This window comes from Streptomyces tanashiensis (genome assembly GCF_014648895.1).
Classification (GTDB): domain Bacteria; phylum Actinomycetota; class Actinomycetes; order Streptomycetales; family Streptomycetaceae; genus Streptomyces; species Streptomyces tanashiensis.
Genome location: NZ_BMRZ01000016.1, coordinates 1 through 57,671 on the forward strand (window position 1 = coordinate 1; position 57,671 = coordinate 57,671).

At 69.5% G+C, this 57,671-nt stretch carries 36 protein-coding genes and 1 pseudogene (1 of these 37 running past the window's edge); 25 read left to right on the forward strand and 12 right to left on the reverse strand.

Annotated features, from left to right (window positions below; all coding sequences use genetic code 11):
- From IE237_RS32185 to mmsA, 4 genes are all read right to left on the reverse strand, one after another.
- Positions 1 to 403 (reverse strand): type I phosphomannose isomerase catalytic subunit (locus IE237_RS32185; protein ID WP_368858573.1); only part of this gene is annotated, 403 nt, incomplete at its 3' end.
- 256 nt (positions 404 to 659) lie between these two features.
- The gene (locus tag IE237_RS32190; RefSeq protein WP_189805684.1) at positions 660 to 1,766 is read right to left on the reverse strand and encodes a substrate-binding domain-containing protein; all 1,107 of its coding nucleotides are present in this window, start codon (positions 1,764 to 1,766) and stop codon (positions 660 to 662) included.
- A gap of 60 nt (positions 1,767 to 1,826) precedes the next feature.
- Complete coding sequence (gene mmsB / locus IE237_RS32195) at positions 1,827 to 3,149, reverse strand: multiple monosaccharide ABC transporter permease (protein ID WP_189805685.1); 1,323 nt, start codon at positions 3,147 to 3,149, stop codon at positions 1,827 to 1,829.
- Positions 3,146 to 4,693, reverse strand: a complete 1,548-nt coding sequence (mmsA, locus tag IE237_RS32200) for a multiple monosaccharide ABC transporter ATP-binding protein (RefSeq protein ID WP_189805686.1) — start codon at positions 4,691 to 4,693, stop codon at positions 3,146 to 3,148. The genes mmsB and mmsA overlap by 4 nt, the downstream gene beginning before the upstream one ends.
- 252 nt (positions 4,694 to 4,945) lie before the next feature.
- Here mmsA and IE237_RS32205 point away from each other — a divergent pair, with 252 nt between their 5' ends.
- Positions 4,946 to 6,184 (forward strand): ROK family transcriptional regulator, encoded by a 1,239-nt coding sequence (locus tag IE237_RS32205; RefSeq protein ID WP_189805687.1) that lies wholly within the window; start codon positions 4,946 to 4,948, stop codon positions 6,182 to 6,184.
- 40 nt (positions 6,185 to 6,224) lie between these two features.
- Positions 6,225 to 7,148: an ROK family protein gene (locus IE237_RS32210; RefSeq protein WP_189805688.1), complete on the forward strand. Its 924-nt coding sequence runs from the start codon at positions 6,225 to 6,227 to the stop codon at positions 7,146 to 7,148.
- Positions 7,149 to 7,752: 604 nt separating this feature from the next.
- Here IE237_RS32210 and IE237_RS32215 read toward each other — a convergent pair.
- Positions 7,753 to 10,101 (reverse strand): ATP-binding protein, encoded by a 2,349-nt coding sequence (locus IE237_RS32215; RefSeq protein ID WP_189805689.1) that lies wholly within the window; start codon positions 10,099 to 10,101, stop codon positions 7,753 to 7,755.
- Positions 10,102 to 10,366: 265 nt separating this feature from the next.
- Positions 10,367 to 11,812 (reverse strand): extracellular solute-binding protein, encoded by a 1,446-nt coding sequence (locus IE237_RS32220; RefSeq protein ID WP_229843033.1) that lies wholly within the window; start codon positions 11,810 to 11,812, stop codon positions 10,367 to 10,369.
- A 1,015-nt stretch (positions 11,813 to 12,827) separates the two neighbouring features.
- On the opposite strand from IE237_RS32220, the gene IE237_RS32225 reads away from it, so the two are divergent.
- Complete coding sequence (locus IE237_RS32225) at positions 12,828 to 14,297, forward strand: hypothetical protein (protein ID WP_189805690.1); 1,470 nt, start codon at positions 12,828 to 12,830, stop codon at positions 14,295 to 14,297.
- A 62-nt stretch (positions 14,298 to 14,359) separates the two neighbouring features.
- On the opposite strand, the gene IE237_RS32230 is transcribed toward IE237_RS32225, so the two are convergent.
- Positions 14,360 to 16,705: an ATP-binding protein gene (locus tag IE237_RS32230; RefSeq protein ID WP_189805691.1), complete on the reverse strand. Its 2,346-nt coding sequence runs from the start codon at positions 16,703 to 16,705 to the stop codon at positions 14,360 to 14,362.
- Between the two features lie 689 nt (positions 16,706 to 17,394).
- Here IE237_RS32230 and IE237_RS32235 point away from each other — a divergent pair.
- Positions 17,395 to 19,452: a glycoside hydrolase family 27 protein gene (locus tag IE237_RS32235; protein WP_189805692.1), complete on the forward strand. Its 2,058-nt coding sequence runs from the start codon at positions 17,395 to 17,397 to the stop codon at positions 19,450 to 19,452.
- Between the two features lie 120 nt (positions 19,453 to 19,572).
- On the opposite strand, the gene IE237_RS32240 is transcribed toward IE237_RS32235, so the two are convergent.
- The 4 genes from IE237_RS32240 to IE237_RS32255 all read right to left on the reverse strand — a co-directional run bounded on the left by IE237_RS32240 (position 19,573) and on the right by IE237_RS32255 (position 24,398).
- Entirely contained in the window at positions 19,573 to 20,010 is a 438-nt protein-coding gene (locus IE237_RS32240) for an ATP-binding protein (protein ID WP_189805693.1), read from the reverse strand.
- A gap of 275 nt (positions 20,011 to 20,285) precedes the next feature.
- On the reverse strand, positions 20,286 to 21,341 hold the full coding sequence (locus tag IE237_RS32245; protein WP_189805694.1) for a substrate-binding domain-containing protein: 1,056 nt from the start codon (positions 21,339 to 21,341) through the stop codon (positions 20,286 to 20,288).
- Positions 21,342 to 21,657: 316 nt separating this feature from the next.
- Positions 21,658 to 22,437 carry a sugar phosphate isomerase/epimerase family protein gene (locus tag IE237_RS32250; protein ID WP_189805695.1) on the reverse strand — a complete coding sequence of 260 codons (780 nt, stop codon included), beginning with the start codon at positions 22,435 to 22,437 and terminating at the stop codon, positions 21,658 to 21,660.
- A 5-nt stretch (positions 22,438 to 22,442) separates the two neighbouring features.
- A complete protein-coding gene (locus tag IE237_RS32255; protein ID WP_189805696.1) occupies positions 22,443 to 24,398 on the reverse strand; it encodes a DUF2264 domain-containing protein in 1,956 nt (651 codons plus the stop codon).
- Between the two features lie 288 nt (positions 24,399 to 24,686).
- Between IE237_RS32255 and IE237_RS32260 the strand changes: the two genes are divergently transcribed.
- The 16 genes from IE237_RS32260 to IE237_RS41805 all read left to right on the forward strand — a co-directional run bounded on the left by IE237_RS32260 (position 24,687) and on the right by IE237_RS41805 (position 51,547).
- On the forward strand, positions 24,687 to 26,027 hold the full coding sequence (locus IE237_RS32260) for an ABC transporter substrate-binding protein (protein ID WP_189805697.1): 1,341 nt from the start codon (positions 24,687 to 24,689) through the stop codon (positions 26,025 to 26,027).
- Entirely contained in the window at positions 26,024 to 26,965 is a 942-nt protein-coding gene (locus IE237_RS32265) for a carbohydrate ABC transporter permease (RefSeq protein ID WP_189805698.1), read from the forward strand. The genes IE237_RS32260 and IE237_RS32265 overlap by 4 nt, the downstream gene beginning before the upstream one ends.
- Positions 26,962 to 27,870 carry a carbohydrate ABC transporter permease gene (locus IE237_RS32270; RefSeq protein ID WP_189805699.1) on the forward strand — a complete coding sequence of 303 codons (909 nt, stop codon included), beginning with the start codon at positions 26,962 to 26,964 and terminating at the stop codon, positions 27,868 to 27,870. Before IE237_RS32265 ends, IE237_RS32270 begins: the two co-directional genes overlap by 4 nt.
- A gap of 125 nt (positions 27,871 to 27,995) precedes the next feature.
- Complete coding sequence (locus tag IE237_RS32275) at positions 27,996 to 28,976, forward strand: hydroxyacid dehydrogenase (protein WP_189805700.1); 981 nt, start codon at positions 27,996 to 27,998, stop codon at positions 28,974 to 28,976.
- A 344-nt stretch (positions 28,977 to 29,320) separates the two neighbouring features.
- On the forward strand, positions 29,321 to 32,236 hold the full coding sequence (locus IE237_RS32280; protein WP_189805701.1) for an ATP-binding protein: 2,916 nt from the start codon (positions 29,321 to 29,323) through the stop codon (positions 32,234 to 32,236).
- Positions 32,237 to 32,454: 218 nt separating this feature from the next.
- Positions 32,455 to 35,574, forward strand: coding sequence for a TIM-barrel domain-containing protein (locus IE237_RS32285; protein ID WP_229843035.1), 3,120 nt, complete (start codon positions 32,455 to 32,457; stop codon positions 35,572 to 35,574).
- Positions 35,575 to 36,011: 437 nt separating this feature from the next.
- Positions 36,012 to 38,348, forward strand: a complete 2,337-nt coding sequence (locus IE237_RS32290; RefSeq protein ID WP_189805702.1) for a DUF8189 domain-containing protein — start codon at positions 36,012 to 36,014, stop codon at positions 38,346 to 38,348.
- A gap of 902 nt (positions 38,349 to 39,250) precedes the next feature.
- Complete coding sequence (locus IE237_RS32295; RefSeq protein WP_189805703.1) at positions 39,251 to 40,663, forward strand: hypothetical protein; 1,413 nt, start codon at positions 39,251 to 39,253, stop codon at positions 40,661 to 40,663.
- A gap of 148 nt (positions 40,664 to 40,811) precedes the next feature.
- Positions 40,812 to 42,365 (forward strand): lectin, encoded by a 1,554-nt coding sequence (locus IE237_RS32300; RefSeq protein WP_189805704.1) that lies wholly within the window; start codon positions 40,812 to 40,814, stop codon positions 42,363 to 42,365.
- Between the two features lie 380 nt (positions 42,366 to 42,745).
- On the forward strand, positions 42,746 to 43,510 hold the full coding sequence (locus IE237_RS32305; RefSeq protein ID WP_189805705.1) for a cupin domain-containing protein: 765 nt from the start codon (positions 42,746 to 42,748) through the stop codon (positions 43,508 to 43,510).
- A gap of 127 nt (positions 43,511 to 43,637) precedes the next feature.
- Positions 43,638 to 44,462 (forward strand): ABC transporter permease, encoded by an 825-nt coding sequence (locus IE237_RS32310; protein WP_229843036.1) that lies wholly within the window; start codon positions 43,638 to 43,640, stop codon positions 44,460 to 44,462.
- Between the two features lie 25 nt (positions 44,463 to 44,487).
- Complete coding sequence (locus IE237_RS32315; protein ID WP_189805707.1) at positions 44,488 to 45,519, forward strand: ABC transporter substrate-binding protein; 1,032 nt, start codon at positions 44,488 to 44,490, stop codon at positions 45,517 to 45,519.
- Positions 45,519 to 46,307 carry an ABC transporter ATP-binding protein gene (locus IE237_RS32320; protein ID WP_189805708.1) on the forward strand — a complete coding sequence of 263 codons (789 nt, stop codon included), beginning with the start codon at positions 45,519 to 45,521 and terminating at the stop codon, positions 46,305 to 46,307. Before IE237_RS32315 ends, IE237_RS32320 begins: the two co-directional genes overlap by 1 nt.
- 125 nt (positions 46,308 to 46,432) lie before the next feature.
- Complete coding sequence (locus IE237_RS32325; protein WP_189805709.1) at positions 46,433 to 49,099, forward strand: LuxR C-terminal-related transcriptional regulator; 2,667 nt, start codon at positions 46,433 to 46,435, stop codon at positions 49,097 to 49,099.
- A 157-nt stretch (positions 49,100 to 49,256) separates the two neighbouring features.
- Entirely contained in the window at positions 49,257 to 50,690 is a 1,434-nt protein-coding gene (locus IE237_RS32330; RefSeq protein WP_189805710.1) for a Gfo/Idh/MocA family protein, read from the forward strand.
- Positions 50,691 to 51,274: 584 nt separating this feature from the next.
- Complete coding sequence (locus IE237_RS41805; protein ID WP_440862300.1) at positions 51,275 to 51,547, forward strand: helix-turn-helix domain-containing protein; 273 nt, start codon at positions 51,275 to 51,277, stop codon at positions 51,545 to 51,547.
- A gap of 299 nt (positions 51,548 to 51,846) precedes the next feature.
- Here IE237_RS41805 and IE237_RS32335 read toward each other — a convergent pair whose 3' ends face one another.
- Entirely contained in the window at positions 51,847 to 53,016 is a 1,170-nt protein-coding gene (locus tag IE237_RS32335; RefSeq protein ID WP_229843037.1) for an ROK family protein, read from the reverse strand.
- Between the two features lie 676 nt (positions 53,017 to 53,692).
- On the opposite strand from IE237_RS32335, the gene IE237_RS32340 reads away from it, so the two are divergent.
- The 5 genes and pseudogenes from IE237_RS32340 to IE237_RS41815 form a co-directional block, all read left to right on the forward strand.
- Entirely contained in the window at positions 53,693 to 54,721 is a 1,029-nt protein-coding gene (locus IE237_RS32340) for a sugar phosphate isomerase/epimerase family protein (protein ID WP_189805712.1), read from the forward strand.
- A complete protein-coding gene (locus IE237_RS32345; protein ID WP_189805713.1) occupies positions 54,714 to 55,898 on the forward strand; it encodes an inositol-3-phosphate synthase in 1,185 nt (394 codons plus the stop codon). The genes IE237_RS32340 and IE237_RS32345 overlap by 8 nt, the downstream gene beginning before the upstream one ends.
- The gene (locus IE237_RS32350) at positions 55,895 to 56,764 is read left to right on the forward strand and encodes an SCO3242 family prenyltransferase (protein ID WP_189805714.1); all 870 of its coding nucleotides are present in this window, start codon (positions 55,895 to 55,897) and stop codon (positions 56,762 to 56,764) included. The genes IE237_RS32345 and IE237_RS32350 overlap by 4 nt, the downstream gene beginning before the upstream one ends.
- Positions 56,761 to 57,603 (forward strand): annotated as a pseudogene (locus IE237_RS41810) (sugar phosphate isomerase/epimerase family protein); the annotation flags it as partial. The gene IE237_RS32350 and the pseudogene IE237_RS41810, both read left to right, overlap by 4 nt.
- 66 nt (positions 57,604 to 57,669) lie before the next feature.
- Positions 57,670 to 57,671, forward strand: partial view of an EboA domain-containing protein gene (locus IE237_RS41815; RefSeq protein ID WP_229843144.1) — a 2-nt sliver only. 481 nt of this gene lie beyond the right edge of the window; a 2-nt sliver of its 483-nt coding sequence is all that appears in the window; the start codon is cut by the window's right edge — 2 of its three bases fall inside, at positions 57,670 to 57,671; its stop codon lies off the right edge, out of view.

Sequence of the window (57,671 nt, forward strand, 5' to 3'; positions counted from 1 at the left end):
TGAGGGCGCAGATCAGTTCGGGCTTGTGATGCGCGTCCTTGTAGTTGCGGTGGGGTGCGTCGATGGGGACCTCGGCGGCTTCCTCCGCGGCGAATCCGGCCTGCGCCTGGGCGAGGTCGGGGTGTACCTGAAGGGAGAGCGGGGCACCGGCGGCGAGGACCTTGAGGAGAAAGGGCAGGCGCGGACCGAAGGTGCCGACGGTCGCGGCGCCCAGCTCGCGCGCGGGATCGGCGTCGATGACCTCGTTGAGAGGTCCGCGTGCCGTGAGGGACGGAGCGCCAGGGTGGGAACCCATCCATATCTCGGCCTGCGGCTCGCCGGTGGGGGCGGTGCCGACAAGATCCGCGATGGCGGTTGTGGAGCCCCAGGGGTAGGGGCGAATGGTGTTGTCGAGGAGGTCCATCGAGCGTTTCAGCTTTCCACGAGGGGCTCAGCAACGCGAGGAGGTGCGGTGCGATGAGGCGCAGAGGACCGAACCCGGCCACACCGGCCGGCGGCCCGGGGCGACGACGGTGTTCCGGGTGGTATCCGACCTGGTGACGCCGGGGGAGGCGCAGGCGAGCCGTCGGTGGGCCCGCGGACACCTGCCCGTAGGGACCTCCGAGCCGGCATACGCGACGCGCGCGCCGGGGGTGCCGGCGCGCGCGACCTCGGTGCGGTTACTTGGTGAGTGCAGCCAGCTTGGGGTCGTTGGCGTAGGCCTCGGCCACGTTGGCCTTGGTCACGATCACCGGCGGAAGCAGGTAGGCCGGGACGACCTTGACACCGTTGTTGTACGACTTGGTGTCATTGACCTGCGGCGCAGAGCCCTCCTGCAGCGCCTTGACCATGTTGATGGTCTCCGCGACCAGCTTGCGGGTGTCCTTGTTGATCGTGGAGTACTGCTGGCCGGCCACGATGGACTTGACCGACTCGACCTCGGAGTCCTGGCCGGTGACGATCGGCAGCGGCTTGCCGGCGCCCTTGATCGAGGTGAGGATCGCTCGGGCGAGGGTGTCGTTCGGCGAGAGGACGCCGTCGAGGGTCTTGCCGCCGTTGTAGGTGGAGGTCAGCAGGGAGTCCATGCGCTGCTGGGCGTTCTCGGCCTTCCAGCCCTGGATGGCGGTCTGCTTGACCGTGTTCTGGCCGGAGCCGACCACGACGTCGCCCTTGTCGATGAGCGGCTTGAGGACGTCCATCGCACCGTTGAAGAACACCGCGGAGTTGTTGTCGTCCGGCGAGCCGGAGAACAGCTCGATGGTCCACGGCCCCTTCGGCTTCTTGGCCTTCATGCCCTCCAGCAGCGCCTTGCCCTGCAGCTGACCGACCTCGAAGTTGTCGTACGCGATGTAGTAGTCCACGTCCGCGGTGTTGGTGATGAGCCGGTCATAGGCGATGACGGTCGCACCCGACTCCTTGGCCTGCTTCACCTGGGTCGCGAGCTGCGCGGCGTCCGTAGCGCCGATCACGATGACCTTCGCGCCCTTGGTGACCATGGCGGATATCTGGGCCTGCTGGTCGGCGACGGTGGTCGAGGCCCCCGCGTACTGGACGTCGGCCTTGAAGCCCGCCTCCTTGAGCCCGTTGACGAACAGGTCACCGGCGAGGACCCAGTTCTCCGAGGTCTTGGACGGCATCGCGACACCGATGAGGGAGTCGGCCGCGAAGCCCTTGGCGGAGGCCGCGCCGCCGCCCTGGCCATCGCGCTCGTTGGAACAGGCGGTGGCGCCGAGGGCCAGCATGGTCACGGCACCGACCGCGACTGCCTTCATGAAGAGGTTGCGCATGGTGGATTCCTTTTTCGTGGCTATCGCGGGAGGTGAGTCCAGCGGGGAGGTGTCCGCCTACTAGACGGAGGTCTTGCGGTGAGTCAGCGGGCGGACGGGGAGCCGGTCGCTGTCGCTGGGTGAATCAGGCCGTTCGGCCGCGGGCGATGACCCCTGGCGGCGGAACGGACGTGTGAGGGAGCCGATGACCGAGAAGCGGCCCTGGCTCTTGTTGTAGACGTCGAGTGCGACGGCGAGCAGCAGCACGAGGCCCTTGATGATCTGCACCAGGTCGACGCCGACTCCCATGAGCTGCAGACCGTTGTTGAGCAGCGCCATGACCAGGCCGCCGACGATCGAGCCGCCGATGGTGCCCAGGCCGCCGGAGACAGCCGCCCCGCCGATGAACACCGCCGCGATCGCGTCGAGTTCCCAGCTCAGCCCGTCCTGCGGACCGGAGGCCGCCGAGCGGGCCACGAAGATCATGCCGGCCAGGGCGGAGAGGATGCCCATGTTCGTCATGACGAGGAAGTTGACCCGCTTGAGCTTCACGCCGGACAGCTCGGCCGCGCGTGCGTTGCCGCCCACCGCGTAGATGCTCCGGCCGCCGACGGTGTTGCGGGTGTAGAAGGAGTAAGCCAGCACCAGGACGATCAGGATGATGCCCGACACCGGCAGGCTCGTCCCCACGCGACCGCCGGCGAAGCGCAGCGTGGCGAAGGCGATGACGCCCACCATCAGGGCCAGGCGCACACCGGAGATCCACAGGGGCGCGTTCTGTGTGCCCATCTCCCGTCGAGTGCTCCGGGCACGCGATTCCCGCCACACCACGGCGACACAGGCGATGACGCCCAGCAACAGCGTCAGGTTGTTGTAGCCGGTGCTGGGGCCGACCTCGGGCAGGTAGCCCGCACCGATCTCGCGGAAGCCCTCGGGGACCGGGACGGTGTCGGCGTTGCCGATGAACTGGTTGCCGCCGCGGAACACCAGCATGCCCGCCAGCGTGACGATGAACGCCGGGACGCCGACGTAGGCCACCCAGAACCCGTGCCAGGCCCCGATCACCGCGCCGACCGCCAGGCCGAGCAGGATCGCCAGCGGCCACGGCAGGTCGAGGTTCTGCATCGACTTCGCGACCACGATCCCGGTGAACGCCGCGATGGAGCCGACCGAGAGGTCGATGTGCCCCGCGACGATCACCATCAGCATCCCGATGGCGAGGATGAGGATGTAGGAGTACTGACTGACGACCGCGATGAGATTGCCCGATGTCAGCGTGAGCCCGTCGGTCAGGACCTGGAACAGGAGGATGATCGCCACCAGGGTGAAGATCATGCCGAACTGCCGGCTGACGGAGGCACTGCCTCCGAAGAGGTTCTTCTTGACTTCTTGGAATCCGCTCATGACACCGGCATCTTCCTGGTAGTGGTCATCTGGGTCATCAGGCGTTCGGGGTCGACGTCGGCGCGTGCCACCTCGCCCGTGATGGTCCCCTCGAACATCGTGTAGATCCGGTCGCACAGACCGATCAGCTCGGGCAGTTCCGAGGAGATGACGACGACCCCTCGGCCCTGCGCGGCGAGCCGCTGGATGATTCCGTAGATCTCGAACTTCGCGCCGACGTCGATCCCGCGGGTCGGTTCGTCGAGGATCAGCAGGTCGGGGTCCGTGAACATCCACTTGGCTAGGACAACCTTCTGCTGGTTGCCGCCGGAGAGCTTGGCGACACCCTCATCGACCGAGGGCGTCTTGATCCGCAGGTCCCGGCGGTACCCCTCGGCTGTGCGGTACTCGGCGACCTGGTCGATCACACCGCGCCGCGCGATCTTTGCGGGCTTGGCCGCCACGACGGAGGTCTTGATGTCGTCGAGGAGGTTGAGACCGATCGCCTTGCGATCTTCGCTGACGTAGGCCAGACCGTGCTTGATCGCGTCGGAGACCGACTTCACCTGTATCTCCACGCCGTTCTTGTAGATGCGGCCTCCCAGCCACACCCCGTAGGACCGGCCGAACAGGCTCATCGCGAGTTCGGAGCGACCGGACCCCATCAGTCCTGCGAAGCCGACGACCTCGCCGCGGCGCACGGTGAAGTTGGACCCCTTGCACACCAGTCGCTCGGAGGAGATCGGGTGGCGCACCGTCCAGTCGCGGACCTCGAAGAGCACCTCGCCTATGTCGGGCGTGTGGTCGGGGAAGCGGCTGCTGAGCTCGCGTCCCACCATGCCGCGAACGATCCGGGCCTCGTTGACCCCGTCGGCCCGCACGTCGAGCGTCTCGATGGTCCGGCCGTCGCGCAGGATCGTGATGGAGTCGGCGATCGCCTCGATCTCGTTGAGCTTGTGCGAGATGATGATCGAGGTGATGCCCTGTCGCTTGAACTCGCGCAGCAGGTCGAGAAGGTGCCGGGAGTCGGCCTCGTTGAGCGCGGCGGTCGGCTCGTCGAGGATCAGCAGTTTCACGTCCTTCGCGAACGCCTTGGCGATCTCGACGAGCTGCTGCTTGCCGACGCCGATGTCCATGATGAGCGTGTCGGGGTCCTCTTTGAGGCCCACCTGCTCCATGAGTTCCAGGGCGCGGCGCTGGGCGACCTTCCAGTCGATGGCCCCGCGCTTGCGCGGCTCATTGCCGAGGAAGATGTTCTCGGTGATCGACATGCCGGGCACGAGGGCCAGTTCCTGGTGGATGATGACGATGCCGGCGTCCTCGCTTGCCCGGATGCCCCTGAAGCGGACCTCGTGGCCGCCGTAGAAGATCTCGCCGCCGTAGGTGCCGTGCTGGTGCACCCCGCTGAGCACCTTCATCAGCGTCGACTTCCCGGCGCCGTTCTCCCCGCAGATCGCGTGGATCTCGCCTGCGCGCACGACCAGGTCGACCCCAGCTAGGGCGGTCACGCCCGGGAAGGACTTTGTGATCGAGCGCATCTCGAGCAAGGCCGGGGCGGCGCTCATGACAGGAGCTCCGCTCCGCGCTGCCGGCCGGGACGGGGCCGAATCGGTCCCAGCGAGATAAAGGGTGGTGTTGGCATCGATTTCTCCCAGATCCTCTCCCGCATCCGGACCGCGGTGGGTGGGGTGACACATCCACTGCTCGGGCCTCATGTGCTGCGGGGTGTTGCTTGTGGCGAGACTGTAAATCCAATTGTTTTACTTAGTCAACGCCCTGGTGCACAATGTCGTCAGCGGTAGATCAGGGAGGCCTCCATGCGGCGAGCGGGAACGAATTTGCCCAAAGTCGGGCGTTATAACCAGGCGGTAGTGCTGGAGCAGATCCAGAGAGCCGATGGCATCAGCAGGCTGGAGATCGCCCAGAAGACCGGCCTGACCCCGCAGACCGTGTCCGGGATCGTCCGACGGCTGATCGACGAGGGGACCGTGCGGGAGGACGGGGCGAGCCGGGTGAGCAGCGCCGGGAAGCCTCGCACCACCTTGCGGATCAACGCCGAGGCGGGCAGCGCCGTGGGCGTGCACTTCGATCCGGCCGAACTCGCGTGTGTCGTGGTGGACCTGCTCGGCCGGCCGCTGGCCAGCAAAAGGGTCCCGACACCGGCCGGCGCGGTTCCGGCCGACGTCGTCGAGGCGATGGCGGACCTGGTCGAGGACGTGCTGACGGAGGCGGCCGTGCCCCGTGAGCTCGTCCTCGGCCTCGGGCTGGCCAGCCCTGGCCCGATCGACCAGGAACACGGCATGGTGGTCGCGCCGCCACAACTGGCACACTGGGCCAGGGTCCCGATCAAGCAGATGCTCAGCAAGGCCACCGGTCTTGCCGTGACTCTGGACAACGACTCCAACGCCGCGGCGATCGGCGAACGGTGGTCGGGTGCCGGCCGAAGCGCCGCGAACCTCGCGTACTTCTTCATCGGTACCGGCATCGGTGGCGGGCTGGTCCTCAACCACCACGTCCACCGTGGCGGGTCGTTCAACGCCGCGGAGTTCGGTCACATGTCCGTCGTGCAGGACGGTCTGCAGTGCTACTGCGGGAACCGGGGCTGCCTTGAGACCCTCGTGAGCCCGGCCGCGATCGTCGTCGAAACGCAGCGCAGGCTCCTCGCGGGCGTGGAGAGTTCGCTGACCGAGCGATTCCGCGCCGACCCCACCTCGGTCGACCGCGCCGCCGTTCGTGACGCTTTGGCCGCCGGTGACCCGTTGGTCACCGCCGTTTTCGATCAAGCGGCGCAGTACGTCGCCACCGCGGTCGTGAACGTCGTCAACGTGACCGACGTCGACCTGGTCGTCTTCGGCGGCCACGGCATCCGCCAGGTCGGAGAGCTCTACGTCGATGCCGCCCGGGAAGCCGTCGCCACCAGGGTGATGTCCCGTCACATCCGAGTCGTCGACGTGATGTTGTCCCCGCTCGGCGCCGACGCCGCCGTCGTGGGCGCCGCGGCCCTCGTTCTCCACACCACCTATTCGCCGCAATTGTCGGCACTCCTCTCGGACTGAACACGTCAGCTCGGACTGGCCGCAACAGAAAGGACCCTCCATGGACCAGGAAGCCGTGCTCGCGGTGGACATCGGGGGCACAAAGATCGGTGCGGGCCTCGTAGACGCGAAGGGCCAGGTGCACCGGCACGCCGAGGTCCCCACCCCCGCCACCGGTGCCCTGCTCGACGACGCGCTGTGGCGGCTGCTCACCTCAGTGCTGGACGGCGCGAAACCCCGGGCCGTGGGACTGGCGTGCGCAGGGCCGGTGGATCCGCCGCGCGGCACGGTGAGCCCGGTGAACATCCCGGCCTGGCGGGACTTCCCGCTCGTGAACCTGGTCCGCGACATCGTGCCCGGTGTACATGTCGGACTCGTGGGTGACGCCATCGCGGCCGCGCTGGGCGAGCACTGGCTCGGTGCGGGACAGGGGGCGAACGCGATGCTCGGCATCGTCGTGTCCACCGGCATCGGCGGAGGCCTCGTACTCAACGGGATGGCGTACCCGGGTCCCAGCGGCAACGCCGGCCACATCGGCCACGTGGTGGTCGACCCGGCCGGCCCGCTCTGCGTGTGCGGTGCGGCCGGCTGCGTCGAGGCGTACGCCAGTGGCCCGTCCATGGTCCGCTGGGCCCGCGAGCGGGGCTGGACCGGATCCGACGCCCGTGCCCTCGCCGCCGACGCGGCGGACGGCCAGGTCGTGGCCGTGGCTGCGTTCGACCGCGGCACGCAGGCTCTGGCGCGCGCGATCATCGACACCGCGACGCTGTGTGACGTCGACCGGGTCGTGATCGGTGGTGGAGTGGCGGCCGCGGGCGCGGTGCTGTTCGAACCTCTGCGGCAGCACCTGGCACGCTCGGCCTCCCTGAGTTTCGTACGGCGCGTGACCGTGGAACCGTTCGCGATGGGACGGCACGGCGGTCTGCTCGGTGCCGCGCGCACCGCATTTCTCGCGTCGGAGGTCGACACGGTGGTGTGCCGATGACGGGCGCCGCCATGTGGCGCACAGCGGGTGCACCTACCCGATGTGCGCGCGGCCCCGCGCCGACGAGATAGTGCGGAACGGTTCGGTTCCCCCGGCGGGCGGCCCGTGGGGCTCCGGCAAGGCTGGGGCCTCGCGGGCGCCTCCTCGGCTTTCACCTTTCGGTACGTCGTTCGGCCCCTCTGGCCGCGAGCAGGGCCGCCTATGGCGGAAGGCCGCGGGACCAGGGACGCGCAGGGAGCATGTGATCGGTATTGCGCGGCATAGGACACGAGGGAAGCGGCTGCTGGGGTCATCGGAACTCCCTGAAGCGTGGGCAATGCCTCCAAGCTCCCCGGTACCCGCGCCGCGCACATCCGTAGGACTACCTACTCCCTACCTGGACACCCTTCGTCGGGTAGGGGCGTGCCCGGCCAGGGGTCTCAGGCTCCTTCGCCCCCCCTGGCCGCCGGCTGGGGTGGTTCAGCCAGTCGGCCCACCGCAGACCCGCTGTTGCCTTCTGACCCTGCCCGCAGGGCGCCCTGCCTGCGGCTATGCGTGATGGCTCGCAGGCTCCGATTCCTCGTTTCAGGAGACCGACGCGCGACGACGTCGACCTCGGGCCCCCTCAGCTCCTGCCGTGTCGGGTGGCCCATGCGGCGACGTGGGCACGGGAGGTCAAGCCGAGCTTCGTGAGGACGTGGTCGACGTGCCCTTCGACGGTGCGCGGGGAGATCACCAGCTTCGCGGCGATCTGCTTGTTGGACATGCCTTGTGCGACCAACTCCGCGACCTGCTGTTCGCGGGGGGTCAGCGGATTGGGCTCGGCCGGTGCGGTGCCGGCCTCGGCGGCAGGCGCGGGTTCCTCCTCGGCGCCGAGTGCGTAGTCGACCGCGTCGTCGAGGTCGAAGGCGAAGCCCCGGGCCACCCTCGCCTCGAACACGGCTTCTCCGAGTCCCTGCTTGATCTGCGAGGTGGCGGTGTCGACGAGGGCGGACTCGGCGTCGTTGACGAACTCGGAAATGCCGAACACCCGGGAGATCCGTCGGCGTGCTCCGAGCAGGACGGCAGCGCGTGCGACATCGCCGGCAGCCGCTGTTGAGCACAACAAGATCCCTAGAGCGGTCGACAGGCCGAGCGGGTTGTTGAACTCGCGCGCGATCCTCATGGCCTTGCGCGTGTACGTGATCGCGGAGGTGTTCTCACCGGCGCCGTACTCGGCAACGGCCCTACCGATCAGTGCCCAGGACAGGTTGAATCGCTCACCGAACTCGACATTGCAGCGCTGCGCCTGCTCGAAGGCGGAGACCGCCTCGTCGTAGTCGCCTGATATCGCGTGCGCGACGGTCAGAATGGTGAGCGAGGCTACGCGCTCGCGACCTCCGGCGTACTCCGGGCAGGCAAGGGCCTCCCTCTCGTGGCCGATCGTCGCGACGAAGTCGCCGCGGGCCAGCGCCAGCTCCGCACCGACAGCGAGAGCACGTGCGTGGAGCAGAGGATCGTGCAGCCGACGTGCCAGCGTCAGGCCTTCCTCCCGGGCAGCCTCCCCGGCAGCGAGGTCACTCTGCTGGGCACAGATCGAGGCGAGGTTCCGCAGGGACGTGGCGCGTGCCGGTGTCGGCTCCCCGTTCGCGGCCAGGGCACGCTCCAGCCACGCCCGCCCCTCGGCCATTTGGCCGGTGCCGTGCCAGTACTGCAGGAGGGCGGCGGTGAACCTGAGTCCGGCGTGTTCCTCACCTGGTGTGGAGAGGCAGTACTCCATGGCGGCGCGCAGGTTCCGGTAGTCGCGGCGCAGACGGCGTGACCACGACAGCTGGTCGGGTCCGTACCACTGGGCTGCCATCTGCTCGGCGAGCTGGAGGTACCAGTCGCGGTGGCGGCGGACCAGTGCTGCTTCTTGGCCTGTGTCGCGCAGCCGGGTGCGTCCGTACTGGGCCAGGGTCTCGAGCAGCCGGTACTGCGCCTGCCCGAGATGTTCCTCCTGGACGAGGACCGATTTGTCCAGCAGCCCGGCGACCAGCGTCATGACCGTCTCGGGGGGCAGGTCCTCGCCGGAGCAGACTCCTTCGGCCGCGTCGAGGGAGAACCAGCCGGCGAAGACCGAGACGCGTGCCCACAGCAGCTGCTCCTGCGGCGAGCAGAGCTCGTAGCTCCAGTCGATTGCCGCCTCAAGGCTGCGGTGGCGGGCCGGTGCCGTGCGGTCGGGGGTGTGCAGGGAGCCGATGCGCTCCTCGAAGCCCTTCACGAGCTGTCCCGGGGTGAACATCCGGGTCTGGACCGCGGCCAGCTCGATGGCCAGCGGCAGGCCGTCCAGCCGGCGGCACAGCCGCGCCACGTCGGGCCAGACCTCCCTGGCCAGAGGGGCCCCACGGACCGCGGCGGCTCGTTCCGCGAACAGCACCAGCGCCGGGTACTCAGGGGTTCCGGGCGAGCTGCGGGCGAACTCCTCGTCGGAGTCCGGATCCGAGGCCGGGACGGACAGTGGTGGCACCCGCCACGTGTGCTCACCGGTGACCCACAACCGTTCGCGGCTCGTCGCGAGCACCCGTACCTGCGGAGCCTGGCGGATGACGGAGTTGATGAGTGCCGCGCACTCTTCGACGACCTGCTCGCAGTTGTCGAAGACCAGCAGTACCTGCCGCTCATGCAGGAAGCCCGTGACGATCTCTGCCGGATCACGGTCTGACTGGTCGTGGATCTCCAGGGCCTCCACCACGACGGAGCCCAGTGCCGACCGATCCGACACCGAGGAAAGGTCGAGGAACCACACCCCGTCCGAGAACGCCCGACGAAGTTCTGTCGCCACACGCATCGCCAGCCGTGTCTTGCCGACACCGCCGACGCCCGTCAGGGTCACCACTCGGGCCTCGGACAGCGCGGCTCTGACCGTGTCGATCTCCTGTCGCCGCCCCACGAAGCTCGTCAACTCGACAGGCAGGCCGGCGCCACCCCAGCGGGTTCGGACGGGAGTGGCCATATTCGGAACGTTAAGTCGGCTCAGCAGACACGTCAAAAGGATCGGCCGGCGCCTGCCTCGGGCCGGCTGCTGGTGTGTCGGACTGCTGGAAAGTCGGATCGGTCTTCGCGGCCGGATCGTCCGGCGTGACTGCTGGCCTGCGTGACGTGCAGGACTAGGATAGAATCCTCCTCCCTCAGGCCTGAAGTGTGCCGGCGTAGGGGCGAGAACCGCTCTGCCGGACGAGTCGTCCTCGGGCCCGATGGCCGTCCTTCGCCTGACGCGACTACTCGGCCTTCCTGGCGTCACCGGCTATCACCTCCAGGGTGGTGGCGGGGCTGCCGCCGGAGGTCATCGCAGTGCCTATGTTTCGCTTGATGCTGTCGCTCACCACGGCCCACGAGTTCTTGCCGACGGGGGGCAGCTCCGAGGCCGGCAGCTCCTCCAGGAACTTCCTCAGGTCTTCGTGCTCGACATCCGCTTTCATCTGCTCGGTCACCGTCACGGTGACGGGCAGCAGATTGTTGCGAGTCGCGAATTCCCTTACGTTCTCGTCCTTGAAGACGAAGTTGAGGAAGGTGCCCAGTTCCTTGCGGAGCCCGTTCCGCTTGAACGCCATCATCCAGTCGACCGCCGCGGGTGCCGGAGTGCTCTCGCCGCTGCGACTCGGCACAGGTGCTACACCGACTCTGATCCCTGCAGCCTTCGCAGCCTGCAGCAAGGAGGGATGCCCGTTGACCATGCCCGCCTCGCCACGCAGGAACGCCGCGTAGGCGTCCCTGCGGTTGAGCTTGTTCACCGGGACGGGACCGGTGAGCCCCTCCGCGACGAGGTTCTCCCTCAGCCATTTCAAGCTGTTGAGGTTGTTCTTCGAATTGATTGCGTACGACCCGGTGGAGTTGGTGTATCCGCCTTCGCCTCCCAGCATCCAGGCCATCGCCTCGATCTCCGCCTCCTCGGGTCCCAGCGGCACGGCTATCGGGTACGAGACGCGCGTGCGGGTGTTCAGCTTCTGCGCCGCCGCCTTCAGCTCGTCCCAGGTCTTCGGGGGGTTGCGGATGCCTGCCTCTGCGAACAGATCCTCGTTGTAGAAGAGGAGCCTCGTCGAGGCCGTGAACGGCATGGCGTACTGGGTCCCGTCGTGTTCTCCCGCGATGGCGAACGAGCGTACGAAGTTCGACTGCACGGGGATGGAGACCAGGCTGTCGACGGAATAGAGATCGCCTCGCTCTGCGAAGTCGGCGTACGACTTCAGCTGCGCCAGGTCCGGCGCCTGTCCTGCCTTGGCCATGGCGGCGACTTTGCCGTCCACGTAGTCCCAGGGCTCGACGTCCACCTTGACCTTGATGTCGGGATGCGCGGCCTCGAATGCGGTGATCAGATCGTTCCAGTACTGCTCGGTGTTGTCGGACTGGCCCCTCACCTCGTAATCGGCCACCACCAACCGCAGGGTGACTCCGTCGACGTACTCGTCGGTGCAGCCTGCGGTGGAGACGGAGAGAAGCAGTGCGGTGGTGGCCGCTGTCAGGATATGGCGGTGCCTCGGCACGGTGTTACCACCTTCTTGTATGCGGGAACTGACGGCAGAATGGGCCGCCTCGCCGCCGGATGTGGAGGAGGCGGGAAGCTCGTGGTGCGACGTGACGGATCCGATCAGCACGGAGGAGAGCCCGGACGACAGGGCGACGGGCACGGTGGCGATGATTGAGCGGGCGAACAGCGGTGAGGCCACGGAGTTCTCCGTAGGCCCGCCGCGTCACTGATTCGGGACCCAAGTGAGGGGTGTGGTGACCCGCATCTTGGAACTGCGCCGGACGGTCTACGAGGTCATCGCCGGCCGCAATGGCGATCTCGCACGCTTGTCGACAGACCGCGTACGTCCCTGGTGTGGGCGCTCGCTCCACCCCAAGTCGGCGTCCGCGCAGTCGGGTTGGAGACCCCGGCGGTCAGCGAGCATAGCACCGGGTTCCGCTTGCCGTGGCGATCGGTTCATCGCATCGGATCCCTCGGCCGTTCCCACGCAATCATCGGTGCCGCCGCGGATGAATAGGTACCTGCCCGTATTGTTCCGCCGGCGGCCAGGTGCTCTTGTGGGACATGTCCAGCCCGTCCTTCAGGTCGGACCGAGGGTCTCACCGCAGGGAGTCGCCATGAACCGTCCTCCGTGCTCCCGGCCTCCGTAGGGTCGCTCGCCCTCGGGCTCCGGCAGCCCCTCGCCCGCCGTCCGACGGCGGTGCTCCTCAGCGACGGCCCGCGGTCGCCGTCCCGCCCTGACCGGCGCGGCCGTGGGCCGTCTTCCATGCCAAGACGGCTTCATCAAGGTGCGATCCCTTCCCTGTTCGTCGCTGATGAACGATTCCGCATCAGAGTGTTGACTCTGTAAAACAATTGGATTTACAGTCCTCGTCACCGGAGCGGCCGCAGTGCAGGAAGGCTCGCGATGGACGTGGACCGCCTGGGCTGTGGCCCCTGAGGCGGTCCAAGGACTTCGGGAGAAGTCGCGAGCTGGTCCCGGACTCCGTCCCCACTCAGAACTCCTCAGGTTCTCGACGTCACTACTGGTACGCCGCAGGCCGCAGCCACGGCGGCCGACACCAGTGCGATGCGTCGATCGCCCGAGGAAGCACACGGGCCGCCTGCCTTTCACCGCGTATCGGTGGCGGCCCCCTCGCACCGGTCCCCCTCGCCGGCGCGTCACCCCGGAAGGTCCAGCACCACACCCCCGCCTCACCAAACAAGGAGCCGCCATGTCCGGAATCAGCCGTCGTCACATCAACCGGGGCGCGCTGAGCGTCATCGGACTGTGTCTGGCCGCTACCGCGTTGCCCGCGGGAGCGAGCACCGTGCTCCTGGCCAGCCCCGCCAGCGCGGCGACCAGTACGGTTGTCCCGATCGACTTCTCCTCGCTGACCCAGCCCACCGACGCCATCTCCAACCAGGTCGCCACGGTCCTGCGCAACAGCAACAAGTTCGCGGTGACCACCTGGTGGGACACCACGAAGAACTTCGACGCGCAGACCGGCGCGTACCTGGACTTCGGCGGCACCGGTGAGAACAACATCCGCCCGGGGGCCGCGCAGGCCTTCGGTCTGGCGACCGCGCTGAGCATGGGCGTGTACTCGCCGACCCAGACCGGTGTGACCAAGGCTGCGGCAGAGGCGATGACGGTCAAGCTGATCAGCTCGCTGGCCTACCGGCACAAGGTCAACCTGGGCAGCACCGGCTGGGGCGACCACTGGCAGAGCGCACACTGGACGGCCTTCGCGGGCACCGCCGGCTGGCTCATGTGGGACAAGCTGTCCACCACGGACCGCGAGAATGTCCGCAAGATGGTGGAGTACGAGGCCAACCGCTACAACAACTACCAGCCCGGCTACTACCGCAACGCCGACGGCACCTACGCCTCCCCCGGCGACACCAAGGCCGAGGAAGTCGCCTGGAACAACACCGTCCTCGCCCTGGCTGCCTCGATGATGCCCGACCACGCCAACAAGGCGACCTGGATGAAGCAGGTCGTCGCGCTCTCGCTCAAGGCCAACTCCCGGCCCTCGGACGTTGGCACCGGCGCGGACGCGTGGAAGAGCGTCAACGGCTTCAAGCTCGGCAGCATGGCCGGCTCCAACGTCAACCAGGACGGCACCGTGGTCAACCACGACCTCGTCCACCCCGACTACATGGAGTCGTTCGCGATCAACCTCAGCGGCGCGCTCACGCTGGGCCTGTCCAAGCAGGACACCCCTTACGCCGTGCGCCGCAGCTACGACCGCATGTACGACGCCCTCGTCGACCTCAACTTCCCCGCCGGCACCATGCCCTACACCGACCCCAAGATGGCGGGCAAGACGTTCAGGGCGCCCGGCGGGAAGATCTACGCGGGCACCAACACCAACCCGACCGACAACAGCGACATCTACTACCCCATGGGCAACGACTGGGGAACCTCCCGACGCATGCAGTTCGCCACCATGGACGTCTTCGCCGACAGCTTCAAGGAAGACGGCCTCGCCAGCGTCAAGGGCGCCACATGGGCTGCCCAGCACCTCAACAAGGTTCAGAAGATGCAGGAAAGGTCCGCGGACCGACGCACCTACACCAGCGCGGGCGAGGACTACTACCCCGGCCGGGAAGAGTGGGTCTCGCACCACGCCGCCTGGGCCTACCTCGCCCGAGTCATCAGCTCCAACGGCATGTACAACGTCACCCAGGCCGCCTACTGACGGGACCCTCCGCCGCGACGACGGTCCGCTGGTTCTCCAGCGGACCGTCCGCGGCCCCCGCTTCAGCCCTGCCGGACTTTCCAGGCGGCGATGTGGGCACGGGAGGTGAAGCCGAGCTTCGTGAGGATGTGCTCGACGTGCCCTTCCACGGTCCGTGGGGACAGCACGAGCTGCGCGGCGATCTGCTTGTTCGACATGCCCTGTGCCACCAGCGCTGCGACCTGTTCCTCCCGTGGGGTCAGCGTGCCGGCCGGGTCCTGTTCCTGTGTGCTGCTCGTCCGGGTGGCAGGTGCGGATTCGTCTTCGATGCCGAGTGCGTAGTCGAGCGCACCGTCGAGATCGTGGGCGAAGCCGCGGGCCACGGCCGTCTCGAAGAGAGCCTCGCCGAGTTGCGCTCTGATCCGTGCGGTAGCCGCGTCGATCATGTCCGACTCGGCGGGGGCGGCGACCCCCGCGATGCCGAGGGCGTGGCGGACCCGTTGACGCGCTCCGAGAAGTACGGCAGCGCGTACGAGATCGCCCTCGGCCGCCGTGGAGTGCAGCAGGAGAGTGAAGGCCGCGGACAGCGCGAACACGCTGTCGAACTCACGTGCGATCCGAATGCACTCCCGGGTGTACATGATCACTGAGGAGTGCGCCCTTACGCCGAGTTCCGCGGCAGCCCGACCGACCAGCGCCCAGGACACCCTGAAGGAGTCCCCGGACTCCGCCCTGCAGCGTTCGGCCTCCGTGTGCGCGCGGACGGCTTCCTCGTAGTCGCCGAGCAGCGCGTGCCCGACGGTCAGCATGGTGAACGATGTCACCCGGGAGGGATCCGTGGCGTATTCGGGACGCGCCAACGCCTCATTCGAACGGGCGATCGCTGCGGCGTAGTCTCCGCGGGCCAGCGCCAGCTCCGCCTCGGTGGCGATGATGCGCGCGTCCATGAGCGGGTCGCGCAGGTGACGCGCCAGAGCCCGGGCATCGCGCAGGGTCGCCTCGGCGGCGGCAGGTTCCTCTTGTTGGCTGTAGATCCAGGCCAGATTCCGCAGGGACATGACGCGTTCCCAGGTCGGTTCGGCGTCCCCTGCCAGGGCTGCCTCCAGCCACCGCCGGCCCTCGGCCAGCTGGCCGCCGCCTTCATACCAGTACTGCAGCAGCGCGGCGGTGAACCTCAGCGCCACCCGTTCCTCCCCGGGCGTGGAAAGGCAGTACTCGAAGGCGACGTTCATGTTCGCCCGCTCGCGGCGCAGCCGCCGCGACCACGCCAACTGGTCCGCATCGTAGGAGTGCGCGAAGCTCTGCTCGGCGAGCTGGAGGTACCAGTCCCGGTGGCGTCGGGCCAGTTCCCCCTCCCCGCCTGCCTCGCGTAGCCGGGTGCGACCGTAGTGGGCCAGGGTCTCCAGCTGCCGGAACTGCACCTCCCCGAGCTGTTCCTCGTGGACCAGGAGCGACTTGTCGATCAGCCCGCTGACCAGATCCACGACCTTCTCACCGGGCAGGTCGTCGCCGGAGCAGACGCCTGCGGCCGACTCCAGGCTGAACGGGCCGGCGAACACCGACGCCCGTACCCACAGCAGCCGCTCCTCGGGCGAGCACAGTTCGTAGCTCCACTCGATCGCCGCCTCCAGGCTGCGGTGCCGGGCCGGCACCGAGCGGTCGCGCGTGGCGAGGGAGCCGAGCCGCTCGTCGAAACGCCGGATGAGTTGACTCGGCGAGAGCATCCGTGACTGGACCGCGGCCAGCTCGATACCCAGGGGCAGGCCGTCCAGTCTGCGGCACAACCGTGCCACCTCGGCCCAGTCCCGGCTGGCCACGGGGCCTCCGCCGACCGCGGCGGCCCGCTCGGCGAAGAGCATCAGCGCCGGATATTCCGAAGGTCCCGGCACACCTTGAGGGAATTCCCCGTCGGCGTCCGGCTCCGGCACGGACAGCGGCGGTACCCGCCACACGTGTTCACCGGTGACCCACAGCCGCTCGCGGCTTGTCGCCAGTACCCGCACCTGGGGAGCCCGTCGAATCACGGAACTGACGAGGGCCGCGGTCTCGGCGACGATGTGCTCGCAGTTGTCGAAGACAAGCAGCATCTGGCGTTCACACAGGAAGTCCGTGATGATCTCCGCGGCCTCATGGCCCGATTCGCCGTGGATCCGGAGAGTGTCCAGCACCATCGAGTCTAGCGTCGGGCGATCTATCGCCGCGGACAGGCCGATGAAGGCCACACCGTCCGTGAAAGCCCGACGCAGTTCCGTGGCCACCTTGAGGGCCAACCGTGTCTTTCCGATACCACCGACACCCGAGAGAGTCACGACCCGAGCGTCCGACAGCGCCTTCTTGACCGCTGCGGCTTCCTGCTGCCGCCCCACGAAACTCGTCAGCTCTGCCGGCAGGCCGATCTCACCCCAGTGGTGGCCCGCAGGAGTGGTCATACCTGGAACGATAGGTCCGTCCCAAAATCGCGGCAAAGGATTCCTGCCGATCAGTCCGGCACCGGCCTCCCTCTCCAGTGGGCAGACCTCAGTGGCGTTCGCCGTGGCCCGGCTGTGGGAGGAGCTCCTCTTCTCCGACCAGGGGCTGAACAATCTCCTGCCGCAATCGCCCATCCGGTGCGCGTCGACGCGACGAAGAGCGGTCGATCGGCCGGAGTCCGATGGAGCGAGACGGAGCGGCCCGGCCTGTTGCCGCCGGCTTCGGCCAGCGGTCCGTCCCGGAGAACACGGTTCTCCGGGACCACGCTTGGGCCCGCCGCTCTCCGGCATCGCCGTCAGGTGAACACGCTCGTAGGGTCGGATGGATCAACTGCTGCGGCTGCGATCAGATGCTCAACTATTTGTTCACTTGATACATATCTCTTGACTCCGATCTGTCCATGCCCCCAGGATGGCGGCCACCGTTCAGTTGTCGCCCAGCCGGGCTCAGCGGGTGTTCATCTGCCGTCGCGTGCCGACGTCATGGCGTCGTCCGGAGGGTCGACAACCGCTGGATCAACACCGACGACTACGTCCTCGGCAGTGGAGTCACGATCCCGCTGCGCACAGTCGTCCTCGGAACCGGGGCGGCCGCGGCTTCGCCGCCACTCCGCCCGTCGCACCATTTACCCAGCACCGAAGGAGCCCCTGTGCCCCACACTCCCCAGCGAAAGGGCGCCCCCGCGCCTCGCCGAGCCCTCCGGCCGGCCGCTGCCCTGCTCACCGCGACGGCGAGCCTGACGTCCCTCGTCATTGCTGCCACGACCCAGCCGTCGGTCGCGGTGTCCCGCCCCGTCCCGGGCAACACTGTCAACGTCGACCACTCCTATGCCACCACGCCGAAGATGATCCTGCGCTCGGAGAGCTGGCGGAACACGACAGCGGCCAGCATGAAGAAGACGGCCGATGACGCCGTCTCCACCGGTCTCCGCGATCTGGGCTGGAACACGGTCTCGTTCGACGACACGTGGGCCGTGCGGAGCGACTGTACCGACTGGGATGCCAATGCCACCGTCGTGCCGAACTGCAAGGACGGGCGCGACACAGCCACCGGCAACCTCATCCCGTCGCCGACGAAGTATCCCAACGGCCTGAAGGACGTGGGCGACTACCTGCACGGCAAGGGGATGCTCTTCGGCGTCTACACCAGCGGCGGCAAGTACATGTGCGACACGGGTGGGCGGTCGGCCGCCTCTCCGGGCAGCTACGACAACTTCGAGAAGGACTTCAAGTACCTCGCGAGCGTGGGCGCCGACTACATCAAGCTCGACTACTGCGGTGAGCCGAACACGAGCAACAAGTGCTGCTACACCGTTCTCGACAGCGACACCGAGATCAACACGGCCATCGAGTCGTCGCGCCGGGCAGCCGCCGCGATCAACGCGATCAAGACGGACGCCGACCCCGGCAAGCGTCGGTCGATGGTGCTGAACATCTCCGCACCGGCGTACGCGAACTGGGAGAACGACACCTTCGACACGGCGCTGTACCAGCGCATGATGAACAGCATCGGGCCGGCCGGACACGCCTACCGCATCGGCGGCGATGTTGGCGGCACCAGCTGGGCGGGCACCGTCGGACTCGTCGACATGGTCGAGCAGATGCGTTCGTACGGCAAGCAGGGCCACTTCCTCGACCCCGACCGGCTGTACTTCGACGATTCCGGCCTGACGAGCGACAACAAGCTCGGCGGCTACGCGATGTGGGCGATGCAGAACAGCCACATGGTCGCCATGGTGCGCAACTCCAATGCGAGCGGCGCCATCTCGGCCGCGCAGGCGAACCTCATGAAGAAGGCCGACCTGATCGCGGTGGGACAGGACGCGTTGGCCGTTCCGGCGAAGCGCGTGGCCCGGGGCGCCGGGTACGACGTGTTCGCCAAGCCTTTGAGCAACGGCGACTACGCTGTCGCGATCATGAACCGTTCGGCGACGGCGCCGGTCACCGCCATGACGAGGGGCTCGGTGATCGGGACATCGGCGAAGACGTTCACGCTCTCGACGATCCTCGGTCCCGACGTCTCGTCCATCGACGGGGCCGGCAGGTTCAGCGTCACCGTGCCGGCGGGCTCGACGGCCATGTACCGCCTGAAGGCCGCTCCCACGGCCGCGTACTCCGGGTGGAACTTCGGGCTCGACGGCTCGTCCGCCCGCAACGCCACCGCGATCACCGACGGCGACGCGCCGACCGCAGGCACCTGGGACGCGAGTGGTCGTACCCTCTCCTCCGACCGGCTGGCAGGCAACGCCCAGCTGCCGAACGGAACGGCGCTCAGCGTCAAGGCCGGGCAGACCCTCGCAGTCGGCGGCGTCGGCTACACCTGGCCGAACACCACGTCCGGGAGTTTCGACTCCGTCAAGCCGGTCGGGCAGACGATCGACTACGCGTACAGCGGTGCGACGGTGAACTTCCTCGGTGCCTCGGGCGTCGGTGAAGCCGGCGGGACCATACGCCTCAACTACAGTGACGGCACGTCCAGTACGTCGACGTGGGGCTTCCCCAGCTGGAACTGCGCGAGCGCGACGAACTACCCGGCGGCGGTCGCGTTCAAGGTGTTCGGGCGCAATGACACCCGGGGCCCGGCGGACCCCGGAACCGGGTTCTGTGTGTACACGAAGTCGGTGCCGATCGCGTCCGGAAAGTCGCTGGCGTCGATCACGCTGCCGAACGCGCCGAGCGTGCGCGTCTTCGCCATCAAGGTGACCTGACGGCCTGATTCGCCGTCGCGGCGAACGCGGCGGTAGGACCCGCCGGGCACAAGTATGGACCCCGCCGGGTGGGTATCGGCGGGGTCCGAAGGAACGCGGGGCCGGGACGGACCGGCGTTGTCAGCCGAGGATGCACCAGACGGTCTTCCCGTTCGGGAGGGGAATGGTGCCCCAGCAGGCTGCCAGCGCGTCCACGAGTGCGAGGCCGCGTCCGTGCTCTTCGTCGGCGCCGGAGGCCCTGGCGACCGGCAGCCGCGGGTCCGCATCGGTCACGGCGATGGTCAGGTCGTAGCCGTTCCAGTACACCTCCAGGCGGACCGCGCAGGGCGCGCTGCCGGTGTCGGCGTGCGTCAGTGCGTTGCTGAGCAGCTCGGTCGCCAGCAGTGCGGCAGTGTCGACCAGGTCCTCGGTGCAGCCGAAGGCCTCAAGGGTCTCGACCACGTGCCGGCGCAGGGCGCTGATGCCCGCGACGTGGTCGGTGGTGAGACTCAGCGCAGGGTGCTGGTCGGCGTCCGCAGAAGTGGACCGGGGCTGGAGCAGAACGGCTGAGGTGGACATGTGGACTCCCGGGATAAGGCATATCGGGTGATGCATCCAGATTTGCTGGCCCGGGGTGTGGCGCACAGCCGTGGTACTACCTGTTCGGTACCCGTATGTGGAGTACGCAGTACCGCCCGCGGAGGTACGGGCTGACGCTCTCACGGGAAACGCAACCTCAGGTTGACGGGGATCGGTGGCCGTGGCATGGACCTCGTCGGCGCGACGGCATCGGGCACCGGGACGTCATCCCGGTGCCCGATGCCGTTCTCGGACGCGAAGGGCGGAACAGGCCCTCAGGGCGTGCCGCCGGAGGAGGCGCGGATCTTCAGTTCCGGCAGCAGTTCGACGTGGTGCGTGGGCAGCGACGACCCGCCGTCCAGGCGATGAAGCAGCAGGTCCAGTGCTGCCGCGCCCACCGCTCGCTTCGGCGGCGCGACCGCGGTGAGCGGCGGAGCCGCAAGAGCCGCGAAGACGTCGTCGTACGAGACCAGGACGACGTCCTCGGGTACGTCCAGGCCACGCGTTCGGAGCAACGGAGTGAGCTGGATGGCGTCCCGGTCGTTGTGCACCAGCACGGCCCGCACACCAGCGGCGGCGCCTTCGGCGATCCGCGCGGCGACCGAGTCGGGGTCCGCCCCGGGGTGGGGGATGTCGATCACCGGTTGGGGTTCGAGCCCCAACAGTCGGACGCCCTCCTCGTAGCCGGCGCGGACCTGGTGCGCCGTCCAGGTGTCCGTGCGTGCCGCCAGGAGCACCGAACCGTGCCCCGACGACGCCAGGTGGCGCAGGGCCAGCAGGACGCCGTGCCGATGGTCGGACGAGACTCCGTCCAGCTCTGCGCACGCACTGCCGGCGGCGGCGCGCCGCTCGACGAGGACGACCGGTACCGGCAGGTCGCGGAGCCAGGCGCAGCCCTCGCTGTGGGCGTCCACCGTCCAGTCCGGGGTGATCAGCAGGCCGTCGACATCGGACTGCATCAGCTGCTCCACCTGGGCGCGGTCGTCGGAGGCCCCGTACGCGGCGACGCCCAGCACCAGGCGGGCACCGGTCCCCGCCGCGGCCGAGCGTGCGCCGGCGATCACTTCGTCGAAGTACGAGCCGACCGTGGGCACGAGCATGCCGACGACCCGTGGACGCAGGGCGGGAGCGGCAGAGCTCCCGCTAGGGGGCATCGAGACCGAACCGTGGGAGCGCTGCACCAACCCCATGTCGGAGAGCGTCGCCACATCCCGGCGGACGGTGACTGCGGGGAAACCCAGCCGCTCGGCCAGATCCACGACACGGACCGCGCCGAGTTCCCGGACGACATCAAGGATCCGGGCCCGGCGTTCCTCGGCCGTGATCGTCATGCTGCTGCATCCCCATTTCGTGCCCGACGGCTACCTGATCCTACTGATGGGATCAATTTGTATCATTCGATCGAAAGACGCGGAACATCTTTCCCGCCCACCCTCGATCCTGGTGCACTTCCTTGTGGAGGTCGGCCTAGCAGCCGCTGTGGATACCGCAAACGCGTCGAAGGGCAGGTCAGAGGCCGATGCGGGTGAGGCGGACTGCCATGGGGACGAGCTCGGTCCCGCGCGGAGGCTGATCATTTGCCGATCGACTCAGCCGAAGGAGAGGCGCACCTCCAGCCCGGTGCGCGTCCTGTCGGCAGGGCGGCCGTCAAGCCTCCCGCGACGCGAGGAAGCGCGCCCCGGCCGCGAGCAGCCCCGGCAGGGGAGGGGCCGAGGGAAACCAGGGCGCCTCGTACTCCCAGGACACCCAGCAGTCGGCGGGCAGCAGACGCAGGCACGCGTCGAGCGGCAGTACGCCGGCACCGAGCGGTAGTGGGGTGAGATCGTCCGGACCGGCGATGTCCTTCACCTGGACGTAGCCGAGGTACGGAGCCAACGCGGTGAACGACTCCGGAGGAGACTCACCTGCCAGGTGGGTGTGCATGACGTCCCAGAGCGCTCCGACGGACGGATGGTCCACCAGGTCGAGCACCCGGGCCACATCCCGCCCGCCCCGGTGCGAGTCATGGGTCTCCAGCAGGATTCGCACGCCGAGGGTGTCGGCGCTGTCCGCGAGGGCGGTCAGACGGAAGGCCGCCCTCGCGTCGGCCTCGGCCGTCGGCACGTCACCGCCGCGCAGGAACACCCGGAGGTGCGCGGCGCCGAGGTCGCTGGCCAGCAGCAGCTGGTCGCGGACCTCGGCGAAGAGCGTGAGGTCGTGGCCCGGGGCCCCGACGCCGGCGTAACCGGTCAGCGCGACCGGTGTGATGCCCGCAGAGGCAATGGCCCGGGCGGCGGCCCGCCGTTCGGCGCCGGTCATCGCCGGGTGGATCGGTTCGCCGGGGGCGCAGCGCAGCTCCAGGCCACTCCAGCCATGGGCTGCGGCCAACCTCAGGACATCGGCGAGCGGCCGACCGGGCAGGCCGAGGGTGGAGAGTGCGATCCGCATGGCGGTCAACCCTTCGGAGTGATGGTGCTGACGACGGCCTGGCCCGGTCCGAGGAGTGCCTCGTGCCCGCTGCCGTCCGGCCAGAGCACGCGCACCGACCGGTCCTCGACGGTCACCTGCGGCATCCGGAAGGAGTGCGGGTCGGATGCGGAGAGCCGTGCGGCGGCCACGAGGAGCGCGGGGCCGTGGACCGGGGTGTGGCCGGTGAGCACCGGGACCGCGGCTGCGGCGCCGAAAGCGGTGCCGGTCGGGACGGGGTGGCAGTCGGACTCCGCGAAGCCGTGGACGCCGTGGAGTACGGACGTCAACTCGGCGCTCGGTCCGGTGGCGATGGCGGTGGCCAGGAGGCCGTCGCAGGCGCTGTGTACGTGCTTCCCGGCCGCCGCCCAGCCGCTCTGGCGTACCTCGGTGCCGGGATCGGCCCCGGTGACCAGGTGGACGTGGAGCTCGTCGGTACCGGAGGCCAGCACGAGAGAGGTGACGGCCACTCCGTCCAGCTCGAGGCCGCCGAGCCTTGGGCGGTGGGCCGATGCCGCCCACCCGTCGCCGGTTCCGAGTGGCCTGATCCGACCGCGCTCGCTCCACTCGCCGGCGACGACCAGTCCGAAGTGGTTGTCCGGGGGGCCGTCGAAGGTCGGCCCGGTGGCGGTGGAGTAGGCGAGCCGTGCGTAGACCGGGCTGTCGGGCAGTACCAGGTGGGCCGGCTGGTCGTCACTGCCGTGGTTGTGCAACCGGACGACCCCGTCCGCGGCGGTGGACTGGATCAGCCAGCCGGGTCGAGGCAGGGCCACGGTGGTGTCCGCAGTCTCTGACGGGCCCGGTTCCTCGACGGCGGTCCACACCGGGTGGTCGGCCGGCAGGAGGAGGCCTGCGAACGCCTTGCTCGCCCAGTAGGGCGAGGCGGGCCCCGAGTACTCCTGGACCATCGGGACATACGGCCCGGACCAGCCGAGTGTGAGCAGACCGTCGGCGTCGAGGGCCCCGCGGTCGAGGAAGTAGCGCAAGGCGCCGGAAGCGAGGCGGCGGGTGGTGCCGGGGGACAGCGGTGTGTGACCGCTGAGGGCCCCGGCCCAGAGGGGAGCGGTCGCGGCGAAGCGGTAGATGAGTGAACGGCCCTGATGGAGGGGGGCGCCGTCCGCGCCGAAGGTACGGGAGTAGCCGTCGAGGTGGGCGGCGAGCCGTCGGCCGTAGACGTCGAGCAGGCGGCGGTCGTCGGCGAGATGGGCGTGCAGGACCGGATAGAAGTGGAGGGCCCATCCGTTGTAGTGGTCGAACGCCCGTGGCCGGCCGTCGGTGTACCAGCCGTCGCCGAGATACCACTGCTCGATCTTCTCCAGACCACGGTCGACAGCGCGCCTGTCGGCGCCGTCCGGGTCCGGAGCCGACCCGGTGGGGTGGCCCGCCCCGGAGAGAAAGCCACCGACCATCGCGGGGAAGAGCCACCAGTTGTTGTCCACGTGGGTGACCCGCAGGGCGGGGGCCAGCCAGGCGCGCACGCGGGCGCGGGTCGGTTCGTCCATCCGGTCCCAGAGCCACCGGCGCGTGAGGCGCAGCGCCACGGCGATGGAAGCGGCCTCCACCAGTGCCTGGCCGCGGTCGGTGATCGCCGGCCAGGAGACGAGGTCCCCGTCGGCCAGGTCGCGCTCGGCGGTCGGGGTGCGGGTGCCCGCGGCCAGGCCGGCCGCGTACTTCGGCAGCAGCCCCTGTGGATCGGCCCCGCCGGCTCCGGCCACTCGGAAGGCGGCGAGCAGGAAGGTTCGTGCGTAGCCTTCCAGGCCGTCCGAGCGTCGGCCGGACACGCTGGGCCGTTCACCCGGGAGGTCGATCAGCGCGTGCTCGGGGCCGGTGTGCCGCTCGACGGCAGCGAGCAGGCCGTCGGCCACGGCCTCCCAGTGGGCACGGGTCCAGCCGGTGTGGGGACTGAGCGTTCGGTCTTCGGGGGGAAGCGCGAGCGTGGGCATGTCGGTGCTCCTGGGCCGGGGAGGGCGATCCGATCGCGGTTGGCACGGTTCAACGGCCGCCGTTCCGACCGAATGATCTGGAGAGGGCTCAACCGGTTCCTGACCCTATCCACCGACAGCGGAATCTCCCAGAGTCCATGTGATCACGATGGGATCACGTCTGATCATTTGATCGATTGGGTCTTGACAGTGATCTGAGGCGGTCACAGGATGGGCCCACCCCGCCGACGATCGACTGCCGACGATCGGCGCCTCCGGCACATCGCCGCCCTTCCCCAGGAGTCGAGCATGCCCACCACCCCCTTCTCCTCGCGCCGTCGCAGAACGCGCGCCGCCGCCACCCTCACCGCCGCCGCGGCTTCCATGGCGCTGCTGGCCGCCTGCGGGAGCAGCGCGGACAGTGCCGCCCCCTCCGAGGACGGCAAGCCCGTCACCGTCACCTTCTGGGGCTGGGCCAAGGGAACCCAGGAGGTCGTCGACGCGTTCAACGCCTCGCACAAGGACGTCCAGGTGAAGTTCGAGGCGATCCCCTCCGGCAACGCCGGGGGCTACGCCAAGATCTCCAACGCAGTGAAGGCGGGCAACGCCCCCGATGTCTTCAACACCGAGTACGGTCAGCTGCCCGACTTCGTCAGCAAGGGTGCCGTCCAGGACATCACCAAGCTCGTCTCCTCCGAGCTGAAGGCCAAGTACCTCCCGCAGTCCGTCGAGCTGACCACGCTCGGTGGTGCCACGTACGGGCTGCCGCTGGACGCCGCCCCGCAGGTCTTCTTCTACCGCAAGGACCTGTTCGAAAAGGCCGGCATCACCTCCCCGCCGAAGACCTGGGACGAGTACCGCGCGGACGCCGAGAAGCTGAAGAAGGCCGACCCGAACTCCCGCATCGGCACCTTCTTCCCCGACGACCCGGGCGTCTTCGAGGCGATGTCCTGGCAGGCCGGGGCGCGCTGGTTCTCGGGCGCCGACGGCAGCTGGAAGATCGACATCAAGGGCGCGGAGACCCAGCGGGTAGCCGACTACTGGCAGAAGATGATCAATGACGACCTCGTCCGGGTCGAGCCGTCGTTCAGCCAGCAGTGGACGGCCTCGCTGCAGAAGGGCGGGACCGCCGGTTACATCGGAGCCGCCTGGGGCGGCGGCGTACTGAAGTCCACGGTGCCCGACACCAGCGGCAAGTGGGCCGCGGCCGCTGTTCCGACCTGGGACGGACAGCCTGCCAGCGGCATGCTCGGCGGCTCGACCTTCGCCGTCTCCAAGGACAGCAAGAAGGCGAAGGCCGCAGTGGAATTCGCCAGTTGGGCCACCACGACCCCCGAGGGCATCCAGGCGCGCATCGCCTCCGGAACCTCCTCGATGTTCCCTGCCGCTCCCGCACTCGTCCCGGTCGCCAAGGCAGCCTTCAAGACCGACTTCTACGGAGGCCAGGACATCTACTCGGTCTTCGTCGACGCGGGCAAGTCCATCAAGCAGGGCTGGGAGTGGGGCCCAGCGATGGGTGCCACCAACGGTGCGGTCAAGGACTCGTTCGGCAAGCTGAGCCAGGGCGGCACAATCCAGACGGCCCTCGACGCCGGACAGCAGGCCACGGTCGCGGAGCTGAAGAACCGCGGACTCAAGGTCTCCGAGTGACGAGCCGAGCGACCCGTTCACAGCCCTCCCGCGCCGCTGTCGGCCGGCGCGGGAGGGTCGGGGCGCCCGCCATCCTGCTCGCCCCGTTCCTGGTGCTCTTCACGGCCTGCACGTTGATCCCGATCGGCTACGCGGCCTACCTGAGCCTGTTCACCGAGAAGCGCTCCGGCCTCGGCTTCGGCGGCGGCCGTACCCTCTTCACCGGTCTCGGCAACTACACCCGGGCACTGACCGACCACGCGTTCCTGGAAGGTTTCTGGACCACGGCCCAGTACTGCCTGCTGTACATCCCGATCATGATCGGCACGTCGCTGCTGCTCGCCCTGCTGCTGGACTCCACCCTGGCAAGGGCACGCCGGTTCTTCCAGCTGGCCCTGTTCCTGCCGCACGCCGTGCCAGGCATCATCGCCGCGCTGATCTGGATGTACCTGTACACCCCCGGCATCAGTCCGGTGGTCGAGGTTCTCAACTCCCTCGGCACACAGGTCGACCTGCTCGGCCACCCGCTGCCCGCCGTGGTCAACATCGCGGTCTGGGAGTGGACCGGCTACAACATGGTGATCTTCTACGCCGCGTTGCAGGCCGTCCCGCGCGAGGTCCTGGAGGCCGCCGTGGTCGACGGAGCCGGGCCCCTGCGCACCGCGTTCAGCGTCAAGATCCCGCTGATCCGGGCCTCGATCTCCATGGTCGGGATGTTCACCGTCATCGGCTCGCTCCAGTTGTTCACCGAGCCGATGATCCTGCACGGCACGTCCCCGGGCGTGGTCACCACATGGACCCCGAACATGTACGCCTACACGGCCGCCTTCGAGCGGGGTGACTACGGCCTCGCGGCGGCTGCTTCCGTGCTGTTGGCCGTCGTCGCCGCCACCCTGTCCTTCGTCGTCACCCGACTCACCCGCGTCCGGTCCGACCGTCGAGCGGAGGCCACCACATGACCACCCTCACCCGTCCCGACCGGACCCGCGTGCAAACGGCCCCGCCCGCGCCGCGCAGGCCGGTACGGCGCCTGCTCTACCTCTCGAAGTTCGCGGTCAACGGCGCGCTGGCGCTGGCCGCCGCGTACACCCTGCTGCCGCTCGGCTGGCTGCTCACCGCCGCTGCCAAGAAGACCGGCGACCTCCTCGGCGGGCGCCCGCTCACCCCGGAACGCTGGAACCTCACCCAGAACCTGAGCGACCTCTTCACCGCCGACGGCGGCGTCTACGTCCACTGGTACCTCAACTCCCTGCTCTACGCGGGAATCGGCGCCCTGCTCTGCGCGTTCGTGTGCATCTGCGCCGGCTACGCCTTCGAGGTCTACGCCTTTCGCGGCAAGGAGAAGCTGTTCGGCCTGGTACTGCTCGGCGTCCTGGTGCCCAGTACGGCGCTCGCGCTGCCCATGTACCTGATCGCCTCGAAGGTCGGCGTGGTCAACACGTTCTGGGCGGTCTTCCTGCCCTCCCTGGTCAACCCGTTCGGGGTCTACCTGGCCCGGGTGTTCTGCACCGGTTATGTGCCCGGCGAGGTCCTGGAGGCCGCCCGGATGGACGGTGCGAGCGAGCTGCGCACCTTCTGGTCCATAGGGCTGCCCATGGTGATGCCCGGCTTCGTCACCATCTTCCTCTTCCAGTTCACCGCCATCTGGAACAACTTCTTCCTGCCGCTCGTGATGCTCTCCGACAACCGGCTCTTCCCGGTCAGCCTCGGTCTCTACACGTGGAACACCGAAACCCGGGCCTTTCCCGAGTACTACCCGCTGGTGGTCACCGGCTCACTGCTCGCCGTCATCCCCCTGGTCATCGCCTTCGTCGCCCTGCAACGGCACTGGAAGGCCGGCCTCACCGCGGGCAGCGTCAAGTGACTCGTTCCCGTTCACCCGAACACCACCTGGAGAAACGAGTGCCCCATCCGCCGACCGCGCCCACGGACCGCCCGAGTGGCACCGCATCCCAACCGTCGCGCCCGCAGCCGCGGGCCGTCCTGGCCATGCACCCCGGGCTGGCGCCCCACCTGATCGATCCCCGTACCATGGCCCGGCTGACCAGCCTCGCCACGCTGGACCCGTTGGTCATCGTCGACGACTTCACGACCCCCGAGGCCGTCGCCGCCCTGGCCGAGACCGAGGTCATCATCAGCAGCTGGGGGTGCCCGCCCATCGACGAGTCCGTCCTGGCCGCGGCCCCCGTCCTCCGCGCCGTCATCCACGTCGCCGGGTCGGTCAAGCACCACATCACCGACGCGTGCTGGCAGCGCGGCATCCGGGTCACGTCGGCGGCCTGGGCCAATGCCCTGCCGGTGGCCGAGTACACCGTCGCGGCCGTCCTGTGGGCCAACAAGCAGGTCCTGCGCCTGGCCACCGAGTACCGCGAGCGGCGTGCTCCGTACGACTGGCAGCACGCCAACCCCGGCATCGGCAACTACCGCCGCACCGTGGGCATCGTCGGGGCGTCCCAGATCGGCCGACGCGTGCTCGAGCTGCTCCGCCCCTTCGACCTCGAACTGCTGCTCCACGACCCGTTCGTGGACTCCGCCGAGGCGATGGCGCTCGGTGCCCGGTGGGTGTCCCTCGACGAGCTGTGCGCACTGAGCGACGTCGTGAGCGTCCACGCGCCCGAACTCCCCGAGACCCGGCACTTGATCAGCCGCCGGCTGCTCGCGCTCATGCCCGACGGCTCGACCCTGGTGAACACCTCGCGCGGCTCGCTGATCGACCAGGAGGCCCTGGTCGAGGAGCTGACGGCCGGCCGTCTCCACGCGGTCCTCGACGTTTCCACCCCGGACGTCCTGCCGGCCGACTCACCCCTGTACGACCTGCCGAACGTGCTCCTCACCCCGCACGTCGCCGGCTCGCTCGGCACAGAACTCCACCGGATGGCCACCGCCGCAGCGGAGGAACTCGCCCGCTACACGGCAGACCTGCCCTTCGCCCACCCCGTGCTTCCCGAGAACATCCACCGCACGGCCTGACATCCGTCCAGTCGACAGCGAAGAGGCTCGGATGCGCCATGGAAGGGACCGCCGCGACGGAGGCCGTCCCCTCCACCCTTCCGTCCAGTCACCCCACCCCGCCTTCGTTGCGCCGAGGGCGGGCGGTGGGGTCCGCTCGGGTCGGATTCAAGCGGGCGCCACCGGCGTACGCAATGCCGGGACGCACGCATAGGTAGCGAACAGGTAGTACCACGGCTGTGCGGGGAGCCCGGCCGGGCGAGTGTGGAGGTACGCCATGAGGTGCCCGTCACCGACGGGGCCCGTGGCGGCGTCCGAGCAGACCCTGCGAAAAGGCACTCACCATGATCGGAAGGTCTGTGGAGATGTCCACAGAGAGCGAGACCGCGCAGCATGGCTACCCGATGGTAGGCAGGGAGCGTGAGCTGTCCCTGCTGGCTTCCGTGCTCTCCCGCCCGACGGCGGTCGTCTTCGTGGAGGGTGAGGCGGGGATCGGCAAGACCCGCCTGGTCCAGGAAGCGACGCGTGCGCTCCGCGACCGTGGCGTACGCGTGCTCGTCGGCCGGTGCCACCCACTGCAGGAGCCGATTCTGTTCGGCCCCGTACTGGAGGCGTTGCCGGCAGCGGCCGAATGGCTCCCCGACGTGGCTCGGCTCAGCCCCCAGACCGGCGCGCTCGCGCCGCTGCTCCCCGGATGGGCCGACCGCCTTCCGCCCGAACCGCATCCGTCGGCGGACCCCCGTGCCGCGCGGCTCCGGATCCGGGGGGGCCTCCGCAACCTCCTGGAAGCCCTCAGCCCGGCGGTGCTCGTGGTCGAGGACATGCACTGGGCCGACGAGACCACACGGGAGCTCCTGCTGTGGCTGGCACGTGACCCGCCGCCGGGCCTGAACCTGGTGCTCACCTACCGCGGTGAAGACCTGCCCCGGGCCACTCCGGTCCTGGGCGCCCCCTACCGGCGACCACCCGGGACCGACGGGGCGGAGATCCGTCTCGATGTCCTGACCGAGCGCGACGTCTGCGACCTCGTCGGCGCCGCCCTCGGTGCGAGAGCCACCGCGAGGCTGGCGCGCTCGCTCCACGAGCGCAGTGCGGGGCTGCCGCTCGTCGTGGACGAGGACCTTCTCAGCCTGACAGGCCGTCTGGCGGAGCGCCGGACACAGGACGAGGAGGCGGACGCGCTCGACGCGCTTGCGCTGCTGGAGAGCGCGGAGGTCCCCCGAGCGCTCCAGGAGGCGGTGCACATGCGCATGGCGCGCCTGTCGGAGCCGGCGATCGCCCTCGTCCAGGCCGCCGCGGTCCTCTCCGTCCCCTCCGACTTCCCCACCCTGGCCGAGACGGCGGCCATGGACCTGGATCAGGCCACCGCGGCCCTCGCCGAGACGGTCCGGTCGGCCCTGCTGTGCGAGACCGGCCCCGCACTGTACGGATTCCGCCACGCCCTGGCCCGGCAGGCCGTCTACCGCGACATCATCGGGCCGGTGCGTGACGGCCTGCACCGACGCGCTCACCGAATCCTGGAGGCGCAGCCGACTCCGCCACTCGTGCGGATCGCTCACCACACCCGAGCTCTCGGCGACGTCCGCAGGTGGCTTCGGGAGGCCGAGGCGGCGGCCGGCCAGGCCCTCACCCTCGGGGACGACGGAGTGGCCATCGCCCTCAGCCACGAGATCCTCATGCAGCCGGACGTGAGCCCCGATGTCCGCTCACGCGTCGCGCTGAACCTTGGACGCATCGCCGAACACAGCGTCGACTACGCCCCAGGTGCCACGGCGCTGCGGCGGATCGTCGAGGATCCTGCGCTGGATCCGGAAGCGCGGGGCGAGGTCCGACTCGCCCTCGGGCTGTTCCTGATCGATCAGCGGAGCGACGAGCACGGCTATGCCGAGCTCGAACGCGCCGTGGACGAATTGCGGAACCGACCCGACCTCTCCGTACGCGCCATGACGTTCCTGGCCCGGGGCGAGCCCCATGTGCCCCGCGCGTCGGCCATGGCGTGGATGCGCCGGGCCGAACGCGCGGCGCTCGAGGTCCCGTCGGCGCTTGCCAGGTCGGCAGTGCATGCCACCAGCCTGGCCCTGATGGCTCTCGACGGGGACCCGGAAGCCTGGGACCTCGTGGACCAACTCCCGAGGGAGGTCGAGGACCGTGAGGTCATGGGACACCATCTGCGAGCCCTGAAGAGCGTCGGCGTCGCCGCCGTGGAGCGCGGCTTCGACGGACGGGGCACCCGTCTCCTGGAGGAGTGCCGCGTGCTCAGCTCCCGGTCCGGCTTCCGGACGACAGAGTGCCACAGCCGCGTCGCGCTGCTGACACTTGATTGGCTGGGTGGCCGGTGGGACGGACTGGAGGAGCGGTTCCGCGTGATCGGCGCCGAGGCGCCCGACATGGTTCCGGTCACGCGTGCCGCGGCGGGGATCAGGGGGAGCCTGGCCGCTGCCCGAGGCCAATGGGCCCGTGCGCTGCAGGAGTTTCGCCGGATGGCGTCCATGGGGGGCCAGTGCACCGGGGCGGGCGAGGTGGTGTCGGCGGTCAGCGGCATCGCGCAGGTCCACCTCGCCCAAGGCGATGCGGAGGCGGCGTGGGCGGTCGTCGCCCCGGTCCTGGACCCCCCGCCCGCGGCTCCACGGGCATGGGCCGACGGGCTGCTGCTCGTGGCGGTCCGAGCCGCTCTCGAGTGCGGCCGTCGTGAGGCCGCAGAGCGAGTGGTCGACGCGGTGGAGGAGGACACCAGGGGTACGGACTCGCCGGCGGTCGCGGCCGTGTTCGCCCTCACTCGTGGCATGCTCCTGCGGCAGGACGGCGATCTGGAGGGGGCGAAGCTCCACTTCGGCCGTGCCCGGTCGGTCTACGAGGACATGCGGCGGCCCTACGCCGCCGCGAACGCGGCCGAGCTTCTGTCCGAGGTCATGGGTGCGCGGGATCGCGAAGCCGCCGTTGGCGAGCTCGCACAGGCGGCCGACATGTACGCGGCCCTGGGGGCCACGGCCGACACCGCCCGTTGCGAGGGAAAGTTGAGGGATCTCGGTCTGCGGCGGGCCTCCTCTCCCGGCCGCCGGGGATACGGCCTCGACCTCTCCCCCCGGGAGCAGCAGGTTGCCCACCTCCTCGCGGACGGTGCGGCCAACCAAGACATCGCCCGGGCGCTGGTCCTCTCCGTCAGAACGGTCGAGCACCATGTCGCCCGGACGCTGAAGAAGCTGGGTGTCACGCGCGAGGTGCTCCGCCGTACGGACGTGCTTGTTCGGCCCGACCGCTTCCAGCGCTCCTACGACGGCTGATCAGGCCTCAGGCCGATACACCTTCCACGCAATCGAACTGTCCAATCTTGTTTGTAACCAACCGTGATCGCGCATCTCTTTCCATGTGACGGGCGTCTCGCGTACATTGCGGCCCAACCGACTTGGAGTCCGGCCTTGCGCCCCGCGTACCCGGACCGTCTCAGGGAGCCTCGATGCGATACGGGTCCAACCCGGGCTCACGCCCGATCCGCAGGAGATTGACAGCCGCAGCGATCACTCTGGTCCTGGCCGGCGCCGGGATGGCGACCGCCGGAACCGCGGGCGTCGCCACGGCGGCCGTCGAGACTGCCGGTTCGGTGACGGACTTCAGTCAGTCGGGTTCCACGTTCACCGCCACGACGTCCTCGGGCGCCAAGGCACGCATCTCCTTCGCCCGCAGCGACATCTTCCGCATATGGCTCGCACCCGATGGCGCCTTCACGAACGATCCCGCCGGGGGCGCTCTCGCGGTCAAGACCGGCTTCGGACCCGTGACGACGAGCTACAGCGATGCGGGCTCGTACTACCGGATCACCACCCCGGAGCTTTCGATCCGGGTCAACAAGGCGCCGCTGAAATTCTCCGTCTACCGGGCGGACAACACCACGCTGGTGTGGGAGGAGACCGCGCCCACCAGTTGGGACGGCGGGAAGACCACGCAGCACCTCGCGCAGGGCGCGGACGAACAGTTCTACGGCACGGGTCTCCGGCTCGGCGAGTGGGCGCTGCGCGGCAAGACCGTCCCGGTCGCCGTCGACAACCACTGGAACGAGAACGACAACGCCAGCCCGGCGCCGTTCTACATGTCCACCAAGGGCTACGGCGTCATGCGCAACACCTGGGCGCCGGGCGCGTACGACTTCCGCTCTCCCGGTGCGTTCACCCACAACGAGAACCGCTTCGACGCCTGGTACTTCGTCGACACCTCGCTCAAGGGCGTCCTCGACGACTACACCGATGTCACCGGCAAGCCGTTCATGGCCCCCTACTGGGGCTTCGAGCTCGGCAACGCCGACTGCTGGAACGCGTCCAACCCCGAGTACCGGGGTGATCACACACGTGCCGACCACCAGACGACCAAGGACGTCGTCGGATACGCCTCGGACGCCCGCGCCGCCGACATGCCGTCGGGCTGGTTCCTGCCCAACGACGGATACGGCTGCGGCTACACCGACCTCGCCGACACCGTGAAGGCGCTGGGGGAGAAGGGCTTCAAGACCGGCCTGTGGACGTCCACCGGCCTCGCGAACATCAAGGACGAGGTCGGGGTCGCCGGCAGTCGGGGCGTCAAGACGGATGTCGCCTGGATCGGCGGCGGCTACAAGTCGGCGTTCAACGGAGTCCAGCAGGCCGTCGACGGCATCGAGAAGAACTCCGACGCGCGCCGCTTCGTGTGGACGGTCGACGGCTGGGCCGGCACTCAGCGCAACGCGGTCGTATGGACCGGCGACACCAGCGGAACCTGGGACGACATGCGCTGGCACGTGCCCGCCATCACGGGCGCGGGGCTGTCCGGTCTCAACTACGCGACCGGTGACGTGGACGGGATCTACGGCGGCAGCCCCAAGACGTACGTCCGGGACCTGCAGTGGAAGTCGTTCACGCCGGCGTTCATGACGATGTCCGGCTGGGGCCCCACCAACCCCGAGGCCGGATACCAGGACAAGCAGCCCTGGCGCTTCGCGGAGCCGTACCTGTCGATCAACCGCAAGTACCTCCAGCTCAAGATGCGCCTGATGCCGTACCTGTACAGCATGAGCCGCGTCGCGCACGTGACCGGTGTGCCCAGCACCCGGGCCATGGTGCTCGAGTACCCGAACGACCCGGTGGCCCGCGGCAACGAGACCAGCGGCCAGTTCATGGCGGGCGACTCCTTCCTCGTCGCCCCGGTCGTCTCCGACACCGACGTGCGCAACGGCATCTACCTCCCGGCCGGCACCTGGACCGACTACTGGACGGGCAAGACCTACGCGGGGCCGGGCTGGATCAACGGCTACAGCGCGCCGCTCGACACGCTCCCCCTGTTCGTCAAGGGCGGCGCCATCGTCCCGATGTGGCCGCAGATGAACTACACGGGCGAGAAGAGCGTCTCGACGCTCACCTACGACATCCACCCGCGCGGCACCTCCTCCTTCACCCTCTACGAGGACGACGGCATCACCCGCGCGCACGAGGGCGGCGCCTTCGCCGAGCAGAAGGTGGACGTCACCGCCCCGACCTCAGGGTCCGGCGACGTCACCGTCTCCGTGGGGGCCGCCACCGGTTCCTACGCCGGAAAGCCCGCCTCGCGCGGCTACGAGTTCAGCGTCCACACCGCGAAGGCACCCACCGGGGTCACCATCGGCGGCACGACGCTGGCACAGCAGAGCTCCAAGAGCGCCTACGACGCCGCGACCACCGGCTGGTACTTCGACGCGGCCGACCGCGGCGGCATCCTGTGGATCAAGTCGGGCAGCAAGTCCGGCGCGTTCACGGTCAAGGCGACCGGGACCACCCTCCCGACCGCCGGCGCGATCCCGGCCTCCCCGCAGATCCCGAAGGCCGGCTGGACCGCCACGGCCGACAGCCAGGAGGCCTCCCAGCCCGCCGGCAACGCGATCGACGGCAACCCCGCCTCGCTGTGGCACACCGCCTGGTCCTCCGGCACCCCCGCGGCCATGCCCCACGAGCTCCGGATCGACCTCGGCAAGCGGTACACCGTGGACGGCCTCGTCCACCAGCCCCGGCAGGACGGCGGAGTGAACGGCCGGATCGGCCGGTACGAGGTGTATGTATCCGACAGCACGGCCGACTGGGGTTCCCCGGTTGCGGCCGGCACCCTCGCGGACATCGCCGGAAGCACCTCCCTGCACCTGACTCCGAAGACCGGCCGCTACCTGAAGGTCAAGGCGCTCAGCGAAGCGGGTGGCCGCGGCCCCTGGACCAGCCTCGGCGAACTCTCCGCCACGGGCACGGCCGCACCACTGCCGAGCAACACGCAACTGGTCAACGCCGCTTCCCACAGCTGCGCCGACCTGCCGGGCAGCAGCACCACACCCGGGACGAAGCCCACGCTGTACACCTGCCACGGCGGCGGCAACCAGAGGTGGACGTTCCAGTCGGACGGGCGGCTGACCGGTCTGAACGGTGTCTGTCTCGATGGCGGTAGCGCCACGGAAGTCACCGTGCAGACGTGCAACACGAGCACCGGACAGAAGTGGTCCCTCGGTGCCGAGGGGTCGATCCGCAGCGGGAGCAAGTGCCTGGCGCCGGTGGGATCGGGCACGGCGAACGGCACGCGGCTGACCCTGGTGACGTGTGGCAGTGGCACGGATCAGCGGTGGTCCTTCACCTCCTGACACACCACCGTCACCGAGGGATCCGCCGGTTCCCCGCCCGCTATGGGTGAGGACCTGGCGGCAGATACGGGCGGCGGGCACGCGGCGGACCGACCCCGCCTGCCCGCCGTCGCACATGGGCCGAGTCCGTCCGGACACTCAGGCCGGCGGTGCAGGGGGCATCCAGAAGCGGAGCCCGCGCCGCGAGCGCGTGGTCGGCCCGCCCGCGCAACCACCGCAGCCGCGACGCGTCCCCGTCGGACGGTCGGCCCACGGCGTCGTACACGGACATGAGTCCTGTCCGGAACCGGGCGTCGGCTATCACCGGAACTCGTGCGTGCTGCGGCCTCCCGCATACATCCGAAATGATTGTGGAGGTCCCAGTGACCGACTCGGTACCGGCGGTCCGCCGGGCAAGAACAACCCGTTCGCTCGGAAGGCGCGTCACCGGCGTGGCCGTGAGCGCCGCAGTGGTCCTCGGGGGATCGCTGGTGGTGACGGCCGTCAGCGATCCGACTCCTGCCGAGGCGTTGGTGCCGCCCGGTGTGTACGGTGCGACGAAGCCGCACATGGGCTGGAACTCCTGGTTCTTCTACGGGAAGGCGATCTCTGCCAAGATCATCGCCGACCAGGCGGCCGGGATGGCGACGCCGAACGCGAACCTCCCGCTCAACGGCTCGGGCCGGCACAAGAGCCTGGCCGACCTCGGCTACCGCAACGTCGGCATCGACGACGGCTGGGGGTCCGGAGGCGGCAAGGGACGCGATGCCAACGGCGTCTTCGTCCCCAACGCCGGCTTTCTGACAGGCGCACACACCAAGGCGGTCACCCTGTCCAACGGCACCACCGTTGCCTCGCGTGCGTTGAACACCATGAAGGACCTCACCGACTACATCCACGACCTCGGCCTGCAGGCCGGCATGTACACCGACACCGGCGCCACGGGCTGCGGAGGCATGGACGGCAGCGCCGGTCACGAGGCCCAGGACGTGACCACGTTCGCGGACTGGGGTTTCGACTTCTTGAAGCTGGACCACTGCGGCGGCATGCCGTCCGGCTACCCCACGGTCATGGACAACTACAAGGCGTGGGGCAGCCTCATGGCCAACGCCAAGACCTCCGCCGGCGTCAAGCACCCGATGGCGCTGGACATCTGCCAGTGGGGCGCAGCCTCCCCGGACGGCCCGTGGATGTGGGGCGGTGCCGCAGGTCGCAGCTGGCGGACCGGTCGCGACCTCTCGGGCAACGTCGGCTACGGGACGACGTCCAACGGCGGCTCCACCTGGGTCAACTGGGGCCAGGTCAACGAGAACTTCAGGTTGAACGACCACCCCAGCAATCACGCCGCCGGCCAGTACAACGATCCGGACTACCTGATGATCGGGCCCGGGTTCGGCAATGACCCGGCCACCGGGAAGCAGCAGACACGTGGAACATCAAGCACGCTGTACGGTCTGACCCCGGACGAGCAGCAGTCCTACTTCGGGATGTGGTCCATCCAGGGCGCACCGCTGGTGTTGGCGACGGACCTCACCGACCTCACCGCGGCGAGTGCGGCGATCATCGGCAACGAGTCCGTGATCGGGGTTGCCCAGGACAGCGCCAACCGCCAAGGGGAGAAGGTCCTGGACGACGGCTCTGTCCAGGTCTGGTCCAAGCGACTGGCGGCCGGGGGCGCGCGGGCCGTCCTGCTCCTGAACACCAGCAGCAGCTCGAAGACCCACTCGTTCACCACCAAGGACCTCGGCCTCAACGGCACTCCGGCGGTTCAGAACCTCTACACCGGTCAGAGCCTCGGCACCCTCAGCCCGACCGGATCGAAGTCGTTCACCCTGGCCCCTCACCAGTCAGTGATGCTCAAGCTGACCGGCGCCATCGACCAGCGGCCGGAAACGGTCTTCGTCCCGACCGCGACGGGCGTGAGCCAGAAGAACTGGAACGGCACCTCCTGGTCCGCGTGGCAGACCCTGGCGCTGGGCACCGCGGGTTCGACCGGCCCCGGCGCCATCAAGGGCGAGCCCGCCGTGGTCTCGACTGCCGGCGGCACGGACGTGTTCGTCCGGGGCGCGAACGACACGCTGTGGGCGAACACCTACAAGAACGGCGCCTGGGGCAACTGGGTGAGCTTCCCCGGGATGGTGCTGACGTCGAGCCCGACCGCGGCGAGCCTGGGTCGGGACCGCATCGACGTGTTCATCCGCGGCACCGACGGTCGGATGTATCAGCGGACCTTCCAGCAGACGCCCGGCGCGGATGACAAGCCGGCGTACTGGTACGACGTCAAGTGGACGACCAGCTCGGTCGCCCACGCGGGCCCCAGTACTCCCACCGGGAGCGGCACGATCGTCGGCGCCCCGGCCGCGGTGGCATCGCTCAACCGCATCGACGTCTTTGCCCGCGGCACCGACGACAAGCTGTGGCAGAAGAGCTACGTGAGCGGTGAGTGGACGGGCTGGACCAGCCGCGGAGGAGCGCTGGATTCGTCGCCGACCGCGGTCAGCGGCGGCCCCGGCCAGATCGAGGTGTTCGCCAAGCTGGCCTCCACCGGTAACGTCGGCCAGCTCAGTTGGAGCAGCTCCGGTGGCTGGTCGTCCTCCTGGTACGACCTCGGCCGCGCGAGCGTCGGTGCGCCGACGGCGGCCCAGGTGGGTTCCCGGGTCAACGTCTACGCCCGCGCCACCGACAACACCCTGTGGCAGTGGTACCGCATCGGGAACGGACCGTCCGGCACCTGGCAGCAGTTGGACAGCACTCTGCAGCTCACCGGCAGCCCCGCCGCGGCGGGCCACTACTAGGCCACGCGTCGGGTCGTGATCCATCCGCCGCGTCCGCCCGGCGGCGGAGACTGATCCGACTCGTCCCCGTGGACGGATCGCAGCCGAAGGGCCTTGAGCGCGGGGGGCTGTACCCGCCGGCGGGCAGGGTCGGCCAGGTCCCCCCTTGGTGGAGCGACTCCCTGCGCACTCGCACCCGTCCACACCGTCGCCTCGGTTCCGGAGCGTCACACGGCGGGTGTGCCGGGTGACTGAGTAGGGCTTACTCAGGTACTCAGGACCGCCTCTTTCGACCATGGAAGTCCGATCGACCTCAGGTGGTGGCTTCCATGCGACAGGTACTGCAACGTCGAATCCAGCGTCCGGCTCCGCGGCCTCCGCAGGACCTGCGGACACCGTCCGGTAAACCGATGCCCTACTGAGGGCCGCCGACCCGGGCGAGGTGGGGCCGGGACCGGCGCCGGACGGTCCGACGGGCAGCGGTCCGGAAGAGGGCGGCCCGCGCAGGGGTCACATCGCGGGGGAGGTGATTCCGGCGCTGCCACGGGGTCCGGGCCGAGTGCCCCGTGGGCCGCACTTCCGGCCGGCTCGCCGTCGCGGACTACTGAGGAAAAGATGATCATTGGTGACGCCACGAATGCTCTCTTCTGCATGATCTAACTCCAATAAGAACAAGAATCTCCAAAGCACTTGTGGATACGGGTACGCTAGCTCCGTCGCACACAGCGATTCATCCGCGGAATTGAGCTCCGCTCCGGGTTCGCGTTGCCCCCCCCGAAGGCCGGGACATCAGCCTGGCCCTCCGGGCGCAACGACGGCAGCCCCTCCCCCCCTGATGCGGTCACGGACCAGGGCGCCCCACCCTTCTGCGCCCCCCGAGCCGCGTGCGTCACCAACCCCACAAGTCAAAGGTCCTCCCTCCGATGGCATTTCGCCCTCTCCCGTCCCGAGCCGCTACCGGCACGCCCACCCGGCTCGCCGGTCCCGCGCGGCGCGCGGCCCTCAAGGTCCCCCTGCTGATCGCGGCGGGCACCACGTGCGCAGTGGCCGCCGCTCAGGCGCTGTTCGCGTCACCGGTCGCGGCCGCCCCGGAACTCGTCGACCGCCACGCCGTGGTGCTCGTCAATTTCAAGAATCGCCCTCTTGCCGACGCACAGAAGACGCATGACCTGGCCGTGCAGAACTTCTTCGGCGCCGGCGACTCCCTCGCCTCGTACTATGCGGAGAACTCCGGCCATCGGATGAGCGTCGTCCCGGCCGAGGGCGACGGCGTGTTCGGGCCGTTCACGATCGACCTGGACGACTCCGCCGCGTGTGAAACCGGCAAGATAGCCGAACTCGCCCGCAAGGCGGTCTCGGACGTGACGTACGACCGCATCTCGGTCGTCTTCCGCACCGACTTCTGCGGCAACTGGTGGGGGCTGGGCTCACAGCCCGGCCCCGTCACCTGGTTCCACGAAGGAGCGGTCGCCGACAAGGCGGCCCTCTACCACGAGTTGGGACACAACCTCGGATTCGCCCACCAGGAACGCGAGTTGTGCCCGGCCGGCACCCTGACCGACTGCACTCGCGACGGCTACAGCCGCCGCACCCCCATGGGCGCCGGCGGTGCGAAGAAAGGCCTGAGCGCACCCGAGCTGCTGGCCCATCAGTGGCTCACGACCCTGCAGACCGTCACGCCCACCGGCTCCACCACGGTGCGTCTCACCCCCCTGCACGCGGCGGGTACCTCCGGAGTCCGCGCGGTGGACCTCCCGCTCAACGCGCAGGGCGACCGCATCGTCGTCGAATACCGCATCCCCGATGCCACCACACGTGACATCGATGTCGCCCAGGGCGTGAACTTCTACCACGTCCCGGAAGGTCGCTACGACCACGCGGTCATGGTCAGCAACGCACAGCGGGACGACACCTCCGACAGCGGCTCGTTCGCAGCCGGCAGCACCTCGCTCACCGACACCGCGGCGCAGCTGTCGATCAGCGTCGAGCGGGTCAGCGCCACGGGGGCAGACGTCCGGATCCGGCTCGGCGCCGATGCCAAGACCGCCCTGGGCACGGCGCTTCCCACGGACCCGCCGACCAAGGAGCGTTCCCGGTCCGCCGGCACCACGGCACCGGCACCCCACACCAGTACCGAGGACACTGCTGCCATCGGCCCCGTCACCGTCACCGTCGCCCCCGGCCCGTCGGCCCACGGTGAAGCGCTCGCCACCACCGGAGCCGGCCCCGCCGCGGAGAATGCCGTGAGCGCCGGCGCAATCGGATGCGCCCTCATCGCCGCCGGCGGCGGCACCGTCTTCTTCCTGCGCCGACGCGGCGCGCGCGGGAGGTACTGAGACTCATCCGGCCCGGGTCGGATGCACCTTTGCCGCCGACCCGGGCTCGTACCGCATCGCCGACCTCGGCAGCCTCGTGGCAAGCCGACACGGAGATGCGGCTGCGCACGTGTCAAGGCACCCCGACCCAGAAGCGGAAGGACCCGACATGATCAGAAAGGCATTACCGCTCTTCGCTACGGCCCTGGCTGCCACGCTCGGCCTCGCCCCGGCGGCGGGCGCGTCGGCGGCTCCGGCCGAGCCGTCGTACAAGGTGCTCGTCTTTTCGAAGACGGGCGCCGTCCGGCACGATTCCATTCCCACGGCCGTCCAGACGATCAAAGATCTGGGAGCCGCCGACGGATTCACCGTCGATGTCACGGAGGACGACACCGTCTTCACCCGGGCCGGTCTCTCCGCCTACAGCACGGTCGTCTTCGCCTCCACCACAGGCGACGTCCTGAACGACGCGGAGCAGGCGGCGTTCAAGGGGTACATCCGCAGCGGCGGCGGATATGTGGGGATCCACGCCGCCGCCGATACCGAGTACTCCTGGCCGTTCTACGGAGAGCTCGTCGGTGCGTACTTCAAGAGTCACCCCGCCCAGCAGCAAGCCGGCGTCCACGTCGAGGACCTGGTGAACCCCAGCACCGCGCACCTGCCCGTGTCATGGAGCCGGTTCGACGAGTGGTACACCTACCGGTCGAACCCCCGGACCACCGCGCATGTCCTGGCGTCCCTCGACGAGACCAGCTACGGCCCCGGCGGCGGCGCCATGGGGGACCATCCGATCACGTGGTGCAAGAACCACCAGGGTGGACGCTCCTGGTACACCGGCATGGGGCACACCAAGGACTCCTATGCCGACCCGGCGTTCCGGAAGATGCTCCTGGGCGGGATCCGCTACACGGCCGGGGCGGTCGACGCCGACTGCACACCCTCGGGTGGCGGGACGGGGACCGTCCAAGCCGAGTCGTTCCAGACGGGGCAGGGTGGCCGGCCCGTCACCAAGGAGGGGGCCGACAACGGCCGGACGCTAGGCTATCTCGACCCGGGTGACTGGGTTTCGTACGCGAATCTCCCGGTCGGCGGATCGACCACCTTCAAGGCGCGTGTCGTCTCCGGCGGGGCGGGCGGCACGATCCAGATCCGTACCGGCTCCCCGACCGGCCCGGTACTCGGCTCCGTCGACGTCCCGAACACCGGGGGCTGGACGACCTTCAGGGACGTCTCGACGACGTTGAAGGCCGTGCCCTCTGGTCGCGCAGACGTCTATCTGACCTTCACCGGTACGGGATCAAGCCTCCTCGACGTCGACGACTTCGCCTTCAGCGTCCCGGCGCCCGGCCCGGTGCTCGGCCTCGCGGGCAAGTGCCTGGACGTCTCCGGCGCCGCCACCACGAACGGCACCCAGGTTCAGCTCTCCACGTGCAACGGCGGGTACGCCCAGCAGTGGACCCGCACACCGGCCGGTGAACTGCGCGCCCTCGGCAAGTGCCTGGACGTCTTTGGTGGAGGTACCGCCGACGGCGCCAAGGTGGAGCTGTGGGACTGCAACGCATCGGGCGCCCAGCAGTGGACGCCCACCCCGGCCGGCGAGCTGCGCAACCCCCGGTCCGGCAAGTGCCTGGACGTCTCCGGCGGAGGTACCGCCGACGGCACCAAGGTCCTGTTGTGGACCTGCTGGGGCGGTGCCAACCAGAGGTGGGGTCTCCCCGCCTGAGGTCCCTTCCTGCCGGCGGCCGCTCCTCCCGCATCGCGCAGATGGGCGTTCTCCCTGTGAGCCTTCTTTCGTCGAGCTGCGGCCAGGCGATCAGAGGGCCCGGTGCACCCCACCGCTGGGGGCGGCTGGGGTGCACCGTGGTGTGAACGCGGCCGTGGCCGCAGCGAACCAGGCGGCCGTCATGCCCGGCCCGACGGGCGCACGGCGCAGCCCCTGTCCGCCGCTGCAGCGCGCCCTTCGCTGGTCTCCAACACCCCACTCTAGAAGTGGAGTTGGTGCCCAGCGGGGGCATGTTCGCATGCTGATCCATTGACGTGGGTCGCAGGCCGCCCCTAGCCTTCCAACTGCTAGGGAAAGCCCTTTCCGTAAGGGGAACTGAGATGAATGATCAGCTTCCGGGTGGGGTGGGAATCTCCTTGCTCCGGGTGTACGGCGGGAAGCCGGCGCCCGACGGTCTGGTCGGCGGATCGCCCCACATGCACCTCGCCTGTTCCGAGGGGTACTACGTCGTCTCGGGCCGCGGAACGGTCCAGACGCTGAACTCCCGGGGCAGCATCGACACCCGGCTGGAGCCGGGTGCGGTCGTGTGGTTCGACCCGGGTACCATCCACCGCCTGGTCAACGAAGGGGACTTGACGATCCTCGTCCTCATGTCCAACAGCGGGCTCCCGGAGGCCGGAGACGCCGTTCTCACCTTTCCGCAGTCGTACTTGGCCGACCGGCCGGCCTACGAGGCCGCGGCCGAGCTGACGGGTACGGGCGAGACCGTCCTGGCGTCGGCGATGCGCCGCCGCGATCTCGCGATCGAGGGATTCACGGCCCTGCGGAGTGCCTACGCGACCGACGGGCCCGCAGCGCTGGATCCGTTCTACACCAGCGCGGTGAACCTGGTCCGTCCCCACATCCCCGAGTGGCGGCAGCGATGGCGCGACGGTGCCCAGAGCGCCTCCGACGCGACCGCGGGATACCTGGAGGCCCTGGAGCAGGGCAGCGCCGAACACCTTCCGGCGGCCGTGGTGCACGCGCTGGCGGAACCAACCCACCGGCGCAGGCCCGGAATGTGCGGCCTGCTTGACGTGTACGTGCAAGGTGCCCGACCGCTGACGCGCGGCCATCTTGCTCCCCAGCGACGACGAAGAGGTTGAAGGAACGATGAGTCCCTCCTCACCGCAGCAGACCGGGTTCCCCGCTGAGGGCCCGGCCCACACTCCTGACTCCGCACATACGCCGCAACGGGACGGGGCCGCTCCCGAGAGCCCGGGTGCCGGGCCGGTGGGCAGGCGGCTCCCGGTCCGGCCCGACGCGGCGGCCCGGCTCGCCCGTGTCGCCGAAGCCTCCTGGCGGCCGGCGCTGCTCCTGGGCGTGCTCCTGTTCGTCTGGTGGCTGGTGGCCTGGCAGGAGTTGGTGGAGTCGTACCTGGTCCCCTCGCCGGGTGACGTGCTGGACGTCCTCGCGGACCAGCGGTCCGAGCTGATGAGTCACACCTGGGTGACCACGTACGAGACGCTGATCGGATTCGTTCTGGCCGCCGGCATCGGGGTGGGGACCGCGGTGCTGATCGTGTACTCGAAGACGCTGGAGCGGGCCATCTACCCGGTCATCCTGTTCGCCCAGGTGATCCCCAAGATCGCGATCGCGCCGATTCTCGTGGTGTGGTTCGGGTTCGGCATGACTCCGAAGATCGTGCTCGCCGTGTTGATCGCGTTCTTCCCGGTCGTCGTGTCGAGCGTGGCGGGCCTGCGGTCGATCAACCCCGAACTGCTGGAACTGTCCGCGACGATGGGCGCCAGTACCTGGCAGACCTTCGTCAAGTTCCGTCTGCCGGGAGCGTTGCCACACGTGATGGCGGGCCTGAAGGTCGCGGTGACGCTGGCCGTGGTCGGCGCCGTCGTAGGTGAGTTCGTCGGCGCACAGGAGGGCCTGGGATACGTCCTGCTCGCCTCCAGCGGCAACCTGGACGCGCCACTCCTGTTCGCCGACCTGCTCCTGATGTCTGCCATCGGCATCGTGCTCTTCGTCGTGATCGAGCTCGCCGAGTCCCTCCTCATCCCCTGGCACGCCAGCCGTCGTGACGGCATGGCACTCACGACCACCTGATCCCCCTGCACCGAAGGCCACGCCCATGACGCAGCACCACCTTCATTCGTGCCGTTCGCTCGCCGCCCTGGCGGCCGGGCTCGTCACCGCCACCACGCTGACCGCGTGCGGCGGCGCGAGCGAGCCGCCGAGCACCGCGGACGGCAAGCGCAAGGTCACCCTCATGCTGAACTGGTCCCCCTACGGCGAGCACGCTCCGCTCTACTACGGTCTGGAAAAGGGCTACTTCGCCGCCGAGGGCATCGAGCTCACGATCAACGCCGGTACCGGGTCCGGCAACACCATCAAGGCGGTCGGCCAGGGCCACACCGACTTCGGCTGGGCGGACACCTCTCCGCTGCTGCACGCGGCGGACAGCGGCATGCCTGTGAAGTCCGCCGGCGTATTCCTGCAGAAGGGGCCGGCGTCCCTGGAGTTCTTCGCCGACCGGAACATCAAGACCCCCCAGGACCTGAAGGGGAAGAAGGTCGCGGGCACAGCCGGTGACGCGATGTGGGCGACGTTCCCGGCCTGGCTGGAGATCAACGGTCTCAAGCGCGCGGACGTGCAGCTGGTCAACGTCGACGCGGCGGGCAAGATAGCGGCCCTGAACGAGGGCAAGGTCGACGCCATCATGGGCTTCTTCCACGACCAGGCACCGACGATCGAGGCCAAGAGCGGCAAGCGGGTCGAGGTGATGCTCTACGCCGACACCGGCCTGAACCTGCTGGGTACCGGCCTGGTAGCCAACGAGAAGACGATCGCCTCGGACAAGGACCTGGTGCAGAAGATGGTGCGGGCGGTCCAGAAGTCCTGGACGGAGGCCGTCAAGAATCCTGCCGCGGCGGTCAAGGCCATGGAGGGCAAAGCCGACATGGCGCCTCCGGCGGACGTGATGCGCAAGCAGCTGGACAAGGCCGTGCCGCTGCTGCAGCTCGAAAGGGCGGGTGCGCCCGGGGTCAACACCGAGCAGCAGTGGACTGACATGATCAAGCTGCTGAAGGACACCGCGGGATTGAAGAAGGCGGGTCCGGCTGCGTACTACTGGGATGCCTCGTTCGCCAAGGCGGCGCGCTGATGCACACATCCACGAAGCTTCCGGCGATCGCGGTTCGCGACCTGACGTGTCAGTTCTTCACCAAGCGGGCACAGACGACGGCTCTGACCGATGTGTCGCTGGACATTCAGCCCGGCGAGTTCATCAGCATCGTCGGCCCTTCGGGCTGCGGCAAGTCGACCCTGCTCAAGATCATCGCCGGTCTGGTGCGCCCGACGGCCGGCTCGGTCGAACTGCTGGGCGCGCGGGTGGAAGGCCCGCAGCGTGACGTCGGGTTCGCGTTCCAGCGGTCAGCCCTGCTGGAGTGGCGCGGTGTTCGCAGGAACATCCTTCTCCAGGCCGAGATCCGAGGGATGGACCGCGCCCAGGCCGAGCGGCGGGCCGACTACCTGATCGAGATGACCGGCCTCCGAGGATTCGAGGACGCGCTTCCGCACGAGCTGTCCGGGGGCATGCAGCAGCGCGCGGCGCTGTGCCGTGCGCTGCTGCACGAGCCGCCGGTCCTGCTGATGGACGAGCCGTTCGGTGCGCTGGACGCGCTCACGCGCGAGACGATGAATGTGGAGCTGAACCGGATCTGGCGCGAGACCGGGGTCACCGTCGTGCTCGTCACGCACTCGATCGCCGAGGCCGTCTACCTCGGCACCCGCATCGAGGTCATGAGCCCCCGACCGGGCCGGATCGTACGCACGCTCCCGGTCGACCTGCCGCGTGAGCGGGCTTACGGCCCCACCCTGGCGACCGACGTCTTCCACGGCCTCGCCGCGGAGATCCGGGACCTGCTCGGTGCGAGCAGCGCGCACGACTGACGCGGGCCCCCGGACTGCTCCGTCCAGTGGAACGGACACGGACGCGGCTCAGGCCGGTTCGGCGGTGACCGCGGAATCGGAAGGCATAATTCCGACGATCGTGTCGTCGTGCCGCGGAGGCCGTGATGATGGAACCGGACCTGGCCTCTCGCTGGCCACTGGTCGGGCGGGACGCTGAAGTCGCGGCGTTCGACCGGGCCTGGAGCTCGCCGGGTCTGCAGGCGGTGATGGTGTGGGGTCCGGCGGGAGTGGGCAAGTCGAGACTGGCCGATGCCTGTCTCGACCGGGCGGTGGCCGCGGGGTTCACAGCGGGTCGGGCCACCGCCACGGCCGCTGCCGCCGCGGTGCCGCTCGCCGCGATCGCGCACCTCATTCCCGCCGGGGTGGACATGCGTGACCCGGTGGCCGGGTTCGCCCAGATCGCCGGCAGTCTGGCCGGTGCCCGGCCGGGCGGGGCGGGGGCCGTGGGGCGGGTGCTGCTCGTGGACGACCTGCACCTGCTGGACGGGGCATCGACCGTCCTCCTGCGGCAGCTGATGGACGCGAACCTTGTGCGGCTGATCGGCACCATCCGTACGGGTGGGCCGATGTCCGACGCGGTGGCCGCACTGTCCCAGGGCGACAGGGTGCACCGCATCGCCCTGTCGGCGTTCGACCAGAGGCAGGTCGCGGCGCTGCTGGAGACGGCCCTGGGCGGACCGGTCGCCGGGCGCGCGGTCCACCGGCTGGCCACCGCCTCGAACGGGAACGCCCTGTACCTCCGTGAACTGGTGCTGGGCGCGGTCCAGGACGGCGCGCTGGCCTTCAACGGGGAGATCTGGCAGCTCTCCGAAGAAGGGAGCGTGGCCACCCATGCCCTGGCCCAGCTCGTCGAGGCCCGGTTCGGCGCGGCACCCGAGACCGCCCGGCCCGCGCTGGAACTGCTGGCGCTGTGCGAGCCCCTCTCGCTGGAAGACGTTCAGGCGGAGACGGGGCCGGGGGAGCTGGCGCACCTCGAAGCCGTGGACCTGATCTCGGTCACTGCGGAGAGGCGTCGCACGGCCGTCCGGCTGGCGCACCCGCTCTACGGCGAAGTGCTGCGGGCGTCGCTTCCGACCCTCCGGCGCCGGCACCTCCTGGAAGCCCAGATCCGCAGGGCCCAGGACCGGGGCGAGCGGTGGCAGGGTGATCCCCGGAGGATCGTGGAGTGGCAGCTCGCCGCCTCGGGCAGCGCCGACCCCGGCCAGTTGGTCGAGGCTGCCCTGCTGGCCCGGTACGCCCGCGACTATGCCCAGGTGGAGGCCCTGCTGGAAGCGGTGCCCGACGAGGCGCACACGGCCAGGTCACGGCTGATGCTGATCGAGGCACTGCTGGAACTTGGCCGCCCGCGCGCCGCCGACCAGGTGCTCGCCGCAGCCGAGGCGGTTGTGCGCAGTGAGCGGCAGGCTCTTGCCATCCTTCTGATCCGCGCCAACGGCATGGCGCTGTCGGACGACCCCGTTTTGGATCCCACCGGGTACGTCGCCGCCTTGAGTCCCCACATCTCCAGTGACGCCGGGCGCACGGCCCTGCGGCACTGCGAGGGGGCGATGTACGTGTTCGCGGGCGATGTGCCCCGGGCGCTGCAGCTGACCGACGGGATGGACGGGTCCCTCGACGGCAGCCCGAACCCGTTGCTCACGATGTTCGCCGCCGTCATGAGGGGCCACGCCCTGACCCAGGCCGGCCGGGGGGAGGAGGCGCTGGCCCTCGGCGCCAGGCTGCGGGCGGAGTTCCTCCGGATCACCGACGAGTCTCTTCCGAGGACGATGGGAGCCACGGTGGAGAACATGCTGGCGATCGCGTTGTGTACCGAGGGCCGGCTGGCAGAGGCCCGCGAGGTGGCGCAGACCGCCTATGCCGAGGTCAACAGGGCCGCCATTCCGGTGGTGAGGTGCTTTCTGGCCTGGAACCTCGGTTCGATCGCCTGGCTGTCCGGCCGGGCGGCCGAGGCGAGGCGGTGGTACGCCGAGACCGCTGCCCTCAGCAAGGCCCACGACATCAGGATGATCCGTCCGGCCATGCGCGGCCTGGCGGCGGCCACCGCACTGCTGGGCGACGTCGAGGCGGCCAAGCGCACGGTCGGTGAGTCCGGGGACCACCGTCACCTCTTCGGCGCGGGCTGGGACGCCTTGGGCGTCGCTTGGCTGTGCGTGGCCCAGGGCGACCTGTCGGGTGCCCGCACGGTGCTCGCCGAGGCGGCGGAGAGGACCAGGGCCGCCGGTCTGGCTCCGTTCGAGGCGCTCGTCCTCACCGACATCGCCCGGCTGGGCGCTCCGGGAGACGTCGCGGCGCGGCTCGCCGAGCTGGGCGAGTCCTGCGACGGCCCGCTGGTCGCGGCCCAGGCGCGTCTCGCTGCCGCACTGCACGCGGCAGACCCCGACCTGTTGCTGGCATCGGCCGACGAACTGCACGTGCTGGCAATGGACCTGATGGCTGCCGAAGCCGCAGCCGCGGCCGCGGCTGCGCTGCGCCAGGGCGGTGAGGTCCGCCGGGCCACGGCCGCCGCCCAGCAGTCCGCGGTCCTGGCCCGTGCCTGCGAGGGGGCCCGTACCCCCCTTCTCGCCGCAGCGAGGACTCCCGCCCCACTCACCTCACGGCAGCGGGACATCGCTCATCTGGCGGCCAAGGGCACTACCAGCAAGCAGATCGCGGAGTCGCTGCACCTGTCGCCCCGCACCGTGGACAACCACCTGCAGACGATCTACACCAAGCTCGGCGTCTCCACGCGCCGCGAACTCGCCGCTCTGCTTCAGGAACGCGGAGCCGAGTGAGACGCCCGGCGGGGGACCGCTGCACCTGCTATCTGGCACCATGCAACTTGCTTGCTCATGCTTGAAAATGACGCCTAATGAGCATCTGTTGACATGTGGTCGCTGGACCGACCAGAGTCGTCCCCGCACATGATCCGACTCGGCACTGAGGAGCGTCATGCCCAAAGACTCCGCCATCTCCTGCCGTTCGCTGCTCGGAGGTGCACCGACGGGCAGCACCTCGGCCGCCGCAGGCATCGGCTCGGCGTCCCCGGCCGAGGCCTTGGAGGCGACATCCGCCATACCCGGCCGCCGGCCGGGACAGACCACCATGGTGAACGTCCCCTTCGACGCCCACGGCACGGTGCGTGTGGGGGTAGTAGGGCTGGGCAACCGCGGATCGGGCATGGTCAAGGGGTGGGCCGCCGTGCCGGGTGCCGTCGTGACCGCGGTGTGCGACGTCCGCGCGGACAGGGCCAAGGGGGCAGCCGATCAGCTCGTCGTCCGGGGCAGGCCCCGACCTGCCGAGGTCACAGGCTCCACGGACGTGTTCACCCGGCTCGTGACACGCGACGACGTCGATCTCGTGTACATCGCCACGCCCTGGGAGTTCCACTACGAACAGGGCAAGGCCGCCCTCCTCGCGGGCAAGCACGTGATGGTCGAACTGCCCGTGGCCACCGGGCTGAAAGAGCTGTGGGACCTCGTCGACACCTCCGAGCGCACCCGTCGGCACCTGATGCCCGCGGAGAACTGCAGCTACGGACGCAACGAGCTCGCCATGCTCAGGATGGCCCACGACGGACTCTTCGGCGACGTCACCAACGGCCACGGCGGATACTTGCACGACCTCAGGCCTCTGCTCTTCTCCGACACCTACTACACCGACTCCTGGCGTCGGCTCTGGCACACGCGCAGCACGGCCGGCCTCTACGCGATGCATGGTCTCGCGCCCATCGCCGCGGCCATGGACATCAACCGTGGTGACCGCATGACGAAACTGCGTGCCACCGCCACGGAGCCGAAGGGCCTCGCCGACTACCGGGCCCGGTTCGTCGACCGGTCGCACCCGTCGTGGAAGGAGACGTACGTCAGCGGAGACCTCGTGACGTGTCTGATCGACACTGCACAGGGCCGGATCATCCGCGCCGAGCACGACGTCAGTTCCCCCCGCCCCTACAGCCGGATCAACACGCTCGCCGGCACCCGCGGCATCTTCGAGGACTACGCGGGGGTCACATCGGGCGGTGCCGGACGCGTCTACCTCGAGCCCGACCACGGCGGGCACACGTGGCGCGAGTTCGCCTCGTACCGCGCCGAGTTCGACCACTGGCTGTGGAAGAAGATCGGAGACGACGCGGCCAACAACGGCGGCCACGGAGGCATGGACTACGTCCTCCAGTGGCGCACGGTGCAGCTGATGCGGAGCGGAGGGGTCCCCGACATCGACGTCTACGACTCGGCGGCGTGGTGTGCGCCCATTCCGCTGAGCGTCGCCTCTCTCACTGCCGGCGGCAGTCCGGTCGCCTTCCCGGACTTCACCCGGGGTGCCTGGGCCAAGCTCAGAACGGGCCTCGACTCGCGCGCCTCGGAGATGCCCCCCGTGGCCTGACGAAGCAGACCCCGGGCCGACAGGACCGAGGCCGCCTGTCCGGACGGGCGGTGACGAGCAGGACCCGCCGCCCGGCGCTCTCCCGGGGAGCACGTGGTCATCGACCGCAGTGGCTCCAGCCCGTCCTGGGGCGCACCGCTCCGCCTGTCCGTGCCCGACCGCAGGGCCGAGCGGTGCGCCGGCGGACGCGCCGCCATCTGAGTAGCGACTACTCAGGTGCGGGTGAAGGCCCACTTCGAGGATGGGGGGACATCCCTCGACATCAGGTGGTGACGACGATGCCGTCAGGTTCTTGTGCGACGACTCCCGCGTCCGGTCCCGGTGGCTCCGCCAGGGCTTCGGACGCTTTCCGTCAGGATCCTGCCGTCCTGACGGGCGGCGGATCGCGCGGATGGGGACAAGCCATGGACAAGGGACGAGCAGACGGTCTGGCCGAGCCGGCCGGACCGTGGCGGGCCGTGGACTTCCGGCCGGACCTGGACGCGGCCGACGGCTGTCCGAGCTGTGAGAGCTGGGGCGTGCTGCCGAGGGGCCTCGGGGGCCCGGCGCGGCCGTGCCCCGATTGCCAGTCGGCGGTCCGGCTGATGCCGACGTCCTCCCCGACGTCGAGGCTCGACCAGCGCTTGCTCAGGGGGGCTGAGCGCACATCGTTCGCGCGGGAGCTGAGGACCTTGTACGAGGCCGGAGCCACCGTCGGGGAGCTGGCCTGGAGCCACCGCCGGTCCCACACCCTCATCTGCAGGCTGCTCACCGAAGCCGGGGTGGCGTCGGTGTTCCAGGGGCGGCGCACGGGCCGCGCCCGTGGGCGTGACCCGGAGCAGGGGCGGGAGGCGGCACCAGGGAGCTCGGACCCGTAGTGGTCAGGCCGGTACGGGCCCGTCGGCCAACGGGGAGGCCTGGGCACGGACGGACCGGTCGTGCGGCCGGACCTCGGCCCGTCCACCGACGGGGCCCGCGCACGGGTGAGTCACGTTCCTGGGTGATCGGTGTCTTGACGCATCCGGCCTGCATGCGCAGACTTGCTTGTAGCGTCGCCACTTTGCGCGTAACCGAGCACAATATGTGGTTGATCGCGGCACGCTCACGCTTGATGCATCCCAGAAACCCGAGGTTCCCGTACCCCTCGGCCCTCACTTCCGCCTCTCGTACGCCCTGCTCAGTACGCTGCCACCGAGCGGTCCACTGCGACCGGGTCGAGGACATCCTCGATCACCATGACGGCCGCACCGATGACACCGGCCTGGTCGCCGAGCGTGCGCCCCCGCATGGTCAGGTGCTGTGTGGCCAAGGGCAGCGAGCGGCTGTAGACGGCCTCGCGGATGCCGGCCAAGAGGTGCTCGCCGACATCCGCGAGGTCGCCGCCGACGACGATCGTGTCCGGGTTGAAGAAATTGACCAAGGAGGCCAGGACCTCGCCGATGTCCCGCCCCGCCTGGCGGACCAGCTGAACGGCCAACGGGCTTCCTGCGCGGACCAGCTGCACGACGTCCCGGCTGTCGGTGGCCTTCTCGCCCGCCGCGGTCAGCCGGGTCGCGAGGGCGGCACCGCCGGCAACGGCCTCCAGGCAGCCCGTGTTGCCGCACCGGCAGAGCTGGTCCGCGGCGGCCGCCACCCGGATGTGGCCGATGTCGCCGGCCGCTCCCTGAGCGCCCCGGTGGAGTCGCTTCTCCGTGACGATCCCGCACCCGATGCCGGTACCGACCTTGACGAAGAGGAGGTGTTCGACCTCGTGGCCGGTCGCCCAGTTCTCCCCGAGCGCCATGATGTTCACGTCGTTGTCGACCAGGACGGGCACGCCCAGCCGGGAGCCCAGCCAGCCCGTCACATCGAAGCTGTCCCAGCCGGGCATGATCGGCGGGTTGGCCGGCCTTCCGGTGGAATGTTCCACGGGGCCCGGAAGCCCGATGCCCGCGCCGCACAACGCGGCGGCTGTTCGGTCGCATTCCGTGAGGAGAGATCCGAGCGCTTCGACGAGCCACGTCAGTACGCGCTCGGGACCCTCCTCGATGCGTATGTCCGTGCTCTGCTCTGCCAGCACGCGGGCGTTCAGGTCGGTCAGTGCGACCCGTGTGTGGGTGGCGCCGATGTCGGCGGCGAGCACCAGGCGTGCCGCGCTGTTGAGGGCGAAGGCCACGGCGGGCCGACCGCCCGAGGAGATCGCCTCTCCGGCCGGGGTGATCCACTGCCCTTCGAGCAGTGAGTCCAGGCGTTGCGAGACCGTCGACCTGGCGAGGCCGGTCACCTGCACGAGTTCGGTGCGGGTACGGGCGTGGCCGTCGCGCAGGATCGCCAGAAGTGCGCCCGCGCCTGCTGCCTCCGTTGTCACTCCGTGTCTCCTCATCCTCGATCTCAGGGGTCACGGAGGACCATGCACCCCTGTCAATCGTATCCGACCCCCCTCCTTTTGCTTGACGGTCGACATAAGTCATTCATACGATCGTCAATATGCAAGAGATTCGCCGAGCGGAATCAGAAGTAAGAGTGGGTCTCATGGGAACTGGCGACATGAAGCGCGTGCACGCCAGGGCTGTCAGACAGGCGGGCGTGCGACTCGTGGGCGTCGCCCCACTCGGAGCCGCCCGCTCCTGCTCCCCGTTCCCGGCCGGCCACCGCAACGGCTTCGACGCGTTCGCCGCAGGCACCGACGCTGCCAAACGGGGCGAGCATCGCGACGGACGGCTGCCCTTCGCCCACGGCGGGCGGGCAGCCGCCATGTCGCCCCGGACGGGTTGCTCTTGAGTGAACGGACCCGCGGCGTCGACGCCGGGGCGACCACCAGCCAGGGAGACGTCCGGCGCACCGCTCACGCCTGAGCCACACGCTCTTGGCGCCGGCCGGGACGCGAGTGACGCCGCGACTCCTCCGGATCCGGGTCCAACAGGCTCTTCGCGTACGAGCGTTCAGGGTCCCGCCGTTCACGAGGGCGGCTGCCGGTACCTGGCGGCACGTCTTCCAGCACCGCACAAACGATCTTGCCCACGCGCCAGAACTGGAACCCCCCGATGAATCGTCCGATCACCCTCTTCACCGGCCAATGGGCTGACCTCCCGTTCGAGGAGGTGTGCCGTCTTGCCTCCCAATGGGGGTACGACGGCCTCGAAATCGCCTGCTGGGGCGACCACTTCGAAGTCGACCGCGCCCTCGCGGAACCCGATTACGTGACGCGGAAGCGCGCGGTCCTCGACCGGTACGGGCTGGAAGTCTGGGCCATCTCCAACCATCTCGTGGGCCAGGCCGTGTGCGACCACCCCATCGACATCCGACACCAGCTGATCCTGCCGCCCCGGCTCTGGGACGAGGACCCGGAACAGGTCCGCCGCAACGCGGCCCGCGAGATGCAGGACACGGCCAGAGCCGCCGCCCTGCTCGGCGTCGACACCGTGGTGGGTTTCACCGGTTCATCGATTTGGCACACCGTCGCCATGTTCCCACCCGTCCCGCCCGCCGCGGTCGAGGCAGGCTACGTCGACTTCGCCGACCGCTGGCACCCCATCCTCGACGTGTTCGAGGAGCACCGCGTGCGGTTCGCGCTGGAGGTCCATCCCAGCGAGATCGCGTACGACTTCTGGACGACTCGGCGCACCCTGGAGGCCATCGGCCACCGCTGGTCCTTCGGGCTGAACTGGGACCCGTCCCACATGATCTGGCAGGACATCGATCCGGTGGGGTTCATCCTGGAGTTCGGCGACCGGATCTACCACGCCGACTGCAAGGACACCCGTGTCCGCTCCCGCGACGGCCGCCGCGGCCGGCTCTCCTCTCACCTGCCCTGGGGGGACCCGCGCCGCGCTTGGGACTTCGTCTCCACCGGCCACGGAGACGTCCCCTGGGAAGACTGCATCCGCGCGCTGAACACCGTCGGATACCGCGGCCCGCTCTCCGTGGAATGGGAGGACGTCGGCATGGACCGCCTCACGGGCGCCGCCGAAGCGCGGGGCTTCCTGCGGGACCTGTCCCGCATCGCCCCCTCGGCCACCGCCTTCGACGCCGCATTCGCAAGCCAGTCCGCAGAAGGAGACGGCCATGAGTGACACCCCTTCCCGTCACGTTGGTCGGACCGGCGTGTGGCTCGTCGGAGCCCGCGGTTCGGTCGCCACGACGGCTGTCGTCGGCGCCGCCGCGGTCAGCGGTGGATTCGTCCCTCCCACCGGCATGGTCTCCCAGCTGCCGGAGTTCGCCCACAGTGGCCTGCCCGCCCTGGACGATCTCGTGTTCGGCGGACACGACGTCACGGACACCCCGCTCTCGAAGCGGGCCGAGCAGCTCGCCGAGGCCGGCGTCTTCCCCGCCGCGCTCCTTCCCCTTGTCGTCGACGCCCTAAGGGCCGCCGACGCGGACATCAGGACCGGTACGACCGGCGAACCGGGAGGCCCCACGCAAGCCGAGACTGCGGCCTCCCTCATCGACGACCTGACCTCCTTCCGGCAACGCCACCGGCTCGACCAGGTCGTGGTCGTCGACGTCTCCTCGACGGAACCCCTGCCCGTCCTCCGTCCCGCCCACCAGCAGCTCGACACACTGGAGGAGGCACTGGCCTCAGGCGACGCAACGCTCCCGCCGAGCTCCCTCTACGCCTACGCGGCCCTGCGCGCCAGATGCGGCTACGTCGGGTTCACCCCCTCGCCGGGGGTGCGGCTGCCCGCCCTGCGCGAGCTCGCCGAAGCGCAGGGCCTGCCCTACGCGGGCAGCGACGCCAAGACGGGCGAAACCCTGATCCGAACCGCGCTCGCGCCGGTGTTCGCCCACCGCGCCCTGCGCGTACGGTCCTGGTCCGGCACGAACCTGCTCGGCGGCGGAGACGGCGCCACCCTCGCCGACCCGGCCGCCGCGGCCAGCAAGAACGCCTCCAAGCGCAGCGGGCTCGACGCCCTGCTCGGGGAGCAGGTGGAAGGACTCACCCACATCGACAACGTGCCGAGCATGGGAGAGCGGAAGACCGCCTGGGATCACGTCGACTTCCAAGGCTTCCTCGGCGCACCGATGACCCTGCAGTTCACCTGGCAGGGCTGGGACTCGGCCCTGGCCGCACCCCTCGTCCTCGACCTCGTCCGCTTCCTTGCCCGGGCCCGCCAGGCGGGCGCCACCGGACCGCAGCGACAGCTCGGCTTCTTCTTCAAGGACCCGATCGCGGACCACATCGCTCCCGACCACCGGCTCGTCATCCAGTTCGAAGAGCTCCGCGCCTGGTACGCCGGGGCCGTCCGATGACCGGCCTGCGCACCCTGCTGGAACTGGTCCGCGCCCCCGCGGCACTCACCGTCCCGGGCGACACCCTGGCCGGGGCCACTGCCGCCGGCCGGCCGCTCCGCGCCGAGACGACCGGGCTCGCGGCGGCCTCTGTCTGTCTGTACTGGGCCGGAATGGCTCTGAACGACTGGGCCGACCGAGAGGTCGACGCCGAGGAGCGGCCCGGCCGCCCCCTGCCCTCCGGGCGGATCAGCCCCGGTGCCGCCCTGGGCACGGCAGTCGCACTCACCGGCGCCGGCCTGGCACTGGCCGTGGCGGCCGGGGGGCGGCGGCACCTCGGCATCGCCGTGCCGCTCGCCGCCACCGTGTGGGCGTACGACCTGGGCGTCAAGGAGACCCCGTTCGGTCCGGCCGCCATGGCGGCCGCCCGCGGGCTCGACGTACTCATGGGCGCGGGACCCGACCGGTGGCGCAGCGCGCTGCCCAGCGCCCTCACGATCGGCTGCCACACCTACACACTCACCACGGTGAGCCGGCGGGAGGTCGAGGGGGCGACCGCGGCGCTGCCCGCAGCGGCCCTGGGGGCCTCCACCGCCCTGGCGCTCGTCACATCCGCCTTCCCCGCAAGCGGCACGGAACCCGTCCACCGTGCCGCGTCGACCGTGCTGTTGGCCGCCTACCTCGCGGCAGGAGGCCCGGCACAGCTGGCCGCGACCGCCCGCCCGGATCCTCCCCGCGTCCGGCGGGCGGTCGCTTCCGGCATCCACGCCCTGATCCCGCTCCAGGCGGCCCTGACAGCACGCGCGGGCAACGTACCCGCCGCCTTGCCGCTGCTGGGCTTGTTCCCGCTGGTCCGGCGGTTGTCGCGAAAGGTGTCCCCGACATGACCGCGCTGCGCTTCGGCTACGGCACCAATGGCTTCGCCAACCACCGTCTCGACGATGCCTTGGAGGTCATCGCCGGGCTGGGATACTCCGGGGTGGCACTCACCCTGGACCACGGTCACCTCGACCCGTACGCTCCAGGCCTCGTCCGGCAGCTGACCCGGGTGCACCGCAGGCTTTCCGCGCTCGGCCTCGGCGCGGTCGTGGAGACCGGTGCCCGCTACCTCCTCGACCCATGGCACAAGCACGCACCCACCCTCCTGGACCCGGAGCCCGAACGGCGCGCGCACCGCCTGGACTTCCTGACCCGTGCCGTGCACATCGCCTCGGAACTGGGGGCCGAGGCGGTGTCGCTGTGGAGCGGGACACCCGACCCCGGCATGCCCGAGGAGGAGGCGTGGGATCTGCTCGTCGAAGGCTGCGCCGCCCTGACCGAGGTGGCGCGGCAGTCCGGCGTACGGCTCGGATTCGAACCCGAGCCGGGCATGCTGGTCGCCGACCTGGACGGCTATGAGCGCCTCAGGAACGCCCTGGGCGACCCGGACGCCTTCGGCCTCACTCTGGACGTCGGGCACTGCCGCTGCCTGGAGTACGACAGCCCGGCCGACTGTGTCCGCCGCGCTGCCCCCTGGTTGGTGAACATCCAGATCGAGGACATGCGGCGCGGCGTCCACGAGCACCTGGAGTTCGGCGAGGGCGAGGTCGACTTCCCCTCGGTCCTGCAGGCCCTGACGGAGGTCGGCTACCGGGGGCTCGTGGCCGTGGAGCTGCCCCGCCACTCGCACAGCGCCCCGCAGACCGCGTGGCGTTCCTTGGACGCCCTGCGCGCGGCTTCCGCACCTCCTTGGACGACCAAGGCACGCGATCAGCTGGGGTCCGACCCCGCTTCGATCACGCGTCTCTTCCCGGT

Excerpts from the sequence above, each read along its gene's own strand:
- IE237_RS32190 (WP_189805684.1), bottom strand. The coding sequence starts at position 1,766 with ATGCGCAACCTCTTCATGAAGGCAGTCGCGGTCGGTGCCGTGACCATG.
- mmsB (WP_189805685.1), bottom strand. The coding sequence starts at position 3,149 with ATGAGCGGATTCCAAGAAGTCAAGAAGAACCTCTTCGGAGGCAGTGCC.
- mmsA (WP_189805686.1), bottom strand. The coding sequence starts at position 4,693 with ATGAGCGCCGCCCCGGCCTTGCTCGAGATGCGCTCGATCACAAAGTCC.
- IE237_RS32205 (WP_189805687.1), top strand. The coding sequence starts at position 4,946 with ATGCGGCGAGCGGGAACGAATTTGCCCAAAGTCGGGCGTTATAACCAG.
- IE237_RS32210 (WP_189805688.1), top strand. The coding sequence starts at position 6,225 with ATGGACCAGGAAGCCGTGCTCGCGGTGGACATCGGGGGCACAAAGATC.
- IE237_RS32215 (WP_189805689.1), bottom strand. The coding sequence starts at position 10,101 with ATGGCCACTCCCGTCCGAACCCGCTGGGGTGGCGCCGGCCTGCCTGTC.
- IE237_RS32225 (WP_189805690.1), top strand. The coding sequence starts at position 12,828 with ATGTCCGGAATCAGCCGTCGTCACATCAACCGGGGCGCGCTGAGCGTC.
- IE237_RS32230 (WP_189805691.1), bottom strand. The coding sequence starts at position 16,705 with ATGACCACTCCTGCGGGCCACCACTGGGGTGAGATCGGCCTGCCGGCA.
- IE237_RS32240 (WP_189805693.1), bottom strand. The coding sequence starts at position 20,010 with ATGTCCACCTCAGCCGTTCTGCTCCAGCCCCGGTCCACTTCTGCGGAC.
- IE237_RS32245 (WP_189805694.1), bottom strand. The coding sequence starts at position 21,341 with ATGACGATCACGGCCGAGGAACGCCGGGCCCGGATCCTTGATGTCGTC.
- IE237_RS32250 (WP_189805695.1), bottom strand. The coding sequence starts at position 22,437 with ATGCGGATCGCACTCTCCACCCTCGGCCTGCCCGGTCGGCCGCTCGCC.
- IE237_RS32255 (WP_189805696.1), bottom strand. The coding sequence starts at position 24,398 with ATGCCCACGCTCGCGCTTCCCCCCGAAGACCGAACGCTCAGTCCCCAC.
- IE237_RS32260 (WP_189805697.1), top strand. The coding sequence starts at position 24,687 with ATGCCCACCACCCCCTTCTCCTCGCGCCGTCGCAGAACGCGCGCCGCC.
- IE237_RS32270 (WP_189805699.1), top strand. The coding sequence starts at position 26,962 with ATGACCACCCTCACCCGTCCCGACCGGACCCGCGTGCAAACGGCCCCG.
- IE237_RS32275 (WP_189805700.1), top strand. The coding sequence starts at position 27,996 with ATGCACCCCGGGCTGGCGCCCCACCTGATCGATCCCCGTACCATGGCC.
- IE237_RS32280 (WP_189805701.1), top strand. The coding sequence starts at position 29,321 with ATGTCCACAGAGAGCGAGACCGCGCAGCATGGCTACCCGATGGTAGGC.
- IE237_RS32295 (WP_189805703.1), top strand. The coding sequence starts at position 39,251 with ATGGCATTTCGCCCTCTCCCGTCCCGAGCCGCTACCGGCACGCCCACC.
- IE237_RS32300 (WP_189805704.1), top strand. The coding sequence starts at position 40,812 with ATGATCAGAAAGGCATTACCGCTCTTCGCTACGGCCCTGGCTGCCACG.
- IE237_RS32305 (WP_189805705.1), top strand. The coding sequence starts at position 42,746 with ATGAATGATCAGCTTCCGGGTGGGGTGGGAATCTCCTTGCTCCGGGTG.
- IE237_RS32315 (WP_189805707.1), top strand. The coding sequence starts at position 44,488 with ATGACGCAGCACCACCTTCATTCGTGCCGTTCGCTCGCCGCCCTGGCG.
- IE237_RS32320 (WP_189805708.1), top strand. The coding sequence starts at position 45,519 with ATGCACACATCCACGAAGCTTCCGGCGATCGCGGTTCGCGACCTGACG.
- IE237_RS32325 (WP_189805709.1), top strand. The coding sequence starts at position 46,433 with ATGATGGAACCGGACCTGGCCTCTCGCTGGCCACTGGTCGGGCGGGAC.
- IE237_RS32330 (WP_189805710.1), top strand. The coding sequence starts at position 49,257 with ATGCCCAAAGACTCCGCCATCTCCTGCCGTTCGCTGCTCGGAGGTGCA.
- IE237_RS41805 (WP_440862300.1), top strand. The coding sequence starts at position 51,275 with ATGCCGACGTCCTCCCCGACGTCGAGGCTCGACCAGCGCTTGCTCAGG.
- IE237_RS32340 (WP_189805712.1), top strand. The coding sequence starts at position 53,693 with ATGAATCGTCCGATCACCCTCTTCACCGGCCAATGGGCTGACCTCCCG.
- IE237_RS32345 (WP_189805713.1), top strand. The coding sequence starts at position 54,714 with ATGAGTGACACCCCTTCCCGTCACGTTGGTCGGACCGGCGTGTGGCTC.
- IE237_RS32350 (WP_189805714.1), top strand. The coding sequence starts at position 55,895 with ATGACCGGCCTGCGCACCCTGCTGGAACTGGTCCGCGCCCCCGCGGCA.